The 57,671-nt window shown below is 39.3% G+C and carries 52 protein-coding genes and 1 pseudogene (1 of these 53 running past the window's edge); 26 read left to right on the plus strand and 27 right to left on the minus strand.

The window, feature by feature from the left end:
* Together IQ226_RS05920 and IQ226_RS25555 are read right to left on the minus strand one after the other, a co-directional pair.
* Nucleotides 1-213, minus strand: a pseudogene (locus tag IQ226_RS05920) (hypothetical protein); the annotation flags it as partial.
* A gap of 140 nt (nucleotides 214-353) precedes the next feature.
* Nucleotides 354-482: a hypothetical protein gene (locus IQ226_RS25555; protein WP_255539952.1), complete on the minus strand. Its 129-nt coding sequence runs from the start codon at nucleotides 480-482 to the stop codon at nucleotides 354-356.
* 517 nt (nucleotides 483-999) lie between these two features.
* On the opposite strand from IQ226_RS25555, the gene IQ226_RS05925 reads away from it, so the two are divergent.
* Complete coding sequence (locus IQ226_RS05925; RefSeq protein ID WP_193893268.1) at nucleotides 1,000-9,765, plus strand: choice-of-anchor I family protein; 8,766 nt, start codon at nucleotides 1,000-1,002, stop codon at nucleotides 9,763-9,765.
* A gap of 227 nt (nucleotides 9,766-9,992) precedes the next feature.
* Here the strand turns inward: IQ226_RS05925 and IQ226_RS05930 are convergent, their stop codons facing one another.
* Both IQ226_RS05930 and IQ226_RS05935 read right to left on the minus strand, forming a co-directional pair.
* The gene (locus IQ226_RS05930; protein WP_193893271.1) at nucleotides 9,993-10,454 is read right to left on the minus strand and encodes a DUF29 domain-containing protein; all 462 of its coding nucleotides are present in this window, start codon (nucleotides 10,452-10,454) and stop codon (nucleotides 9,993-9,995) included.
* Nucleotides 10,455-10,674: 220 nt separating this feature from the next.
* The gene (locus IQ226_RS05935; RefSeq protein WP_193893273.1) at nucleotides 10,675-11,784 is read right to left on the minus strand and encodes a glutamate--cysteine ligase; all 1,110 of its coding nucleotides are present in this window, start codon (nucleotides 11,782-11,784) and stop codon (nucleotides 10,675-10,677) included.
* A gap of 249 nt (nucleotides 11,785-12,033) precedes the next feature.
* Between IQ226_RS05935 and IQ226_RS05940 the strand changes: the two genes are divergently transcribed.
* Together IQ226_RS05940 and obgE are read left to right on the plus strand one after the other, a co-directional pair.
* The gene (locus IQ226_RS05940; RefSeq protein ID WP_193893276.1) at nucleotides 12,034-12,708 is read left to right on the plus strand and encodes a Mo-dependent nitrogenase C-terminal domain-containing protein; all 675 of its coding nucleotides are present in this window, start codon (nucleotides 12,034-12,036) and stop codon (nucleotides 12,706-12,708) included.
* A gap of 76 nt (nucleotides 12,709-12,784) precedes the next feature.
* Nucleotides 12,785-13,825 carry a GTPase ObgE gene (gene obgE, locus IQ226_RS05945; protein WP_039199484.1) on the plus strand — a complete coding sequence of 347 codons (1,041 nt, stop codon included), beginning with the start codon at nucleotides 12,785-12,787 and terminating at the stop codon, nucleotides 13,823-13,825.
* 371 nt (nucleotides 13,826-14,196) lie between these two features.
* Here the strand turns inward: obgE and IQ226_RS05950 are convergent, their stop codons facing one another.
* The 6 genes from IQ226_RS05950 to IQ226_RS05975 form a co-directional block, all read right to left on the minus strand.
* Nucleotides 14,197-14,961 (minus strand): RNA methyltransferase, encoded by a 765-nt coding sequence (locus IQ226_RS05950; protein ID WP_193893279.1) that lies wholly within the window; start codon nucleotides 14,959-14,961, stop codon nucleotides 14,197-14,199.
* Nucleotides 14,962-14,972: 11 nt separating this feature from the next.
* Nucleotides 14,973-15,290, minus strand: coding sequence for a helix-turn-helix domain-containing protein (locus tag IQ226_RS05955; RefSeq protein WP_193893282.1), 318 nt, complete (start codon nucleotides 15,288-15,290; stop codon nucleotides 14,973-14,975).
* A 17-nt stretch (nucleotides 15,291-15,307) separates the two neighbouring features.
* Nucleotides 15,308-15,673, minus strand: coding sequence for a type II toxin-antitoxin system RelE/ParE family toxin (locus IQ226_RS05960; RefSeq protein WP_193893284.1), 366 nt, complete (start codon nucleotides 15,671-15,673; stop codon nucleotides 15,308-15,310).
* A 99-nt stretch (nucleotides 15,674-15,772) separates the two neighbouring features.
* Complete coding sequence (locus tag IQ226_RS05965; RefSeq protein WP_193893286.1) at nucleotides 15,773-15,982, minus strand: hypothetical protein; 210 nt, start codon at nucleotides 15,980-15,982, stop codon at nucleotides 15,773-15,775.
* A 144-nt stretch (nucleotides 15,983-16,126) separates the two neighbouring features.
* On the minus strand, nucleotides 16,127-16,843 hold the full coding sequence (locus tag IQ226_RS05970; RefSeq protein WP_193893288.1) for a TIGR02391 family protein: 717 nt from the start codon (nucleotides 16,841-16,843) through the stop codon (nucleotides 16,127-16,129).
* Nucleotides 16,844-16,876: 33 nt separating this feature from the next.
* A complete protein-coding gene (locus IQ226_RS05975) occupies nucleotides 16,877-17,131 on the minus strand; it encodes a UPF0175 family protein (protein WP_193893290.1) in 255 nt (84 codons plus the stop codon).
* A gap of 212 nt (nucleotides 17,132-17,343) precedes the next feature.
* Between IQ226_RS05975 and IQ226_RS05980 the strand changes: the two genes are divergently transcribed.
* On the plus strand, nucleotides 17,344-17,604 hold the full coding sequence (locus IQ226_RS05980) for an AbrB/MazE/SpoVT family DNA-binding domain-containing protein (RefSeq protein ID WP_193893292.1): 261 nt from the start codon (nucleotides 17,344-17,346) through the stop codon (nucleotides 17,602-17,604).
* The gene (locus IQ226_RS05985) at nucleotides 17,598-17,921 is read left to right on the plus strand and encodes a type II toxin-antitoxin system PemK/MazF family toxin (protein WP_228039275.1); all 324 of its coding nucleotides are present in this window, start codon (nucleotides 17,598-17,600) and stop codon (nucleotides 17,919-17,921) included. The genes IQ226_RS05980 and IQ226_RS05985 overlap by 7 nt, the downstream gene beginning before the upstream one ends.
* Before the next feature lie 43 nt (nucleotides 17,922-17,964).
* Here IQ226_RS05985 and IQ226_RS05990 read toward each other — a convergent pair whose 3' ends face one another.
* From IQ226_RS05990 to IQ226_RS06015, 6 genes are all read right to left on the minus strand, one after another.
* Nucleotides 17,965-18,402, minus strand: a complete 438-nt coding sequence (locus tag IQ226_RS05990; RefSeq protein WP_228039276.1) for a putative toxin-antitoxin system toxin component, PIN family — start codon at nucleotides 18,400-18,402, stop codon at nucleotides 17,965-17,967.
* Entirely contained in the window at nucleotides 18,377-18,628 is a 252-nt protein-coding gene (locus tag IQ226_RS05995; protein WP_193893297.1) for a type II toxin-antitoxin system Phd/YefM family antitoxin, read from the minus strand. The genes IQ226_RS05990 and IQ226_RS05995 overlap by 26 nt, the downstream gene beginning before the upstream one ends.
* A 159-nt stretch (nucleotides 18,629-18,787) precedes the next feature.
* Nucleotides 18,788-21,568 (minus strand): preprotein translocase subunit SecA, encoded by a 2,781-nt coding sequence (secA, locus tag IQ226_RS06000; RefSeq protein WP_193893301.1) that lies wholly within the window; start codon nucleotides 21,566-21,568, stop codon nucleotides 18,788-18,790.
* A gap of 148 nt (nucleotides 21,569-21,716) precedes the next feature.
* Entirely contained in the window at nucleotides 21,717-22,253 is a 537-nt protein-coding gene (locus IQ226_RS06005; protein ID WP_193893303.1) for a cytochrome C, read from the minus strand.
* Nucleotides 22,254-22,269: 16 nt separating this feature from the next.
* A complete protein-coding gene (locus tag IQ226_RS06010; RefSeq protein WP_193893306.1) occupies nucleotides 22,270-22,512 on the minus strand; it encodes a hypothetical protein in 243 nt (80 codons plus the stop codon).
* A 148-nt stretch (nucleotides 22,513-22,660) separates the two neighbouring features.
* Nucleotides 22,661-23,035, minus strand: coding sequence for a cytochrome c (locus IQ226_RS06015; protein WP_193893309.1), 375 nt, complete (start codon nucleotides 23,033-23,035; stop codon nucleotides 22,661-22,663).
* A 199-nt stretch (nucleotides 23,036-23,234) separates the two neighbouring features.
* Between IQ226_RS06015 and petG the strand changes: the two genes are divergently transcribed.
* Nucleotides 23,235-23,348, plus strand: coding sequence for a cytochrome b6-f complex subunit V (petG, locus tag IQ226_RS06020; RefSeq protein WP_015078754.1), 114 nt, complete (start codon nucleotides 23,235-23,237; stop codon nucleotides 23,346-23,348).
* Nucleotides 23,349-23,580: 232 nt separating this feature from the next.
* Here petG and rsmD read toward each other — a convergent pair whose 3' ends face one another.
* Together rsmD and hisH are read right to left on the minus strand one after the other, a co-directional pair.
* Complete coding sequence (rsmD, locus tag IQ226_RS06025; RefSeq protein ID WP_193893311.1) at nucleotides 23,581-24,138, minus strand: 16S rRNA (guanine(966)-N(2))-methyltransferase RsmD; 558 nt, start codon at nucleotides 24,136-24,138, stop codon at nucleotides 23,581-23,583.
* Between the two features lie 164 nt (nucleotides 24,139-24,302).
* On the minus strand, nucleotides 24,303-24,938 hold the full coding sequence (gene hisH, locus IQ226_RS06030; protein ID WP_193893313.1) for an imidazole glycerol phosphate synthase subunit HisH: 636 nt from the start codon (nucleotides 24,936-24,938) through the stop codon (nucleotides 24,303-24,305).
* Nucleotides 24,939-25,004: 66 nt separating this feature from the next.
* Here hisH and IQ226_RS06035 point away from each other — a divergent pair, with 66 nt between their 5' ends.
* Together IQ226_RS06035 and IQ226_RS06040 are read left to right on the plus strand one after the other, a co-directional pair.
* Nucleotides 25,005-25,538, plus strand: a complete 534-nt coding sequence (locus IQ226_RS06035) for a peptidase C15 (protein ID WP_193893315.1) — start codon at nucleotides 25,005-25,007, stop codon at nucleotides 25,536-25,538.
* Nucleotides 25,539-25,576: 38 nt separating this feature from the next.
* Complete coding sequence (locus tag IQ226_RS06040) at nucleotides 25,577-26,935, plus strand: DUF3370 domain-containing protein (RefSeq protein ID WP_193893317.1); 1,359 nt, start codon at nucleotides 25,577-25,579, stop codon at nucleotides 26,933-26,935.
* 290 nt (nucleotides 26,936-27,225) lie between these two features.
* Here the strand turns inward: IQ226_RS06040 and IQ226_RS06045 are convergent, their stop codons facing one another.
* Nucleotides 27,226-28,158, minus strand: a complete 933-nt coding sequence (locus IQ226_RS06045; RefSeq protein WP_193893319.1) for an NAD-dependent epimerase/dehydratase family protein — start codon at nucleotides 28,156-28,158, stop codon at nucleotides 27,226-27,228.
* Between the two features lie 293 nt (nucleotides 28,159-28,451).
* Here IQ226_RS06045 and IQ226_RS06050 point away from each other — a divergent pair, with 293 nt between their 5' ends.
* The 8 genes from IQ226_RS06050 (at nucleotide 28,452) to IQ226_RS06085 (ending at nucleotide 36,666) form a co-directional block, all read left to right on the plus strand.
* On the plus strand, nucleotides 28,452-29,594 hold the full coding sequence (locus tag IQ226_RS06050; RefSeq protein WP_193893321.1) for a glycosyltransferase: 1,143 nt from the start codon (nucleotides 28,452-28,454) through the stop codon (nucleotides 29,592-29,594).
* Nucleotides 29,595-29,706: 112 nt separating this feature from the next.
* Entirely contained in the window at nucleotides 29,707-30,465 is a 759-nt protein-coding gene (locus tag IQ226_RS06055; RefSeq protein WP_193893436.1) for a sugar transferase, read from the plus strand.
* 395 nt (nucleotides 30,466-30,860) lie between these two features.
* The gene (gmd, locus tag IQ226_RS06060) at nucleotides 30,861-31,940 is read left to right on the plus strand and encodes a GDP-mannose 4,6-dehydratase (protein ID WP_193893323.1); all 1,080 of its coding nucleotides are present in this window, start codon (nucleotides 30,861-30,863) and stop codon (nucleotides 31,938-31,940) included.
* 20 nt (nucleotides 31,941-31,960) lie between these two features.
* Complete coding sequence (locus IQ226_RS06065; RefSeq protein ID WP_193893326.1) at nucleotides 31,961-32,905, plus strand: GDP-L-fucose synthase; 945 nt, start codon at nucleotides 31,961-31,963, stop codon at nucleotides 32,903-32,905.
* A 199-nt stretch (nucleotides 32,906-33,104) separates the two neighbouring features.
* The gene (locus IQ226_RS06070; RefSeq protein ID WP_193893329.1) at nucleotides 33,105-33,668 is read left to right on the plus strand and encodes a 5-formyltetrahydrofolate cyclo-ligase; all 564 of its coding nucleotides are present in this window, start codon (nucleotides 33,105-33,107) and stop codon (nucleotides 33,666-33,668) included.
* Nucleotides 33,669-33,826: 158 nt separating this feature from the next.
* Nucleotides 33,827-35,200, plus strand: a complete 1,374-nt coding sequence (locus IQ226_RS06075; protein ID WP_193893332.1) for an AAA family ATPase — start codon at nucleotides 33,827-33,829, stop codon at nucleotides 35,198-35,200.
* Nucleotides 35,197-35,835, plus strand: a complete 639-nt coding sequence (locus IQ226_RS06080; RefSeq protein ID WP_193893334.1) for a retron system putative HNH endonuclease — start codon at nucleotides 35,197-35,199, stop codon at nucleotides 35,833-35,835. The genes IQ226_RS06075 and IQ226_RS06080 overlap by 4 nt, the downstream gene beginning before the upstream one ends.
* An 81-nt stretch (nucleotides 35,836-35,916) precedes the next feature.
* A complete protein-coding gene (locus IQ226_RS06085; protein ID WP_193893336.1) occupies nucleotides 35,917-36,666 on the plus strand; it encodes a carbonic anhydrase in 750 nt (249 codons plus the stop codon).
* A gap of 104 nt (nucleotides 36,667-36,770) precedes the next feature.
* Here the strand turns inward: IQ226_RS06085 and IQ226_RS06090 are convergent, their stop codons facing one another.
* From IQ226_RS06090 to IQ226_RS06105, 4 genes are all read right to left on the minus strand, one after another.
* Complete coding sequence (locus IQ226_RS06090; protein WP_193893338.1) at nucleotides 36,771-40,808, minus strand: TaqI-like C-terminal specificity domain-containing protein; 4,038 nt, start codon at nucleotides 40,806-40,808, stop codon at nucleotides 36,771-36,773.
* A gap of 111 nt (nucleotides 40,809-40,919) precedes the next feature.
* Nucleotides 40,920-41,456, minus strand: coding sequence for a bifunctional pyr operon transcriptional regulator/uracil phosphoribosyltransferase PyrR (gene pyrR, locus IQ226_RS06095; protein WP_193893340.1), 537 nt, complete (start codon nucleotides 41,454-41,456; stop codon nucleotides 40,920-40,922).
* Between the two features lie 291 nt (nucleotides 41,457-41,747).
* Nucleotides 41,748-42,698, minus strand: a complete 951-nt coding sequence (gene cbiB, locus IQ226_RS06100) for an adenosylcobinamide-phosphate synthase CbiB (RefSeq protein WP_193893342.1) — start codon at nucleotides 42,696-42,698, stop codon at nucleotides 41,748-41,750.
* Between the two features lie 74 nt (nucleotides 42,699-42,772).
* On the minus strand, nucleotides 42,773-43,213 hold the full coding sequence (locus IQ226_RS06105; protein ID WP_193893345.1) for an RrF2 family transcriptional regulator: 441 nt from the start codon (nucleotides 43,211-43,213) through the stop codon (nucleotides 42,773-42,775).
* A gap of 409 nt (nucleotides 43,214-43,622) precedes the next feature.
* Here IQ226_RS06105 and IQ226_RS06110 point away from each other — a divergent pair, with 409 nt between their 5' ends.
* On the plus strand, nucleotides 43,623-44,033 hold the full coding sequence (locus tag IQ226_RS06110) for an AbrB family transcriptional regulator (RefSeq protein ID WP_096666021.1): 411 nt from the start codon (nucleotides 43,623-43,625) through the stop codon (nucleotides 44,031-44,033).
* A gap of 342 nt (nucleotides 44,034-44,375) precedes the next feature.
* Here IQ226_RS06110 and IQ226_RS06115 read toward each other — a convergent pair whose 3' ends face one another.
* Nucleotides 44,376-44,771 carry a DUF1830 domain-containing protein gene (locus tag IQ226_RS06115; RefSeq protein WP_193893348.1) on the minus strand — a complete coding sequence of 132 codons (396 nt, stop codon included), beginning with the start codon at nucleotides 44,769-44,771 and terminating at the stop codon, nucleotides 44,376-44,378.
* A gap of 579 nt (nucleotides 44,772-45,350) precedes the next feature.
* On the opposite strand from IQ226_RS06115, the gene IQ226_RS06120 reads away from it, so the two are divergent.
* From IQ226_RS06120 to IQ226_RS06130, 3 genes are all read left to right on the plus strand, one after another.
* Nucleotides 45,351-46,925, plus strand: coding sequence for a photosystem II high light acclimation radical SAM protein (locus IQ226_RS06120; protein ID WP_193893352.1), 1,575 nt, complete (start codon nucleotides 45,351-45,353; stop codon nucleotides 46,923-46,925).
* Nucleotides 46,926-47,089: 164 nt separating this feature from the next.
* A complete protein-coding gene (locus IQ226_RS06125; protein WP_193893355.1) occupies nucleotides 47,090-48,490 on the plus strand; it encodes a DICT sensory domain-containing protein in 1,401 nt (466 codons plus the stop codon).
* A complete protein-coding gene (locus IQ226_RS06130) occupies nucleotides 48,487-49,140 on the plus strand; it encodes a pentapeptide repeat-containing protein (protein WP_193893357.1) in 654 nt (217 codons plus the stop codon). Before IQ226_RS06125 ends, IQ226_RS06130 begins: the two co-directional genes overlap by 4 nt.
* Before the next feature lie 52 nt (nucleotides 49,141-49,192).
* Here the strand turns inward: IQ226_RS06130 and IQ226_RS06135 are convergent, their stop codons facing one another.
* On the minus strand, nucleotides 49,193-49,360 hold the full coding sequence (locus IQ226_RS06135) for a hypothetical protein (RefSeq protein ID WP_168634134.1): 168 nt from the start codon (nucleotides 49,358-49,360) through the stop codon (nucleotides 49,193-49,195).
* Nucleotides 49,361-49,465: 105 nt separating this feature from the next.
* On the opposite strand from IQ226_RS06135, the gene IQ226_RS06140 reads away from it, so the two are divergent.
* From IQ226_RS06140 to IQ226_RS06155, 4 genes are all read left to right on the plus strand, one after another.
* Nucleotides 49,466-49,669, plus strand: coding sequence for a hypothetical protein (locus IQ226_RS06140; protein WP_228039277.1), 204 nt, complete (start codon nucleotides 49,466-49,468; stop codon nucleotides 49,667-49,669).
* A 275-nt stretch (nucleotides 49,670-49,944) separates the two neighbouring features.
* Nucleotides 49,945-50,490 (plus strand): dTDP-4-dehydrorhamnose 3,5-epimerase, encoded by a 546-nt coding sequence (gene rfbC / locus IQ226_RS06145; protein WP_193893359.1) that lies wholly within the window; start codon nucleotides 49,945-49,947, stop codon nucleotides 50,488-50,490.
* Nucleotides 50,483-51,370, plus strand: coding sequence for a dTDP-4-dehydrorhamnose reductase (rfbD, locus tag IQ226_RS06150; RefSeq protein WP_193893361.1), 888 nt, complete (start codon nucleotides 50,483-50,485; stop codon nucleotides 51,368-51,370). Before rfbC ends, rfbD begins: the two co-directional genes overlap by 8 nt.
* Entirely contained in the window at nucleotides 51,367-52,443 is a 1,077-nt protein-coding gene (locus IQ226_RS06155; protein WP_193893363.1) for a glucose-1-phosphate thymidylyltransferase, read from the plus strand. The genes rfbD and IQ226_RS06155 overlap by 4 nt, the downstream gene beginning before the upstream one ends.
* Before the next feature lie 261 nt (nucleotides 52,444-52,704).
* On the opposite strand, the gene pyk is transcribed toward IQ226_RS06155, so the two are convergent.
* Complete coding sequence (pyk, locus tag IQ226_RS06160) at nucleotides 52,705-54,474, minus strand: pyruvate kinase (protein ID WP_193893366.1); 1,770 nt, start codon at nucleotides 54,472-54,474, stop codon at nucleotides 52,705-52,707.
* A 528-nt stretch (nucleotides 54,475-55,002) separates the two neighbouring features.
* On the opposite strand from pyk, the gene crtR reads away from it, so the two are divergent.
* Entirely contained in the window at nucleotides 55,003-55,884 is an 882-nt protein-coding gene (gene crtR / locus IQ226_RS06165; RefSeq protein ID WP_193893368.1) for a beta-carotene hydroxylase, read from the plus strand.
* Between the two features lie 180 nt (nucleotides 55,885-56,064).
* Nucleotides 56,065-56,949, plus strand: coding sequence for a fructosamine kinase family protein (locus IQ226_RS06170; RefSeq protein ID WP_193893371.1), 885 nt, complete (start codon nucleotides 56,065-56,067; stop codon nucleotides 56,947-56,949).
* Between the two features lie 102 nt (nucleotides 56,950-57,051).
* On the opposite strand, the gene IQ226_RS06175 is transcribed toward IQ226_RS06170, so the two are convergent.
* Nucleotides 57,052-57,671, minus strand: the 3' end of a protein-coding gene (locus IQ226_RS06175) for a hypothetical protein (RefSeq protein ID WP_193893373.1). It continues 685 nt past the right edge of the window; only the last 620 of its 1,305 coding nucleotides appear in the window; its start codon lies off the right edge, out of view; the stop codon is at nucleotides 57,052-57,054.

Here is a 57,671-nt window from a genome sequence, read left to right on the forward strand (position 1 = left end):
AATCCATACTTGAGTTTGATCTAATAACCAAACTTTATACAGTTTATCGGTAATTCGGTTTTTGGTTTCTCCTGAAGCTGTAATTTCTTGCAGTTCTTTATCTAAAGATTCAGGGGTTTTTGTCCAAGGAAAGAAAAATGCTAGGAAGCTTTCAAAATATTCATTTAATGCTTCTTTCCATGATTGATCATAATTTGCTGTTACTTCACTCATTTTATTTCTATATTACAAAGAAGGGAACAGGTAACGGATAGTATGTTAATTTTGTGTGTTTTGGAGCGATGCCTGCGGCGAGCAAAGCTATCGCCATTTCTAATGTGATCATTTATTTCTCCTGTAACTTCAAATTATTTCTATTTTAGCAAGCGATCGCCCTCCATCATCCCCAAAAAGCGAACTGCTTGCAGCAGCGCTAGTTCCCTCCGGGACGCTTTGCGAACGCGATCGCTCCCCATCATCCCCACACAATTTCGTTCATTCATATCATGGCAGTTTTGTACAGTGCGTAAGTCCTAAAATCTTATTCATCAGCAAAATTTAACTGATAAAACTTTGAAAATTATTGTTTTAAACAGATAGTCCTAAAATCTTATTCATCAGCAAAATTTAACTGATAAAACTTTGAAAATTATTGTTTTAAACAGATTTTGTACCTCCTAACTACATAAACCGCTGTATATAACCAACACGGCTTAATTATTTGATTTAAACGGGTAGGGATCAAGCATGAGCTAAACCCCTACCAAAAATAATCCTGTAAATAAGTAGGTGAACACAATAAAACCAAACTGTGTAAAGAAAAGTAAAATCGCCCAAACCCTCTTCACTCTTGCCTCTTGCATGAGTGCCTTGCCATAACGACAATTTTCAACGCCAAACTACTTAATGTTTTGATAATGTTTAACTATCACTGTCTTAACCTATTTAATTGATCCTCCTGGATAGAATCTAACTATTGTTTTTATGTGATTTATTAAAATCACAGGGAAAATCTAAATTATGGCACTAACAACAGGAAATATCGCATTTGTTGGATATAATGCAGATGGTAATGACAACATTGCTTTTGTAGCATTAGTTGACATTAATCCCAACGAAGTAATTATTTTTGAAGATAACGAGTGGAATGGTACGGCTTGGGTTGATACAAATGAAGGTGCTTTCAGTTGGACAGCCACATCTTTAGTTACCGCAGGAACAATTGTCCGCATTGACAACATTGGTAGTGGAACAATCTCAGCCAGCACGGGAACAGTCGTGGATGCTTCTGTGTTATCACCATCACGGGGGACAAATCGTGGGATTGGTGCAGGTGATGAAATAATCTATGCTTATCAGGGAAGTGCAGCTTCACCCACCTTTATTACAGCGATCGCTAGTGGTGGGTTTAGTGCTACTAATGGATTACTAACCAATACAGGCCTAACTGCTGGACTGAATGCGCTGGATTTATCTACCCTAGATGATGACGCAGATATAGCAGCTTTTAATGGACTTCGTAATGGACAGGCTAACTTTGCGGCATATTTGCCAATTATTAATAATCCTACCAATTGGATTGCCCAAGATGGTGCAAATGATCAGAGTACTGATACCACAGCCCCAGATGTGCCATTTAGTAGTACAGCATTTACATTAGGTGCGGTATCCAATGCTGGTATTACCCTAACTCAAACTGGTGGTACAACCAATGTCACCGAAGGTGGGGCAACGGATAGCTATACACTGGTTTTAAACAGTCAACCAACCGCAGATGTAGCGATCGCCTTAAACGCTGGTACACAGGTGACAACCAGTACCAATTCCCTCACCTTCACCCCTGCTAATTGGAATGTGGCGCAAACCGTGACAGTGACAGCGGTTGATGATGCAATTGTAGAAGGTTCTCACAATGGTGCAATTACCCATAGTGTCACCAGTACCGATGCTCAATACAACAATATTACTATTGCCCAGATTGCAGTGGGCATTACCGATAATGACTTTCCAGTATTACCAACAGTCAATCTGGCAGTCAGTAGTAACACAACTGCGGAATCTAGCCGCAATCAAATCACCGTCACAGCAACATTGTCAGCGGCGGTATCAGGGAATCAAACCGTTACCTTAAATGTAGGGGGGACTGGGATTACTCCTAGTGATTACTCTCTCAGCACCAGAACTTTAACCATTCCTAATGGTCAAACCACTGCCACAGCTACCTTTGTCGCCACTGATGATGGTATAGCAGAAGGGACAGAAACTGCTGTATTAAGCCTCAGTTCACCATCTTCAGGAATTGCCCTGGGTACAACCACAACCCAAAATATCGCTATTACCAACAATGGTTCTAGTCTTTTAACCAAAATTGGTGGTTTCACTAGCAGCAATGGTGGCGAAATTCCGGCTTTTGATCCCATTAGCGATCGCCTGTTTGTAGTTGCTGGTTCCGTCGTCGAAATCCTCGATCTCTCTAACCCAGCTAGTCCCGCCAAAATCGGTGATTTGGCATTTAATACCAGTGGTGATCCTGATGGGGCAACTGCGGGTGGTTTTACCCTCTTGCCCAACAGTGTAGCCGTCGGTAAACCTGGAACTGTGAGCGCTGGAATCGTCGCTGTAGCGATCGCTATTACCAATCAAACTACTGCTGATGACAATGCTGGGGAAGTTCAGTTTTTCAATGCAGCCACAGGTGCTTTTATTAGCAAGGTGAATGTGGGCTTCTTGCCAGATATGCTCACCTTTACCCCCGATGGCACAAAGGTTTTAACCGCCAATGAAGGCCAGCCTAACAATGCCTATACTACCGATCCTGTCGGTTCAGTCAGTATCATTAACCTAGCTGGTGGTGTGGCGACTCCTACCGTCCAAGAAGCATCCTTTACTCCCTTCAATAGCCAAATTAATGCCCTCAAAGCATCAGGAGTGAGAATCTTTGGACCCGGTTCATCCGTTGCCCAAGATGTTGAACCAGAGTATATTAGCTTTTCTGGGGATGCTACAAAGGCTTGGGTAACGCTGCAAGAAAACAATGCGATCGCTGTTGTAGATATCGCCACAGCCACAGTAGAGTCAATTTTGCCTTTAGGTGTCAAAGATTATAACAATAGCGTCAACACCACCAATCCTAATGCCTTGGATACAAGCGATCGGGATGTGAATGGTACTTCTGCTGGCGGTGGGAAAATCGCCATTCAGAACTGGCCAGTTTTTGGTTTATATCAACCCGATGCGATCGCCTCTTACACAGTTAATGGTCAAACCTACTACGTCACTGCCAATGAAGGTGATGCCCGCGACTATGCTGGATTTAGTGAAGAAGTCTCCGTTTCTATTCTCAATCTCGACCCCACAGCTTTCCCTGATGGGGCTACCCTCAAACTTCCTCAAAATTTGGGTCGTTTGCTAGTTACAAATACCTTGGGTGATACCGATGGTGATGGGGACTACGATCAAATCTACACCTTTGGCGGTCGTTCCTTCACAATTTGGGATAGTGCCGGTAAACGGGTTTATGATAGCGGCGCAGAGTTCGAGCGCATTACGGCTGCGGCTTTACCTGGAAACTACAATTCCAACAACGATAGTAATAACTTCGACAACCGCAGTGATAACAAAGGACCAGAACCAGAAGGTGTAGTTATTGGAGCAATTTCAGATCGCATATATGCTTTCATTGGTTTAGAGCGTGTTGGCGGTGTCATGGTCTATGAAGTCACCAATCCCAACAGCCCCCAATTTGTCCAATATGTCAATACCCGCGATTTCAGCGTTAATGCTGCCTCCGGTTTAACTGATTCCGGTCCCGAAGGACTGACCTTTATTTCCGCCAACGACAGCCCTAACAGCAAACCTTTGTTGGTGGTTGCTAACGAAATCAGCAAAACTACTGCCATTTTTGAAGTCAATACACCCAGTCGCATTAGCGACATTCAAGGTACAGGTCACACTTCACCTTTTGTCGGTCAAGTTGTGACGGCAGTTCCCGGTATTGTTACTGCTGTGGATTCCAATGGGTTTTATCTTCAAGATCCCAACCCCGATACCAATATTGCCACATCCGAAGCTATCTTTGTTTTCACCAGTAGCGCACCTACGGTTAAAGTTGCCGACTCCATTACTGTTACAGGTACAGTCAGCGAATTTACCCCTGGTGGTGTCAGCACAGGGAATTTATCAACTACCCAAATAGGTGGCAATCCTACTATTACCATCCTTTCCAGTAATAACCCTCTACCTGCTGCCACGATTATCGGTGCAGGGGGACGGATTCCACCTACACAAATCATTGATGACGACGGACTGACATCTTTTGACCCTACCACAGACGGTATTGATTTCTTTGAATCTCTAGAAGGAATGCGCGTCACTGCCAAAAACTTAGTTGCAGTTAGTCCTACCAATAGTTTTGGGGAAATTTACACCGTTGTAGATAATGGTGTGGGAGCAACAGGTTTAAGTCAGCGTGGCACAATCAATATTTCTCCCAACGACTTCAACCCCGAACGCATTCAAATTGATGCTGACAATGGAGTATTTGATTTTGTCTTCCCTAATGTCAATGTTGGGGCTAAGTTGGGGGATGTGACGGGGGTAGTGGGTTACAACTTTGGTAACTTTGAAATCATTCCCACTGAAGCTTTTGTTAGCAATATTCAGCCTTCTACCTTGCAACCGGAAGTTACGACTCTGAATCAGGGTGGTGATACTTTGGTGATTGCTACTTATAACATCCTCAACCTTGATCCTAATGATGCTGATGGTAATACAGATATTGCCAATGGTCGGTTTACAGCGATCGCTCAACAAATTGTCAATCATCTCAAAAATCCTGATATCATCGGTTTACAGGAGATTCAAGACAATAGCGGTAGTAGCAATAATGGCATTGTCAGCGCCAGCGTCACCTTGCAAACTCTCATTGATGCCATAGTTACCGCAGGTGGACCAACTTACAAATTCATTGACAATACTTTCATCACCAACAACACCAATGGCGGAGAACCGGGCGCAAACATCCGTAATGCCTACCTCTACAATGATAGCCGGGTTAGTTTAGTAGCCGGCTCTGTCAAAACCGTGCCGGCATCTTCCTTTACAGCCTTCACTGACAGCCGACTACCCCTAATTGCCGACTTTACCTTCAACGGTGAAGAAGTAACAGTGATCAATAGTCACTTCTCTTCTAAAGGCGGTAGCAGACCACTTTTTGGAGTTAATCAACCTTCAGTTGGTGGTGAATCTGGTGGCAATGGACAAGAAAACAACACCATTAACGGCTCTTTAGAGCAGCGTCGCGCCCAAGCTGAAGCGGTGAAAGGTTTTGTGGATTCTGTTTTTGCCACAAAACTCAATCCTAATGTGGTTGTTGTGGGTGATTTCAATGAATTTGAGTTCATTTCTCCCTTGAACATTCTTGCAGGTAGCAACCTCACCAATCTTTCTAATACTCTGCCAGAAAACGAACGTTATACCTACATTTTCGATGGTAATTCCCAATCCCTCGATCATATTTTGGTGAGCAATAATTTGAGCAGTTCCGCCCAGGTAGATATTGTTCACGTTAATAGTGAGTTTGTAGATAATGCCCAAAGAGCCAGCGATCATGATCCCATCCTCGCTGCTTTGAAAATCGCTCCTAGCACTGCTCAATTGCCAAATGTTGATTTATCCACCTATGTCCGAGTTGGACGTTACGACCTACCCGAACCTAAGCGGACAACACCGCCTACCAACAGCTTACTGGCTCAAGAAGTTTCCGCAGTAACTTACAACTGGGATACCGATACATTGTTTGTTGTTGGCGATGGTAGCACATCCATAGTGCAAGTATCAAAAACCGGGCAATTGATCAACTCAATGACCTTAGCACCTGGTACTAGTCCCCAAGGTACAGACTTTTATGATACAGAAGGACTGACTTATGTTGGCGGCGGTCAGTTCGTCTTAATCGAAGAACGGGACAGACAGGCAAGCTTATTTACATATACAGCAGGAACAACGCTAACCAAAAGCAATGTAAAAACTGTCAAACTGGGGACAACAGTTGGCAATATTGGCATTGAAGGTATTTCCTGGGACCCGCAAACTAACGGATTCATTGCGGTTAAGGAGATTACACCAGAAGGTATTTTTCAAACAACCATTGACTTTGTGGCGGGAACTGCCAGTAATGGTTCGCCTACCACAGTTAACTCAACTGACCTTTTCGACCCAGCAAAAGCTGGTATTGCCGACTTCGCCGATGTTTTCGCATTGTCAAATCTGTCAGCTTTGAACGGGAAAGCCGATTCTAGCAACATCCTGATATTAAGCCAAGAATCAGGCAAGATTGTCAAGAGCGATCGCGCTGGCAATATCTCCAGTTCACTCACCATCGTCTCTGACCCTGGAAATCCCTTATCCATAGCCGACCAACAGCACGAAGGTCTGACAATGGACAAAGATGGTTATCTCTATATCGTCAGCGAAAATGGTGGTGGTGACATTGATCATCCCCAGCTTTGGGTCTATGCCCCCTCCACAGCCATCAACCAAGCACCCACCGCTGTGGTATTGAACAACAAAGTCAATGAAATCGCCGAAAACACCAGTACCAGTCCCGCCATTAAAGTTGCAGACATCACCATCACCGACGATGGACTAGGGACAAATACCCTCAGCTTGACGGGGACAGATGCCAGTTCCTTTGAGATTACGAATAATGGTTTATTTATCAAAACTGGAACTACCCTAGATTTTGAAACCAAGACCAGCTATAGCGTCAACGTCAATGTAGACGACACAACCCTTGGCAACACCCCAGATGCAACCACAGCATTTACCCTAGCTGTCACCGACGTGGTAAATGAGACACCCACCAATAGCAGCATTTTCATCACCGAAGTAGCACCTTGGAGCAGTGGTAACTCACCCGTGGCCGCAGATTGGTTTGAACTAACCAACAAAGGTACAAGTGCCGTAAATATCACAGGCTGGAAATTCGACGATAACTCCAACAGTTTCGCCTCTGCTGTCGCCCTGAGTGGTATTACAAGCATCGGCGCAGGTGAATCTGTGATCTTCATCGAAGGTGCTACCATCAACACCATTTTCCGCCCCAACTGGTTTGGTGCAAATCCCCCAGCTAACTTACAGATCGGTAACTACACTGGTTCAGGCGTGGGGTTGAGTACAAGTGGTGATGCCGTAAATATCTATAATGCTATCGGTGTTCTCCAAGCTAACGTCGTTTTTGGTGTATCACCAGCAGGCCCCTTTGCCACCTTCGACAATGCCGCCTTATTAAACAACGCCACGATCTCCACACTGAGCGCGGCTGGAGTCAACGGCGCGTTCGTAGCTGTCAATTCCAACGCGGAAATCGGCTCTCCCGGCAGGATTAACGCCCCTGCCACCAGTGGAATTACTCTGACTCAAACTGGTGGGACAACCAATGTCACAGAAGGTGGGGCAACGGATAGCTATACAATCGTTTTAAACAGTCAACCAACAGCGGATGTAGCGATCGCCATTAATCCCAACAGTCAATTAACGACTTCCGCAGTCACACTCACCTTTACGCCTGCTAATTGGAATGTGTCGCAAAATGTGACAGTGACTGCGCTTGATGATGTCCTTGTGGAAGGTTCTCATAGTGGTGAAATTACCCATAGTGTCACCAGCACTGATGCTCAATATAACAATATTACCATTAACCCCATTGTAGTCAGTATTACCGATAATGTCAACGATGCACCGACATTAGCAAATACAATTGCAGATCAAAACGCCAAACAAGATAACCTCTTTAACTTCCAAATTCCCACCAACACTTTCAGCGATATTGATGCTGGTGATGTTCTGACTTATTCCGCAACATTAGAAAATGGTAATGCTTTACCAAGTTGGTTGACTTTCAATTCCACAACGCGCACCTTTAGCGGTACTCCCACTAATGATAATGTAGGGAATCTGAATATTAAAGCGATCGCAACAGATAAAGCCGGGGCAACTGTTAGTGATATCTTTGTAATTACAGTTGAAAATGTCAACGATGCACCGATTTTGAGTAATGCGATCGCAGATCAAACAGTTAAGGTCAATTCTACCTTTACACTTACACTACCCAAAAATACCTTCTCCGATCCAGACGCAGTTAATCCCTATAAAAACCTCGTCATCTTTGGTGATAGCCTCTCAGACACAGGTAACTTCTACAAAGCATCCGGTAACACATTTCCAGCACCACCTAATTATCAAGGACGTGCTTCTAATGACTTAATTTGGGTTGATTACCTTGCACCAGATTTACAGTTTACAGACCCATCAATTCAAAACTACGCCTTTTTTGGCGCAAATACAGGTGTAAGCAACACTTTTGGGCAAATAACCGTACCTGGATTACTCACACAAATCCAGCAATTTAAAACTATAAATGCCAATTCCATTGGTAAAGATGGACTTTATGTAATCTGGGCTGGTGCTAATGATTTTCTCAATCTTGCCACAGATCCTACTCAAGCTGTGACTAATGCAGTTACTAATATTAGTAGTGCGATCGCAACTTTAGCCGGATTAGGTGCTCAAGAAATTGTCGTTGGCAATTTAGCCGATTTGGGTGCTACTCCTGCGAGTATTGCTAATAACAATGTAGCTAATGCTAGAGCAATTTCTCTTGGCTTTAATACAGCTTTAAACCAAGCCTTAACTAACTTAGAACCAGCCCTCAATGTTGATTTATCTTTAGTAGATATTTTTGGTTTGAGTACAGCAGTTCAGACTAATCCTGCTAATTACAAATTCACGAATATTACCCAACCTCTAATTACAGCCACTAATCTAGTTAATCCTGATCAATATGCTTTCTGGGACGATGTTCATCCCACAACAAGACTGCATCAGTTAGTAACAGATACATTTGAAACTACACTGCTCAATGATGGTGTAATTCCTGATTTAATTAAATATTCTGCTACTTTAGCTGATGGTAGTAAGTTACCTGATTGGCTGAATTTTAACTCCACAACTCGAACCTTTAGTGGTACTCCCAACACAGGAAATGTAGGTAAATTAGATGTCAAGGTAGTTGCAACAGATAAAGTCGGCGCAACTGTCAATGATATCTTTACTCTCGCAGTCGAAAAAATCATTGACAACCAATCTACAACTGTAGGAACTCCAGGAGATGATAAATTAATTGCCACTCCTGGTAGTCAGTTCGATGGTCAAAACAATATTGTATTTACAGGTGCAGGTAAAGATGAGGTAGAACTGTCCACTGTATCTGTTTTTGCCAACTCAGGTAACAATATCGTTGATCTGGGTAGCGGTGATGATACTATCTTTGTGAATAAAGGCGATCGCGCTTTCGGTAGTGATGGTAATGACACCTTTGATGCCAGAGATGGTCAAGGTGGCAACCGCATATCCGGTGGTGTGGGTGATGATACCTTCTACTTGGGTAGCAATGACCGCGCTTTGGGTGGTGATGGTAAAGATATCTTCAGAGTTAGTCTTGGTGGTGGTAACTTAATTTCCGGTGGTGCTGGCGCTGACCAATTCTGGATTGTTAATACTGAACTACCCAAAGCTACTAATACCGTGCTTGACTTCCAACTGGGTACTGATGTTATCGGTATTCAAGGTGCTGTCAGTTTAGGTATTACCACATCAACATTGAAGTTAAATCAAGTTGGTGCAGATACCGCGATCGTCTTCAACAATCAAACTTTAGCGACTCTGACTGGGATTCAAGCCATTGGTCTGAGTTTGACGAATACTAATCAGTTTGTCTTTGCTTAGAATCTAATTCTTCCGTAGGGGTTTAGCGCAATGCGTTAAACCCTGACTGGGCTTTGGTTTGCATCTTTTTGATCGAAAACCACTGTGAAAAATGTAATCAATCTCAGGAATCTGGGTTATTTTCTAACAATTCTTCTAAATTAATAATTGCTCAAGAACGTTACGCTTAATGATTGTATTAGTAGACGAAAATCTTTTAAGGAAAGAACTCAAACATTTTTTTAAAATTAGGGGAAATATTCATTATTAAGAATATCTTCAAGACTAAAAGGACATTGCTTTGGAAAAATCTCACCAGGTAAACCTGTCTTTTGCATTGCTTGTCTTCTAGCTTTAGTATAAACCTGTTCTAAACAACTCAGGCAATATTTGTAAAGTGTTTTGGAGCGAAAAGAAAATTCCAACTCATCACGGAAGTTAGAGATTTCAATTTGCCAACCTCGTTGACAGGTTTCTTTTTCGGTTTCCCAATAACAACAAAGCAAAAGATGGATTAATAACTGCTTCAAATAACTTTCTACTTTGCGTCTTTGTTCTATTCCCAATGCTTCAATCTCTTCTGCTAAATGCTGCCAATCTAAATTATTAATATCTCTGTTTTCTAGCTGTTTGAGTGTGTTCTCTATCCACAGATAATGATCTGTTTCATATAGTGTTGATTGTAGATGTGTGGAAATTGTTGTGGTCATACTTTATCCTTTGGATAACAGACATAGTTATTTTAACATAATAAGTTAAATTTAGTTCCTAACAAAGCATTATTCTCAATAATTATAACAATAGAAAGGTGATTTCTACAGAGTGCTATTTCTATTCCTTCGGTCTGATCAGGGATATGAGACCCGATACCTGCGGCGATCGCTCTTGTTCAAAAATCAAACAGGAGTCCTATCGAAAAAAATTGGTAATCTAAAATCCAAAATTGCCATAGGTTTGTTTGAGAGTGGATTCAATTGAACCTGAATTTTGCAATAACTTAATTAATTCATGAGATTTTGTTTTTTTCTCAGATAAAATTAGTTTTAGTGGGGTTAAAAGTTCCATATCAGGATCATCTTGAAGGGCAATTTCAGCAACTTGTAAAAGTTTCTGAGAATTAGCAAAAACCTCTTCATTCTCGAATCCCAATTTTGCCGAAATTTGGTGTAAATTAGCATCAGGTATAATTGCTCTACCTGGCAAAGTTTCATCTAATATTAAGCCTTTTAATAAAGCTAATAAACCTGCGTAAATAGCGAAATTATCACAACTGTCACAAGCTTTAAATTCTATTCGTCCTACTTCTGAAGGAATGCGGGCAACTTTTGTTAATGATGGGACACTTTTAATTAATTCTTCTGTCTTTTCCACAAACACTAATGTTGCGGATCTTTTTCCCGTTCTGATAAATGTCCTTACTGATAAACCTGTCCATAAATCACCATTATAAAAAGGAGAACTATAACTAAAAGGAATGATGTAAGGGCTGTAATAAGTTAACTTTTTACCAGTATCAATTAACTTTTCCGTAGACAAATTTGCTAGGGAAATATTTAAATCTGGTCCGTAGGAAACCATATAAATATGAGCAGTTTGTTCATCTGGATAAGCTTGTAATTGCCTAATCTCAAAATCATTTAATGGAGGTTGTGGCTCAAATACGCAAGTATAGGGATTAAAACTGGCTAAAACAGGTGAAAAACCAAAGTTAGCAGCAACATCACTCAGTAAAACAAAACTTGCGGTTAATTCATCAATTGCCCCTTGAATGGTAGAGTGGATAGTTGTTCTAATTTCGATGCCTTTAGCTACACAGTCAATTACCTCTTCAGAGTCGCTAAATCTTTCAAATCCCTCGATATACCAACGCTTTTTCTTAATCCCAGCATCACCAACCCTTAATTGTGGGTAGTCAGTGGAATAGATAGGTAATTTGTCAACAATTTGCTGAAAATCTGCAAATTTTGTATTATGGAAATCTGCGAACTTTCCTTGATCATTGAGAAAAGCAACTTCATGTTCAATCCCAAAGCAAAACATATTTTATACCTAATTAATGACAAGTATAATCAATTATAACTATATTTGATGCCCTTGGGAATCAATGCTGCTGAGTTTATGCTAAAAACTAGTTATATTGTAGGTTGGGTTGACCCAGGGAAACCCAACAAAATTCCTGATCATATTGGACTACATCTACTTTATTTTTACTAATTAAATGTACAGAAATTTAGTCATCCCCAAGGTAGCTTAATATTAACTAATAAAAATTACAAGGCGTGAGTTTTTATGACAACTACTGCTCAAACTCCTTACAGCAGCGAACAAATTATTGCGTGGTTACGTGGATTACTGACCATTGCTTGGGCTGATGGTAACTTTGATACCCAAGAACAGGAATTAATTACTAATCTTACCAAAGATGAATTAGCCCCTTCTATTAACTGGCATTCTTTAGAGATAATTGAACCCGATGAATTAGCGGCTATATTAGGTAAAGGTACACCTGTAGCGGAAAATTTCTTGCGGACAGCGGTAATGGTAGCGATCGCCGATGGTATATACTCACCTAGTGAAGATGACCTACTTCAGCAATTGTGTCAAAAATTAGAACTGCAAGAGAGTTTACTCACAGCCCTACGTCATACCCTAGAAGATACCGCACAAACAACTGATTTCCCCTCTCCTGGACTGCAAACCCCACACCTAGACGCTTTAACTCCCTTGCGTCAATGGTTAGACGGATTAGATATTCAAGACCCCAGAGTGGCGAAATTTTTGTGTAAGATGATTCCTTCCCAATGTCCCTTTGAAAGAGATGTCACCTTATTTGGCCGGAAAATAGTTCATATTCCGCCCCTGTGTAAAATTAACCCCCTTTATGAACAAATGGTAGGTTTACGCTTCCGCGCCCTTTCCTATCTAGCAGATGACTGTGGGGAAGATGTTACACCTTATATTTAAATTAGTTGTTAGTAGTCAATTGTTAGCGTGATTGACAACTGACAACTAACAACTGACAACTGACAACTGACTAATTATGCAATTTATAGACCAATCAGTAATTGAAGTAGAAGCAGGTAACGGAGGCGATGGTATTGTCGCTTTTCGGAGAGAAAAATATGTCCCAGCAGGTGGTCCATCTGGTGGGAATGGTGGAAAAGGTGGTTCAGTAATTTTTGTAGGTAATACTAACCTACAAACCTTATTAGATTTTCGATACAAGCATTTATTTAAAGCCCAAAATGGAGAACGTGGCGGTCCAAATAATTGCACTGGCGCAGGTGGAAAAGATCTAATTGTTGAAGTCCCTTGTGGTACTTCTGTATATGATGCAGTAACGAGTGTTTTACTATGCGATATAGTTGAACCCGGACAAAGTTTTCGAGTCGCAGAAGGTGGCAAAGGTGGACTGGGAAATCAACATTTTTTGAGTAACCGTAACCGTGTTCCTGAATATGCCCTTCCTGGTTTAGAAGGAGAAAAAAAGGTATTACGTTTAGAGTTGAAACTGTTAGCAGAAGTGGGAATTATTGGTTTACCAAATGCGGGAAAATCAACTTTAATTTCTTCTTTATCCGCCGCACGTCCAAAAATCGCCGATTATCCTTTTACTACCTTAATTCCTAATTTGGGTGTAGTCAAAAAACCTACAGGTGATGGTACTGTTTTCGCCGATATTCCCGGATTAATTGAAGGTGCTTCTCATGGTGCCGGTTTAGGTCATGATTTCTTGCGTCACATTGAACGAACAAGGGTTTTATTACACTTAATTGATGCCACAAGTGAAGATGTTATCGCTGATTTCCACACTATTCAAGAAGAACTTAAAGCCTATGGACGAGGTTTAGCTAAACGTCCGCAAATTTTGGCATTAAATAAAATAGATGCTGTTGATAGAGAAACTGTTGATTTGGAGGCTTTAGCCACTCAATTAAATCATCTGGCTTTAGCACCAGTGTTCATAATTTCGGCGGTAACTCGCACTGGTTTAGATCCCATGATGCAGGAAATTTGGCGGATTTTAGATGAAATTAATGTGTTGGAAGCGCAGGAAGTTGCAGTTGAATTGATAAGTTGATTTTTGTTACATGATTTAAGGCATAGGGATTAGTTTGAGAGTTCCAGTATTTCTGGAACTTTTCGGAGTTTATACTCAAAATGCTTGGGATATGGACTTTTGCAAAATCATGAAAAACCTAGCGAATGGAATTCACTGCTACACAAACAAAGTCTGCCTACGCGGACTAAAGAAAAATCAAGGATTTGAAACCCACGCAGGTGGGTTTTGCCTGTGTAGACGCGGTTTCTAACCGCCCGTTTAACATTAAGTTGACGTTACCCTTACCTACCCGCTTAAACCAAATAGTTAAGCCGTGTTGAATATAGTTGATAGAATTATCGTTAAAAATTGCATGAATTTCCAGAACATACTTGAGCAAATTCTCACAATTAATCCAGCTTTTCAGAGTTTTTTCTATTAACTGCCCATTCTACCTGTCGTAAAATTCCTCGTAACATTCCCACTTCTGTAGTTTGTAGATAAGCACGATTATATAAATGGCGAAATTTTTCCATCCGACTAGCTGCGGTGTGGGGATAAAGATAACCAATGGACAGCAATAAAGATTCTAATTGCTGATAGAATCCTTCCATAGCATCTAATGGGGCAATTTCTGAATTGAGTATATTCTGATCTGTAAATAAGTCAATAGATTGTGATAATTCATAACAACAAATAGCAACCGCTGTAGCTAAATTCAAAGATGGATATTCGGGATTGGTAGGAATAAAAACTAATTTGTGGGCATAATTTAATTCTTCATTAGTTAATCCTCTATCTTCTCTCCCAAAAATTAAAGCTACAGGCTTTTCTACTTCTGCTAATAACCAGGGTAAAGCCGTGCGAGGGGTTTCTAGGGGGAGTTCTCCACTGTATTCACGTCCCATAGTTGCAACGGCACGGACACAGCCCTGTAATGCCTGTGGTAATGTGTCTACTATGACCGCAGATTCTAAAATATCTTTACCATGAACTGCCATTTTTAAGGCATCATCTGATGTGCGATCGCATTGAGGATTGACTAATATTAGTTTAGATAAGCCAAAATTTTTCATAACTCTGGCCACTGAACCGACATTCAATGGTCCCGCTGGTTCTACTAATACGATAATTACGTTGTTGTAACTGGTTTTTATATGAATATTTTCTGTCATTGAAGGAGTGCTTAAACTACAGTTATCCGTGCATTATGGCTAGATTTAGGTTTTACTCTAATTTCTACATCAATTTCAAAAGCATTGAGAAATTTAAACATTCTTTCCAAAGAAAAACCTGTAAGTCTTCCTCTCATTAAAGCAGAAACTTTTGGTTGATCAATTCCTAATAATTCAGCAGCTTCGGCTTGGGTAATATGACGTGCGGAAATAGCATTACTGATTTTCCGTGCTAGTTCTGCTTTTACTAACATTTCATCTGGGTTGGGTAAACCCAAATCAGCAAATACATTACCGCTGCTGGTTGTTATTTCAATATTTTCTGTCATAATTATTTCCTTTTCTCTTACCGATAAACTTGGTTATAATGCTGTTTTGCCCTTTCAAGTCTTGCTTCAATTAAGTCAATGTCCTGCTTAGGTGTAGCAATACCATGTTTTGATTTTTTCTGGAAGACATGAAGAACATAAACTGCTTTTGGTAGTTTCACAGTATAAATAGCTCGATATGTGTCTCCATCAAAATCCTCAACAACCTCTAATACACTCGCTCCTTTAAATCCCTTCAAAGGTTTGGTGTCAGGATGTTTGTCACCAATTTGAGCTAAATACAGAGCATATCCTATTTCCCCTTTTACCTCTTCAGGAAACTCTTTGAGGTCTTCTAGGGAACTTCCTACCCATTCCAGAGGTTTTATCTGTTCTGTTTCCAATTTCCTTACTTGCACCCTTTATATACTAAATCTAGCATATTTTATCAAAACTGTAGTAAAAAGTCTTTTATATATACAGTTATATTTAAAGTCATATTTTCACCAATTAGCAGAAATAATATAAATGTGATCTAGCAAATTTTTGCGATTCGTTTCTGTATCAAAGATTGGATGATCTAAAGCCATGCGTACTTGAGCTAAGATTCCGCTGATATTAGTATTCAAATCTCTGCCGGCTGCATCGATTTTATCTTTTTTAACTTGAACACCGAAGTAGATGAAGTATCCTGTTGGAAGTTGATACTTCATCCATTACTTCCACATATCAGTTCTGCTAAATCGCTAATGCTTCGGGGAGATAGTGTCATTATATTTCGTTATTGAGTAAGACTTGAAGAAGTAGAAATGTAAAAAGTGTATAGTATCTTAATTAAACTCTAAATTATTTACTATTTAACTCTTTTGATTGTTCTTCTTCTTAATTTCATCTATAAACTTCTTACCGAGGTCAGTAAGTTCAAGCCAACCTCCTTCTTCTTCAAAGCCATCTAAATCATGGAAATGGGTATCAATATACCGAACTAAATCAAGCTCCAAAACAGCATCTAGATGATTTTCGCCTGCTCCATAATTATAGAATATGCTCTGACGCAAACCTTCCGCATCATCACCTAGCAGTGCATAATCTTCACAAGTGTCAAGAACACCAAGAAGTTGGTCTTCACTGTCAAATACTTCAGCTTTCAACAAACCATCAATTCCACCCAAATCTGTATAACTTAAAGATGAGGCATCAATCAAATCAAGCAATTCACTAGCAACAACAAGGACTCGTACTGCGCTGTTTTTATCAACTTTGCTTCCATCATGTGCGAGATAATTTCTGTAATAAGCGAATACCGCTCCGAAATATTGCTTTGCCTGCTCTTGTAACTCATTACCTAAAGGCACACGTAGTTTAATAGTTTTGTGCTTTCCTCCAGATGTGAAAAGACTATTAATTAATGTTTTAACAAATCTGCTATCATTAACCAGACCTTTCTCTTTAAGAGCTATTTCAACCTGAACGATAGCTTCACGGGCTGCGTGTTTATAATGGCCATCCTGCCAAAGATTAAGACAGTGCTTTTCTATTCGGGGTGCTAACTGGATTTCAATACCTTCACTCATAATTTATTTAGTTCCATATTACTATCACAATTATTAAAAACCTTCTTGAATAGTCTTTACATCTTCCAATAAATCAACTTCACTATAATGTCGTTCAATTTTCTTTTCTCCTAAAAGCTGCTGAAATTCCCAAACAGATAAATTAGCCAAACAGCCAAAAGCCAAACGTCGCCCTTGACCAAAAGTAAAAATATTCTGTGCATATAACTGTAAAGCTAAATCCTGCCGAATAGCAGACTCACCCTGACTTAAAGAATCAGGTGTTAATTGTAAATTAATCGAACTCACAAATTTACTCATTATAGAATGACGTTAGTTATTCATTACTTCATTATACTCAAATACCTGTTTATCTATCTTGTCTTAATAAGTTGTAATTTTGCCTGTGCAGCTTCTAAACTGCGATTAACATACGTTAATAAATAAATATATCTTCCTCTACTTGACTAATTTTATCTTTGTAATTACAATGTAGATACTATCCTATCCCAAAAAATAAAATGGGTACAGCAATTAAAACCCGAATAGTCAAAATCGGCAACTCCCAAGGGTTACGCATTCCCAAAACCCTATTAGAACAAAGCGGAATTAACTCAGAAGTAGAAATAGAAGTTCACGGTAATCATCTCATCATTCGCCCAGTTGAACAAGTCAGAAAAGGTTGGGAAAAAGCATTTATAGAAATGGCAGAGAAACAAGATGATGTCCTATTAGATGATATCAACACAACAGAATGGGATAAAGCTGAATGGCAATGGTAGTCAACAGATTTGATGTTTTCCTAGTTAATCTTGATCCTACCATTGGGAGTGAAATTAAAAAAACACGCCCCTGCTTAATAATTTCACCCAACGAAATAAACCATCATATTGCCACCGTCATAGTTGCACCAATGACAACAAAAGGGCAAACATACCCGACAAGAGTAACTTGTCAATTTCAAGGACAAGATGGACAAATTGTCCTAGACCAAATTCGTACAGTAGATAAAACTCGATTAGTCAAACTTCTAGGTCAAATTACGACAGAAGAACAAAAAACAGTTCTGGATATCCTAGCTGAAATGTTTGCTGAATAATTGTCGCATAAAACAAAGACGTAGCAAACACTATCAGACTAATTTAATCAGATTCATAATTTATTAAAAAATCACTTGGTGAGAGAATAGAGATATTTGGATAGGGGTTAAGTAGCAACAAATCCTTATCACCTGTAATAATCAAATCAGCATTTCCAGACATAGCAAGAGAGAGAAACTTATCATCTTTTGGATCTCGACAAACTTTTACAGGTGTCACAATATCAACTATTTCAGCAATATTTTTTAAGTATAAAATAAACTTTTGCCGATTTTCAGAACTAACATAAGAATCAAATTTCTTCCTTGACAAAATATTTTCTAGTTCTGCTAATGTTTCTGAAGACACAAGAATATAATGATTATCAACCGCCTTACGGACAACTTGAGCCGTAATAGAGTTTGGAGTTAATAGCCGACTAACAAAACAATTAGTATCAATGACAATTCTTAACTTATTCATCACTATTAAGAATCTCATTAAGCATTTCTTCAGTCATACCTTTAGCTTCAGCAGCTTTCCCAACTTGATCACAAAAATGCTGAAACTCTGCCTTTAATAACCCCTTAATTTTTTGATATTCCACAACAGAAAGCACAACCACTAAATCTTGCTCTTGACCTTGAATAGTAACAGGTTCTTTCTGAGCTTGATCTAAAAATTCGGCAAAATTTTGTTTAACTTCAGTAGCAGAAAGATAAATCATAAAATATCCCCTTTCCTCTTATTTTAGCTCAAATATCTTTCTTCCTTTTCTTCCTTCGCGCTCTTCGTCCCTTCGTGGTTCATTTCTCCCCTTCTCCCCATAAAACAAAGACGCAGAAAACCCTCTCTGCGCCTCTGCGTCTCTGCGAGAAAAAACCTCTTAAACCATCTCAGCAGTTTGCTGCGCTTGAGGCTGGAACATAAACAGAGAATAAACCACATCACGGCGGATATTCACCATCATATCCAAAAACAACTCATAACCCTCACTCTTATACTCAATCAGCGGGTCCTTTTGCCCATAACCACGCAAGCCAACCGACTCACGCAAAGCATCCATTTGTTGCAAATGCTCCCGCCACAAAGTATCTATGCGTTGAAGAATAAAGAACCGTTCTGCTTGACGCATTAAACCCGGTTGAATTTGGTCAATTTGCGATTCCTTCATATCATAGGCAATCCGCGCTTGTTCGTGGAGGAAAGCCTTAATTTCCACCACCCCCATATCCTCCAACTGGACAGACTGCATATCAGCCAACAGGTAAACAAACTCCTTCACCTTATCCACCAACTTATCCAATTCCCATTCTTCCGAAGGTAAATCAGGGTTGATGTAATAATCAACGATGTCGTCCATCGTTTTTTCTGCGTACTTAATCACCTGTTCCTTCAAATCTTGACCTTCCAAGACTCGGCGACGTTCCGCATAGATAGCCCGACGTTGGTTATTCATTACCTCGTCATACTCAAACACCTGTTTACGGATGTCGTAGTAATAGGTTTCGACCTTTTTCTGTGCGCCCTCTAAGCTGCGGGTTAACATTCCCGACTCAATCGGCATATCTTCTTCGACTTGAAACGCATTCATCAATCCAGCAACGCGATCGCCCCCAAAGATTCGTAATAGGTTATCCTCTAAACTGAGGAAAAATCTGGTAGTTCCCGGGTCGCCTTGTCTTCCCGCCCGTCCGCGTAACTGATTGTCAATCCGTCGTGATTCGTGACGTTCCGTTCCAATAACGTGCAAACCGCCCCGTTCCACCACTTGATCATGTTCGCGGCTGGTAAACTCTTCATACTCATGCTTAACCTGTTGGTAAGCTTCCCGCAACTTCTGAATTACCACATCATCTGTCGGGGCTTTTTCCGCCGCCACAGCCACCTTATCTTCTGCTTCCAACTCCGGTAAACTCCGTTCACCATAAGCCTTAACAGCCACCTCTACAGCCGCTTTTAAAAGCTGTTCTGTTTCCTTGGTTAATGGAGTGGGGAAAATTTCTGGAGAAGCCCGCCAAGTTTTCACCTTTTTACCAGGAACAAAGCCTTGTCCACCACCGCTACCACCCATAGGTAGTCCCGAAGCCCTTTGGACACCAAATTCATCATCTTCAGGGCTGACAATGCGGGGCATAAAGTATTCCCGCAGTTTCAACCGCGCCATATACTCGGAGTTACCACCCAGGATAATGTCCGTACCCCGTCCTGCCATGTTAGTGGCGATAGTTACAGCCCCACTGCGTCCAGCTTGGGCAATAATTTCCGCTTCCCGTTCCACATTTTCCGGTCTAGCGTTAAGCAACTCATGGGGAATATCCATTTCCTTGAGGAGTCGGCTGAGAAGTTCGGATTTTTCGACACTGGTTGTCCCCACTAACACAGGTCTACCATTTTCGTGCATTTCGGCACATTCTTTAGCGATCGCTCTCCACTTCCCTGGTTCAGTCTTAAACACCATATCAGACAAGTCTTCCCGTCTTCTAATCCGATTAGTGGGAATAATCGTCACTTCTCGTTTATAAATCTTTTCAAATTCCACCTCTTCCGTTTTCGCCGTTCCTGTCATTCCCCCCAACTTGGGATACAGCAAAAACAAATTTTGATAGGTAATGGTCGCCAAAGTTTGGGTTTCTGGCTGAATTTCTACGTGTTCCTTCGCTTCAATTGCCTGATGCAAACCATCACTCCAACGCCGTCCAGGTAATACCCGCCCTGTAAACTCATCCACAATCACCACTTCATCATTGCGGACAATATAATTGACATCCTTGAGAAACAATTCCTTGGCTTTAATCGCATTAAACATAAAATGCGCCCAAGGATCTTCCGGGTCAAATAAATCTGTCACACCCAACTGATTTTCCGATTCAGCAAAACCCTCATCTGTCAAGAGAACGTTACGATCCTTTTCATTAACTTCGTAATGTTCATCTTTTTTGAGACTAAAAGCAATTTCCGCCGCTTGCAGGTATTTTTCCGTCGGTCTTTCCACCTGACCAGAAATAATTAATGGAGTTCGCGCCTCATCAACTAAAATCGAGTCTACCTCGTCAATCACACAGAAATTAAACGGACGTTGCACCACCTCAGCCATAGATGTAGCCATATTATCCCGGAGATAATCAAAGCCAATCTCGCTATTGGTGACATAGGTAATATCACAGGCATAGTTTTTTTGGCGCTCGCTGGGGGTCATAGTGGACTGAATTAGCCCCACACTTAACCCCAAGAACCGGTGTACCTGACCCATCCATTCCGCGTCCCGACGCGCCAGGTAATCATTCACAGTAATAACGTGGACACCTTTACCAGTCAGGGCATTTAAATAACTTGGTAAAGTCGCTACCAAAGTTTTCCCCTCACCAGTTTTCATTTCGGCAATTTGTCCAGTATGCAGAATTATCCCACCCTGCAACTGTACATCAAAGTGACGTAATCCTAAGACCCGCCGCCCCGATTCCCGAACCACAGCAAAGGCTTCTGGTAAAATATCATCTAGAGTTTCGCCTTTAGCCAACCGTTGTTTAAACTCGACGGTTTTAGCTTTTAACTGTTCATCAGACAGCGGCTTAATATCTTCCTCTAAGAGGTTAATTTCTGTAATGTAAGGTTGGTATTTTTTAAGTTTACGAGCGTTGGGATCGCCCAACAAAAGTTTTAGCATGGCAGTTTATAGAATCAAATCAAGGGAAATAGAGATTTAAGCTTTAGCTATATAATTATAGACTTTGAATGTCACTGGTCATTGGTCATTGGTCATTGGTCAGTAGTCAGTAGGAAAAATCTTCTCCCCTGCCCCCTGCCCCCTAACTCTACTCCCATTCTGCACTGAGGCTGCGGAAATTATACTTATCAGCCCCAATATGACAACTTACACAACTACTCATAGTTACAGGTTTGGGTAATTTGACACCAGGATGCAAAGCTTTAAAATAACGAGAATCCTTGAGACGATAGGGTGTTGCTTCCTCTGGTAGTTTTACACGGGAAAAGGTGTAAAGATATTTTGATACTAAAAGATGTGAAAACTTATCTAAGGGATTAATTTGTACGCCATAGTGCTGGGAGTCTTGTAAAAGATTTTTCCAAGTTTGACTAGGAAATACAGCAGGTGGTAATGCGATGTGACAAGATGCACAGTTTTCTAAATACAGTTCTTGTCCTGGTTGATATTGTGCTGATATGACATCAACAGTCCCAATTGAGTCTACCGGATTTGCACCGTGAGTGCTGGTGGTGAATCCCAATATCCAGCCCATAGCCACACTCCAAGCAAAAATCACCAGCATGACGATAAGTAGTTGGCGTTTTAGTCGGCGGTGGGATTTGCTTTTTGCTAAATTTGGCATAGAGTTCTCAATTTGACTATTTATTTGCAGTAGGTAGGAGAAAAGTTCCTAAAATCTCATCAACTCCAGCACCTCTGGTTTCACCATCACTGACCCAATCATTATTATCATCTATAAAATTTACTCCAGATCCTTTAATAATTCGCTTTTGGGGTGTCTTTCCTAATGCAATTTCTGAATTAAATAATTCTAAATTCACTAAAGGCATAACTAATGATGTCATAATGGTTAATAAAAGAATTAATTTGTTTAATTTCATATAAATGTAGCTGTAAACACTTTTGTTGTCTGTTTCTTGTTGCGTTTCCTTATTACCAGTTGCCAGCTTCTATGTCTATTAGAAATATTTAAATGAGCATGATAATTTATCAGCAAGTCCATAGGATTCTTTAATCATGCACAAATATTTATAAGCTTTCTAAATAGCTTAAAAGGTCTGCCATTTCTTGGACACTAGGCTGGAATTTGGGCATGGGGGGAGTTTCACCGCTAGTTACTTGATGAATTAGTCCATAGCGAGATTTATATTTGGAGATTTCACGCAAACTTGGTCCAACTAGTCCGGTTGCGTCTAAACCATGACAACCAGCACAGTTGATTTGAAAAATAGCTTTTCCCTGGACTAGGTTACCTTGATGGGATAGAACACTTTTAACATAAGGATCGGAGGCTTTGACGATTTCCATCCCAAATAGGATTAATGGGAGGGCTATCAGTATCGCTACGATGAAGATAACGATCTGTTGAATGAGGGCTTCGGGTTTGATTAGCTGGTTATCCAAAAGGTTTGCTTTGACAATGTGCAAGTTTTCATTTCCTACACATAGCTTAAAATTTCTTGATGGTGTTCGCAAGTACAAATGATAATTTTTATCTAGTATTTATATTTAAAGCTACTATAGAGCGCGGGATTAATGCCAAATTTGGTAGAATGAAAAACAAGAATCGAATTTTTCAATAATTGCAACAAGGAGCTTTACAGTGGTTGAACCATTACTATCAGGTATCGTGCTTGGTTTAGTTTTTGTAACTTTAAGCGGTTTATTTTACGCTGCTTATAGACAATATAAGCGTCCTACTGAATTGGGCGGCTGATATTGATTAGGGAGTCAGGAGTCAGGAGTTCAGGAGTTCAGGAGTTCAGGAGTATGGCTAACGCCACGCTGCGCTATCAGGAGTTCAGGAGTTCAGGAGTATGGCTAACGCCACGCTGCGCTATCAGGAGTTCAGGAGTTCAGGAGTATGGCTAACGCCACGCTGCGCTATCAGGAGTTCAGGAGAAAGAAAGAAGAACATCTATTCCCTATAACCTGTCACCTGTCACCTGTCACCTGTCACCTATTCCCTGTTCCTGATAAAATGTCAAAGTGGTTTTGCCATAACTTTTTTGACGGCAGATTTCCCAGTTGGGGATGGTTAGTGGGGTCCAATCTTGGTGACGATGTTCGACTGCTATTTCTCCCTGGGAATCTAAAAGCTGATATTGAGCGATCGCTTGTAATACTGGTTCATATAATCCACTAGTATAAGGGGGGTCAAAATATATTCTGTCAAATTTTTGACCTGATAATTTTTTTAACTGTTGAGTAATATTTCCCCGCAATAGCTGAAATTTCTGTTCTGGTTTGGCTACCTGTTGCCAGTTTTCTTGGATAATGGCACAGGCTTGACTTGATTGTTCAATGCCAATGACGACGCTGGCTTCTCTACACAAAGCCTCCGCGCCCATAGAACCACTACCGGCGCACAAATCTAACCAGCGACAACCACTGATTCTCCCCTGCCAAATATTAAACAATGCTTCCCGGACTCGCGCACTGGTAGGTCTGGTATGTTCACCTGGTAAGGTTTTCAGCAGACGATTCCCGTAAATTCTTAGACTCATTACTTATTGATCATCCAATTTTGGATTTTGGATTTCGGATTGATTCCAGAGATAAATCTGGAGACTTGTAGCATCCAGGAATTATTTATCATTAATCTTGAACTGATAGCTAGTAGCAGATGATTGTATCAAAGTTTCACACCTGAAAATATTGCAAACTTTTGTTAAGCAAAAACTTTTTCACGGACTTGAGCCACAAAATTAGAGAGGATTTGCAATCCCACATTTGATGATTTTTCAGGATGGAATTGGACAGCCATGAGATTATCATGAGCGATCGCTGCTGTAAAACTTTGATCACCATGAGTCACAGTCGCCGCCCGCACTTGGGGATTTGTGGGTTCAACATAGTAAGAATGGACAAAATAAACCCAAGGATCTATAGGCAAATGTTCCCACAAAAGGTTTTTTGGTTGGTTAAGTTGGAGTTGATTCCAACCCATGTGGGGAATCGTCATCCCCGGTTGAGAACAAAAACGGCGGACTTTTCCTGGCACAATTCCTAGTCCTGGTAACGTTCCTTCGGTGCTGGATTCAAACAAAATTTGTAATCCTAAACAAATACCCAAGAACGGTTTACCAGAGGCGATCGCATCCTTAATCGGTTGTTCCAAACCACGCGATCGCAAATGTTGTACCGCTGGATCAAATGCTCCCACCCCTGGCAAAACTATAGCATCTGCCTTTGCCAACTCTTGAGAACAATAAGTAACTAGAGGAGTTGCCCCAGCTTTTTCTAATCCTTTGCAAACAGAGTGCAAATTTCCCATATCGTAATCAACAACTGCAATCACTGCCATTTAGCTGCTCCTTGTAAATTTATGAGGGAGGGCTTTTAATTATTCTAATTCTAATTATTATTTATAATGCAAAAAAAAATACTATTAACTTCTTTTGACATTTGGTTAAGCCAACAAGAGTCGAATTCATCCGATGACTTGTTACTCGGACTAGCCAAAATGGCTTCACTCCCCCATGATTTAATTTTTTTGCCCCATTTACCGGTAGATGTGCAACTGGCAAGTTCTCGCGTCATTACCAAAATTAATGAACTCCAACCGGATTACATTATCTGTTGTGGTATGGCTGCAAGTCGTTCCCAATTAAGCGTAGAAGTCCTTGCTCGTGGTACAAGCATCTCTATAAATTCCCCCGAAAATATTTTCCAAACCAGCGTTGATCTCGAAAAATTATTAGTCGGAACAGCCGCAGTTGAGATTAGCTACGACTGTGGTAAGTTTGTCTGTGAGGGACTTTATTATTCAGTCTTGGGCTATTTACACCACTCCCAACCGTCAATTAAGTGTATTTTTGTTCATGTCCCAATTTTAAACCCGGAAAATTCCCCAGAGATGATCGCTGATTTCGTTTTGATCATGAATAACTTGGCACTTCTGTAGAGAGATTAACGTCTGTTTAAACAAATTTACTCAGTATTATGTTGCCACTATTACTTGCTTTCACCCTTGCTCAAGCTACTCCTGCCACACCACCACCCGAAGAAATATTACAAATACAATCAGTCCGGCCTTTGCCGGGAAAATTGGATTCATTACCAGTATTTAATAGCAATAGTCCAGAATTGGTATTAAAAGAAGGAATTTTACTTTCTACCTTTCCCGCAACGGGAAAAAAAGTCCCATCAGCCCATTTAGATTTTCCTTTGCGGGGACAATTTGATATTTTTGCCCATCATATTGCTAAAGCTGACCCACCAGAAGATTTACGTTCTTTGTACTTGGGCATCATCTTACATAACCCTGGTTCTCAACCAGTGACAGTCAATATATTGCAAGGTGCGAGTTATTTAAGTCAACCAGATGCCCCATTTAAAGAATTAGCATCCTTAATTCCCAATGACTTAGGCACAGTTTTTGCCGGTCCGGGGAGTCGGGTTATGTCTGATATTTTGAGAGGAAAAAGACAAGATATTTTCCCTCCCCAAATTGTTATTCCCCCAGGGGAAAGCCAAATGTTATTAAACTTACCCATTCCCGTGCAAGGATTAACACCCCCTTTAAATGGTCGGTCTACATATCTGCGACTGCGAAGCAATGGTAATATTTATGCCGCTAGTTTAGCGATGTTTGCCCGCACAAATACTGATGGTAGTGAGCGATCGCCGAATTTAGCAGAATGGCAAAATTTATTAGATAATGGTGAATTATCTACCCCTAGAGATAAGGTCCCCACAACCATCACTGGCAACAACAAACCGACAATTTACGGGCGTGTAGCCGGAGTATCTAAGGGTTCTCGATGGTTAGCAAATATAGTAGATGCACCGAAAAGCAAGTATTTAACTATTCCTCAACCTGGTGCAGCCTTTTCCTACGGTTTGAGTACCTTACATGGAGGAACATTAGGCACAAATCAAATTCAAACCGCACGGATGTTAGTGCGTTATTCTGACACCGCTTATTACGCTCATGGCAATTATGGTATTCAATATAGTCTCAAGTTACCTTTATACAACAATACTCAAAATCCACAAACTGTGAGTGTTGCGATTCAAACTCCCCTCAAAGAAAATCAATTAAGTCAACCTGGACTGCGCTTTTTTAAGTTACCCACTCGTCAAATCTTTTTCCGAGGAACTGTACGCTTACGTTATCAAGATCAGGGAAAATGGCAAAATAAATTTGTACATTTAGTTCAAAAGCGCGGTGAATTAGGAGAACCATTAGTCTCATTAGATATAAAACCAGGAAATACATCTTTAGTCCAAGTTGACTTTCTGTATCCACCAGATGCTTCACCACCACAGGTTTTAACAGTATCAACCCAAGCCAAGTAGTTTAACATCACCAAGTCAGATCCCCGACTTCTTAAAGAAGTTGGGGATATTTTGATATCTTTATTATTCAGGACTTACGCATTGACAGGATAAACCAAATATACCTGAGTTCGGTGTTAGGAGTTATGATTTTTTCAACGAGATCATCAGGATTTGAGACTCATATTTGGGGCAGTTTTCCAAAAATTATCTTATGTCGAACTCAGGTGCTAATAATACAAGGACGGGCAAGATGCCCATCCCACATCCCACAAGATTGGATCATCTTTTTTGTGGAGTTCTCTTACTCATTACCTGGCATTCAAGATTTCATCATCTACAGAAAAATCAACTTCTAATTGATCTTTTCCACTGATTAAATAATCATTTTCTAAAGAATCTTTTAAACCAGAAATTAAATCATACTTAGGTTGCCAATTTAATTCTATTTGCGCTTTATTCACTGATGCAAAGAAATGTTGCACCCGCATAGGAAAAGCCTTGCGTTTACCGAAATCAAACTTTTTCGGATCATAATGAACGACTTTCACATCATTGGCAGATTTACCAGCAGCCACAGCACAAGCGCGGGCTAAACCGTCGAAAGTGACAAAGCGATCGCCCGAAATATTATAAATCTCTCCAATCGCCTTTTCATTACCAATTATCTGGGTCATCGCTTGAGCTAAATCCCAGACATGGCCAAGCTGAGTGATGTGCATACCATTTCCGGGAATACAAATCGGGCGATCGCGCACAATTCTCTCAAAAAACCAACTTTCCAAAGGATTATAATTTTGCGGTCCGTAGATATAAGTAGGACGAATAGAAGTAAAAGGAATTCCTAACTGCTTGAGGTAAGCTTCCGTTTCCTGTTTGCCCTGGTGACGACTCTTAGGATCAACAGCATCCCCTTCTAAATGGGGCATTTGGTCAGATTTGAGGTAAACACCCGCAGAACTCATGTACACAAAATGTTTGACCCGTCCTTGAAAAATTTCCGCCAGAGGTTGTGTATCCGTGAGTTCCCGACCATTATTGTCAAAAACGACATCAAAACTTGCTGATGCTAACTTTTCTTGAAGTTGAGTTGAGTTAGTGCGATCGCCGATAATTTGTCCTACCCCTGAAGGCGCAGCATGATTACCACGATTGAACAAAACCACCTCATGCCCAGCCTTCACCAGTAATTCAGTCAAATACACCCCAATAAACCGAGTTCCACCGATAACCAGAATCCGCATAACTTTCTAATTCCTCAATAAAAATCACCCTTATCTGTAGAGGTTATCAGGTTGTAGTATCACTAGAGGAACATCTTTTGCTAGGATTATATCTTCTATTCAATCTAGAGATTTTCCTACGTCTGGATCACAGTGAGGAATATTTAATATAGCGGTATGCAGTTGGATGAGAACATAAACTTGTCATAGAACTTAGGCAGCACAAGACTTTAAACTCTGTCACCTGTCACCTGTCACCTGCTATATCACCTCATGAAAATAGCCTAATTACCTTCCACCCATTCAACTTAACCGTGTCCCTAGAATATGCCTTAGTTCATGAGTGGTTAACCCCTCAAGCCACAGGAGGTTCAGAACTCGTAGTCCAGGAAATATTAAATCACATTGACGCTGATTTATACGCCCTGATAGATTTTGAATCCAGCAATCCAGAAAGTTACCTGTACAAACGTCAAATTGGCACAACGTTTTTACAGAAATTTCCCCAAGCCCGTCAAGGAGTCCAAAAATATTTACCCCTATTACCCTTGGCTATTGAGCAATTGGATTTGCGAGAATATGAAGTCATCTTATCTTCATCTCATGCTGTAGCTAAAGGAGTCTTAACCACCCCGAATCAATTGCATATCTGTTATAGCCATAGCCCCATGCGCTACGCTTGGGATTTAACCTTTGATTATCTCAAGCAAAGCAAACTAGGGCAAGGAGCAGTCGGCTGGATCACCCGCCAAATCCTCCATAATTTGCGGCAATGGGACGTAATTAGTGCCAATCGAGTAGATTACTTCATTGCCAACTCCCAACACACAGCCAGACGGATTTGGCGTTGCTATCGTCGAGAAGCAACCGTCATCTATCCACCGGTTAACCTAGATGAGTGTCTCTTTTCCTCGGAAAAAGAGGATTTTTACCTGATAGTTTCTCGATTAGTCAGTTATAAACAAGTTTCCTTAATTGTTGAGGCCTTTAATCACCTAAAAAAACCCTTGATCATTATTGGCACAGGTCCGCAAATGAACAAACTACAGGAAATAGCCCAACCACATATTCAAATCTTAGGATGGCAACCCGATCATATCGTCAAAAATTATATGTCCCGTGCCAAAGCCTTTGTTTATGCAGCTTGCGAAGACTTTGGCATTGCCCTAGTTGAAGCCCAAGCCTGTGGAACTCCCGTAATTGCATACCGTGCAGGTGGTGCATTAGAAACAGTTAGAGATATTCAGACACATCCTGATACAGGAACTGGTATATTATTTAAAATCCAAACAGTAGGAGCTTTAGTAGATGCCGTAGAAAAATTTGTAGATCAGCAACATTTATACAGTCATGAGTATATACAAACACACGCTAATCAATTTTCTCGCCAGGTTTTTGCAGAACGTTATCTCAGTTTTGTGAATGAATGCCGTGAAAAAGGAGTTTACAGACGGTAAACATCAGCCTTTTGTATTTATTTTCTCAGAAGACAGGAAATTTTTCCTCAAAATTACTGCCTTTTAGCTTTAAGATCGGGACTATGTGTGGTGTGGATTATAAAGGAGTATGATGACTGCCCAGAGTTCACTCCTCTCCGGCAAGCGGTACCCGCGGAAGGATAACAGTACATCTATGACTGTTTTATCAAAACGTGGTCAAAAAGTTAAACAGCCAAAGGTGAAATCCAGAAGTTTATCTTTTCAGGGTTTATACGGAGAGTTCTTTAAACGACTGTTTGATATAGTTTTTTCATTGTCGGTCTTGATTTTGTTTTCTCCCATTTACATGATATTGGCTTTATTGATAGCCATAAGCTCCAAAGGTCCGATTTTTTATGTTCAAGAACGGGTAGGCAAAAACTACCGCAGCTTTAATTGTATTAAGTTTCGCACTATGGTCAACAATGCCGACGAAATTCTCGTCGAAATGATGGCCACATCACCTAGCTTGCGAGCAGAATTTGAAGACAACTTTAAGCTGAAAACAGACCCAAGAATCACTAAAATTGGCCATTTTTTGCGAATTACTAGCTTAGATGAATTTCCCCAATTTTGGAATGTTCTCAAAGGAGATATGAGTGTAGTTGGGCCAAGACCTTTAGTGGCAGAAGAATTAACCAAATATGGTGATTATATCAATCATGTTTTAACGATTCGTCCTGGAATTACTGGTTTGTGGCAAGTATCTGGACGGAATGATATTCCCTATCCTCGCCGGGTGCAAATAGACCTACATTATGTCAATTTTAGGAATTTTTGGCTCGATTTGTGGATTATCCTCAAAACAATTAATGTTGTTATCATGCCCAAAAATAAAGGAGCTTACTAAGTAAGTACACCAATTCCCTCTCATGGGGCAACATTATGCCCCAAAAACCATTTTTGACAGCAGGCAATAGGGAAGAGGCAATAGGCAATAGGCAATAGGCAATAGGGAAGAGGGTTTGGGCGATTTTACTTTTCTTTACACAGATTGGTTTTATTGTGTTCACCTACTTACACACTTTAGTTTTATTCTGTTCACCTACTTAAAATCAGGAATACTAATTGACATAACCCTATAATTATTTGTTAAATTGTTTTTTAACCAAAATATTTGTTGAACCTGATTTAATAGCGACTAAATATTTGCAGCCTGACTATTGGGCAGTTATGTCACTTAGATGCTAATTTATATCAGACCGTTTGTAATCTTCAACTAAAAACAACAAGACATCACCAAGCATGACACAAAGAAAACGGGCTTTAATTACTGGTATTACTGGCCAAGATGGTTCTTATTTAACCGAACTTCTACTAGAACAAGGTTATGAAGTCCACGGAATTATTCGCCGTACTTCCACCTTTAACACAGACAGAATTGATCACATGTATGAAGATCCTCATAACGAGGGCGCAAGGCTATTTCTTCACTATGGTGATTTGACAGACGGAACAACTCTGCGACGAATTTTAGAAGAAGTCCAACCTACAGAAATTTATAATTTAGGCGCTCAATCCCACGTTAGGGTAAGTTTTGATTCACCTGAATATACAGTAGATGCTGTAGGTATGGGGACATTACGTTTATTAGAAGCTATCCGCGATTATCAACAGCGGACTGGGATTGAAGTCCGGTTCTATCAAGCTGGTTCTTCGGAAATGTATGGTTTGGTGCAAGCAGTTCCCCAAAGTGAAACCACACCTTTTTATCCCCGCAGTCCCTACGCTTGTGCTAAGGTATACGCCCACTGGCAAACTATAAATTACCGCGAATCTTACAATTTATTTGCTTGTAACGGCATTCTTTTTAACCATGAATCTCCAAGACGGGGAGAAACATTTGTTACTCGCAAAATTACTAGAGCAGTAGCCCGCATTGTTGCTGGTAAACAAAAAAATATCTACATGGGTAATTTGGACTCCAAGAGAGATTGGGGCTATGCGAAAGACTACGTAAAAGCTATGTGGTTGATGTTGCAACAAGAGCAACCGGATGATTATGTGGTCGCTACAGGTGAAACCCATTCAGTGAAGGAGTTTCTGGAGTTAGCATTTAGTTATGTTAATCTCGATTGGCAGAAATACGTTGAATTTGATCAACGCTATTTGCGTCCTGCTGAAGTGGATTTATTAATTGGTGATCCCACTAAGGCCCAGCAGAAATTAGGCTGGCAACCATCGGTAACATTTAAAGAACTGGTGGCGCTAATGGTAGAAGCTGATTTACAAGCTGTGGGTTGTACTTCCTCCAATGGGAATGGTGGAAAACAAATTCAAGATATTGCTACTACCCGTCAAGAATTGGGATCTCTACACTTTTAATTCCGATCAAGGATAATAATATGACAGCCTTAGAATTAGAAAATAAACGGATTCTTGTCACCGGTGGGGCGGGTTTTCTCGGCCGTCAAGTTATAGATCAATTGTGTCAGCATGGCGCTAATCGTGAGAAGATTACAGTGACGCGATCGCACGACTGTGATCTGCGAGTATGGGAAAATTGCCAACGGGCAGTAGACCAACAGGATATTATCATTCACTTAGCCGCCCATGTTGGTGGAATTGGTTTAAATCGGGAAAAACCCGGCGAGTTATTTTACGATAACTTGATCATGGGGACTCAGTTAATTCATGCAGCTTATCAACAGGGGATAGAAAAGTTTGTCTGTGTAGGAACTATTTGCGCTTATCCTAAATTTACCCCTGTACCATTTAAAGAAGATGACATCTGGAATGGTTATCCAGAAGAAACTAACGCCCCCTATGGAATTGCGAAAAAAGCCCTGTTGGTACAATTGCAATCTTATCGTCAGCAGTATGGGTTTAATGGTATTTACCTGTTACCTGTAAACTTGTATGGACCCGAAGACAACTTCAATCCCAGCAGTTCTCATGTAATTCCCGCTTTAATTCGTAAAGTGCAAGAAGCCCAAGCAAGGGGAGAAAAGCAACTTCCTGTTTGGGGTGATGGTTCTCCTACCCGTGAATTTTTGTATTCTACAGATGCAGCACTGGGAATAGTCATGGGAACTCAGTTTTATAATGATGCTGAACCCGTCAATTTAGGAACTGGTTACGAGATATCCATTAAAGACTTAATCACCCTAATTTGCGAATTGATGGAGTATGAGGGGGAAATTGTCTGGGAAACCGACAAACCCAATGGTCAACCCCGTCGTTGTTTAGATACGGAAAGGGCAAAACAGGCTTTTGGTTTTACTGCTGAGGTAGAATTTAGAACAGGTTTAAAGAATACTATTGATTGGTGGCGCGAAAACGCCGCATAGAAATAGTCCTGGCGAATAATAGTCCCGGCGAATAAAATTCGCGGCTACACAAACAAAGTCCGCCTTCGCGGACTCAATAAAAACAGAAAATTTGAACCCACGTATCCCTTACGGGATAGAAGGAATAGGTGGGTTTTGTCTATGTAGACGCGGTTTCTGACCGCCAAGTTAATTAAAATTCAAAATAATTGCATCAGCTTTGCAGAAAATAAATTCACAGCTAAATAAAAGAGAACTGCGGCGGACTCTACTCCAAAAACGCCAGGCTATGACATTATTAGAATGGAGAGATAAGAGCGATCGCCTCACTATCAACATCCAAAACTCAGTTATATTTAATCAAGCAAATACAATTCTGGCTTTTTTTAGCTTTCGCCAAGAACCTGATATTAGCTCGCTGTATAGCAACACTAACAAACGTTGGGGTTTTCCCCGTTGTGTTGATAAGTCTCTAGTTTGGCATTCTTGGCAACCTGATGACACAATTAATATCGGTACTTATGGGATTACAGAACCTCACCACGAAGCACCGATAATAGAGATTGACGAAGTAGATTTAATTATTGTCCCCTGTGTGGGTTGTGATGTCCAAGGATACCGCTTAGGTTATGGTGGGGGATATTATGACCGTTTGTTAAATTCTCCCGGTTGGGAGACGAAAGCGACTATAGGAGTAGTTTTTGATTTTGCTTATTTATCTCAATTACCGGTTGATAGTTGGGATAAGCCTTTAGAAAGGGTAATTACAGAAAATGGAGATTGAAGATGAATGAACCACTCCAGGCACAGAGGTAACAGAGAAATGAGGGTTTGAGAGATATTTTGCATAAGTCCTGATTTTATTAAATCGGAAATTTTTGATAAGATCAAAATATCATCTTGTTGGCGATTTGAATTTACAATTATATTCAATTTATAAATATGCGTATTGAAGAATTACATTTACAAAACTTTCGAGGTTTTCGAGAACTTAAATTAACGCTTCCCTCTGATTTGGCTGTGTTTATTGGAGTCAATGGTTCAGGTAAATCATCTATTTTAGATAGTATTGCTATATTTTTATCTCAATATGTATATCAATTAAGATCAGGGGATAAATTTGATCTAAAAGATGATGATATTAACATCAATTCAAATACAGTTTCAATATCTACTCTTGTTAAAGTTGACTCACAGAATAAGTTGGACTGGAAAATTTGTAAAAAGAGAGATAAAACTCAATTGGAAATATACACGAAAGAAATTGATAATTATGCTAAAGAAACCATTTCAAAACTAACAGATAGTAGTGATGATTTAAGCAATTTTTTGATTGAAAAGTCGATCATAGAAACTGATGATAATTATAATCATTGTCTTTTGCCAATTATAGTTTATTATCAAACAAACCGAATATTTATAAAATCTTCAGCCATCAATGAGATAAGTGAAGAAGAGAGAGAAAATACTTACGGAAGTCGGCTTATTGGTTATCAAAAAGCCTTTTCAGGAAATATAAATGATTTTAGAGATTTCCTATATTGGTTTAAAGAAGAAGAAGAATATGAAAATGAAGTTAGATTAACACAAGATACCAACTTTAGAAATCCACGTCTTCAAATCATAAGGAAAGTATTAGAAACATTTTTAGAAAACTTTCCTAATGCGGAATTTTCCGATTTACACATAGTGCGTGCAAATTCTAAAAGAGAAGGTGGTATTCGTCGTTTAAGTAAACCTTCTTTAGTTATTAAAAAAAATGGTGAAAACTTCAAACTAGATCAACTTTCCGACGGGGAAAAAACCTTACTAATGATAGTGGTTGATATCGCAAGACGGTTAGCAATTTTAAATCCTAGTATTAATAATCCTGCCGAACTGCTAGAAAAAGGAACAGGAATAATATTAATTGATGAAATAGATTTACATTTACATCCTCAATGGCAAAGAATTGTCATTCCGAGTTTTAGAAAAACATTTCCCAACTGTCAATTTATTGTTACTACTCATTCTCCTCAAGTTTTGAGTGAAGTCAACCGAGAAAACGTATTTATTTTAGAAGATTCAGAAATTGTAGAATTAACACCCCATACTTTTGGTAGAGACAGTAACTCAATTCTTTCTGAGGTTATGGGTGTGGAAAAAAGACCTGTGAAAATGCAAGAAAGAATAGATAAATGTTTTGAAATGATAGATAATGATAACTTAGAAGAAGCTAAATTAGAACTGCAAAAATTATCTGAATCCTTGGGAAATAATGATCCAGATATGATTCAAGCTTATACACTTATTGACTTTTTAAACAGGGTAGAATGAAACGCATTATCAAAGGTTATGAACCTCCATGTCTTTTACAATATCGTCAAATAAATGGGGCAAATTATGACGGATATAGTCCAAAAAAGTCTTTAAAAGAGGCATTATTGACTGAACAAGGTTATATCTGTTGCTATTGTATGCGACGAATATCTGAAGATAATATGGAAATTGAACATTGGCAACCACAAAGTAAATATCCAGAATTACAAATAAATTATAAAAATCTCCTTGCTTCTTGTTCAGGTAATCGTGGTAGTAAAAAGGATAATCAGCATTGTAATCCAAGAAAAGGCGATGCAGAAATAACTATTAATCCATGCGATTCTACTAAAAATTGTGAAAATTATATCAAATATAGTTCTACTGGAAAAATTTTTTCTGATGATGAAACTATCAATCATGAACTAAATGAAATTTTAAATCTTAACCTTCAAACTCTCAAGGATAATCGTCAAACCAAATTATTTACTGTAATTAATGCGTTAAATAAAAAATTCCCTAATAAAACTTGGTCAAAAGAAGCTATCAAAAAGAAACTAGAGGAACTTAGTAGCAAAGATGCAGAAGGCAAATATACTGAATATGTCCAATATATTGTTTGGTATTTAAGCAAAAGATTAAATAACCCTTAAACCGTGTAATAAGGTACTCTCACATCATGATCAAATCTGATATCTTCTGTAAAAATTATGTAGAAGTTATCAGGTAGAGTTATGAGTAGAATTAACGGATTTGTCGGTCGTCGTAACTTCTTAAAATTCGTAGGTTTAAGTACCTTGAGTATGGGTACTTTGACTGCTTGTAATGAAATCATTACCAACCGTTCAGAAATCAGAATTCCTGAAAATAATCCTAATCCTAATCCAGTTAGTGCAGAGGAAGCAAAAAGAAGATTAATAGCAGGAAACAGAAGATTTGTTAATCAAAATCGTCAATATCCCAATCAATCAAAAAGACGTTTGCAATCAGTATCTAAAAAACAATATCCTTATGCAGCAATATTAGGATGTGCAGATTCTCGCGTACCCCCAGAAATAATTTTTGATCAAGGATTAGGAGATTTATTTGTTGTGCGCGTCGCTGGTAATATTGCTACTGATGAAACCATTGGAAGTTTAGAATATGCTACCGCTAATTTAGGAACACAACTCATAGTTGTTTTAGGTCATAAAGGATGTGGTGCAGTATCAGCAGCGTTTGACAATCAACCAGATGATGGTAAAATTAAATCTGTAGTTGATGATATTAGTCCAAGTTTATCTCCAAACTCCAGAACAAGACGTAATGGTAATAGTAATGATATTAATGATGATAACAATGCCGTGATTAATAATATTGAATACCAAGCTAGAAAATTGCAAGATAATTCACAAATTATAGATAAATTAATCCGTGATGATAGATTAAAAATTGTCGGTGCTTACTATGATATTAATACTGGTAAAGTTAGATTCTTAACTTGATATTTATCCCTCTTTTGTTATCTGCGTCTATCTGCGTTTGCAAGCCACCATGAATCTTCAACTAAGTTTCAAACCGAAAATGAAAACAGAAGTCGGGGATATTTTTATCCTTGAATTATGGCTTTTTCTTCTTCAGTTAAACCATATAACCGATAAACGATTTCATCAATTAACCAATCACATTGTTTAAGTTGTTTTTTGATTGGTAAAAGTGTATTTAAACTCGATTGATATTCTTTTGCTAATGTCTCCTGTTCTTTTCTCGCGGTGGGATCTATTTTCAGTTTTTTCTGATTTTTCTTGAGGATACTAATTAATTCATCAAGGGTTAAATGGTTATCTCCTTGTTTTTGTTTATAATAATCACCTAAATAATTTTGAATTTTTGATTTATTGGTAAGATTATCAATTTCAGTACCGATTAATCTTTCTAACCATGTCAAAAATCCTGTAGTTTCTGTTTGTTTTTGTTGATTCAATTCTATCATTTGTTCAGCTAAATATGCGAGTAAATCATGAATTACATCCGCTTCTGATGGTTGTTGGTGGATATGATAAAAATTCTGTAGAAGTAATGATCCTAATTGATGTAAACCAATTCTTACAAGTAAAGGATATAAAAAAACAATCACTAATTCTTTATTACTATGGAGGTGAAGAATAATATGAGTAAGTAAGATATCAGCATTTTGATTATTTTGGAATTGTTCGTAAAGGTTAATTATATTTTCTAGATATTCTTGATGTTTTTCTGGGGGAGTAGTAAAGGAGATTTGACGAATAGGAATTGGTTTTAAATTGATTATTTTCACTTGTGCAAATGCTTTACCTTCTTCTGGACATAAAAATTTATAAATTGAATTAATTAGCAGAGAATTAAGTAGGGATATTAAGAAATAGATATCTTTTTCATTGTCAGGTTTAAATAAATAAAGAGAATCAATCAAAAAAAGATTTTCAAAATCAAGACTGGCAACTATTTCGCTTGCAGTTTGTCTGATCAAAATTTTTGGAGAATATTCTAATAGTTTATCATCGGTATTACTCCACATATTTGATTTTTCAAAAATTAGGTATAAATTATTCCAAGACGTAATATATTTATTAATATCTTTCCCCCGGACAACTTTTTTTGATAAAGCATGAGTAGAATTATTAACAATCCATTTTTCATTATTACCTGTACATACTCCTTGATAAAAACATCCTAACTCTTCTAATGAATGAGACTTTAATTTCATCTTATTAAAAGTTTGCAATAATTCAATTTTAGTATTCCATTGATAAAAGGAAAGAGTTTTAAATAATGACTGATTGATTAATTTAAAGTAGAAATTATCAATCGTTACATCTTTGTTATCTAAAGATTCGATATTTACAACCTTAGTTTTATTATCTTGTGAAAGCAGATGACGAAGTATAATTATAGCATTACCTCCCGTCTCAGCGAATTTAAAAACATTATCAATTTTAACAATTGAGACAAGTGATAGATTTTCTGTAATAAACTCTCTAATTTTTTTAAAATAAAAATTATATAAAATTGTTGCTGGATAAATAAACCCGTGTAACCCTTTTTTATTTAAGATAGCAATAGATTTTTCTGTCATTAAAGCAAATGTGTTAGGTGCATATTCAGAAGAATTAATGAAAATTTTTGTATAAAAATTAAATTCATTATCGGAAATTTCTTTATAAATACTAAAATCTGATTTTCTCCCTTTATTTTTCTTAACAAATACTATATAAGGAGGATTTCCAATCACAACATCAAAACCAGGATTTTCTTTCCAACTTGCATTTTCTAAATCAATAAAAACCTCTGGAAATTCCAAATCCCAATGAAAAAACCGCTTCTCTTCAAACAACTTACTCGCATTTTCATAAACTGCAATATCAGCAGCATTCATACTTTCAGGGTTAGCATTAATCGCATTAGTACCATAAACCCGTAAAAAATGATCAGCACGTTTCAAACCAAAATATTTAGAAACATAAATATCTAATAACCGTTTATAAGGTTTTGCAGCTTCATCAAATTCCTTAAATAATCTTTCGCTAGTTTCCACTTCCGCAAAGGTTGCATCACTTAACGTACTCACACCGCGCATAATTTCCGCAGCACGTAATAACCCCACAAACGGACCAGTTAATAAATTTAATTGTCCACTTTCTTCCTTCACCATATTTGCTTCTGCTTCTCGCGCAGTCGTACCAATAAGGGAATTTCCGCAACGCAAATGATGATCTAAAAAACTCAAAGGTGCGCCAATTGTGAAAGAATGTAACCATAAACTCACCTTTGCTAATTCTACAGCCATTGGGTTCAAATCCACACCATAAATACAGCGTTTCATTACCACCCGTTGCAAAAGTTGAGTATCTTCTAACTTATTAACATCAATAGTAATTCCCTGCTGTTGTAAATTTGCTAAAATCCCCTCGCGGGTTTGTTCCAACATCTCTAAAACCGGATTATGTTGAGGATATTCATTTAAAATACTGATTAATTCATCTGTCAAATAATCAACAGCTTCCACTAAAAAATGTCCGCTTCCCATTGCAGGATCACATATCTTAATATCAAGGAGAGTATTTGTACTTTTTCTTTCTAAACGTTGTAAATCTTTTTGTAAACCATTACGACTTTGTACTCCTAATCTACCATCTGCCATTTTTTCATGTAATTGGCTAATTTGCGTCATCAAATCCGCAAATCTTTGTTTTCTCTCCTCTAAAATTGGTTTGAGAGTATGACTAACAATGTATTTAACAATGTAATCAGGTGTGTAATAAGAACCTGTAGCTTTGCGTTCACCCTTATCATTTTCTAAATGGACTTTACCCGTATTTCCATCTGCAATCACCACGCGATATTCTAATAAACCTTCATAAATTGAACCCAATTGTCGCACACCTAAAAAGCTGTAGTCAATGGGTAATTTTTCAAACCGTGCTAATTTATCCAAAGCGGGAAATAAGACAGCATCAGATAATTGATGTTCATACAGAAAATAATTATCTGGATAATCTTTGATATCTTCAGTTTTATGAAAATCAAAATGAAATAAACCACCATTATAACGAGGTACTTCTAAAGCTGGATCACCTCTATCTACTATTTCCAATAAACCTAATAGACTCTTATAAATCTTTGTCGAAGTTTGACTTAATGTTCTTTGTTTATCAACACTTTCCGCTATTTCTTGAGTGATTTTAATCAAACTATAATCACGGTAAGCTGTGGTAATTGGTAAGAGGTTTCTCGCTTCGGCATATAATAGAAATAACAACTTATATAAAAATGATAAAGTGGCTGCATAAATCTGTTTCGGTTCTATAGTTTTTCCCCGTCTGATAGCGTCTGCAACAAAACCCCCTGCTAAGTCAGGAAATATTTGCTCAAATACTAATGTTTTTAATTCATTTCCTACTTGAGTTGCATAGGTTGTACTTCCTTCTCTGACTCTTTCTAAAAAGTTTTTATTGTAGCTGTCTTTCTCAAAAGCTGCACTTCTAAAAAACAACCAGAAATATTTAAACTTTTCCAAATCTTCAGTTTCTAATAATTCTACCAAATCAAGAGGATAAAATTCCGTTGCCGTAGAAGATGCTTGACGATAATATAAACGCCATTCTCTCCCATTGGTTAAAATTCCCCAATCAACATTTGTACCAGTCAAATAACTAGAAATTTGAAAAGATGGGTTTTCATTCTTGAAAATATCTCTTTTATCATTAGCAGAAACTTTACTTAATGGTCTTTCCCAATATTTAGCTTCTGCGATAACTAATACCCTACCATAAAAAGCAGTTTCATTATTTTGAAAAGAGTAAGCTGTATCTCTATCTGCTTCATTTGCAAACAACGCATAATCAGGACGTTCGGCTCTACCTTTACCACGAGTCACGACTTGAGGAATATTAAAAAATCCTAAAATATCTAATACGGGTTTAATAAACACATCTTCTGTTTGCGCTTCATTGAGAGTCGGTAAAATCGCTTTTTTTGATAAATACAGGTTTTTTAATCTTTCAAAATCCAGTTTAATATCTAATTGCCATTCTGGACATTCTTGAAGCCGATATTCTAAATAATGTTGAGAAAATAAGGGTTTATTGATATTTTTCACATTTGTCATAATTTCCACTCCAAAATCATGTATCCCACATTCCGCAGATACTTACGCTCATAGTCAAGTTTACAGGTGTAATTTATATATTTTTTAAATCCTAGCTTGTGTAGGTTAATTTCAATTACTAATTAACTCCACACCATCTCGTCCATCACTATCCTGTAAATAAACTTTAACAATTTCTTCCTTCGCTGTGGGTAACTTTTTACCGACAAAATCTGGATGAATTGGTAACTCTCGATGACCTCTATCTACTAATATAGCTAAACGAATTACCTCTGGTCTGCCATATTCATTGACGGCATTTAAAGCAGCACGAATAGTTCTGCCTTTAAAAATGACATCATCTACAAGTACCACTGTTTTTCCGGTCAAATCAAAGGGAATATCAGTTTTTTCTGGAGTTCTCAACCCAATTTTATCAAGATCATCACGATAAAATGTAATATCCAAAGAGCCTACGGAAACGCCGACATCTTCGAGAATTTCTATTTGACGAGCTAATGAATAAGCTAATGGTACTCCTCTAGTGTGAATACCCAGAAGTAACAACTGAGATAAATCTCGTGTTCTTTCTATAATCTGAGAAGCCATACGAGTTAATGTCCGACGCAGTTCTTCTGATGAGAGAATTTCAACTACTTTAGTAGACATAGGTAATTGGTGATTGGTGATTGGTGATTGGTGATTGGTGATTTTTCATTATCTCTCTCCCATACTCTGCATTTCTCCTTTTCTCGTTCCCATACACTGTGTGGGAATGAATACTAGTACAACACGGCATAAATAAACCAACCATTCTAAATCGTTAAAAAGCCTATACTGTCTTGCTTTTGACTTTTGACTTCCGCCTTGGGGTGCTAGAAGGCTCTGCCTTCAATAATAGTAGAAGAGCCTCTGTGATAGCATTCCCGGTCAGAGACTGGGAACGAGACAAGGAGATAACTAAGGTATTAACAATATTGCTAATCCTAACCATAGTAAAAACGCATATCGGGTTAGTTGCAAAGCTTGATCAATAGAATCTGGTGTAATGGGATAAATAGGATCTCCTAAAAGTGGTTTCTCTTTAGCTATTCCACGATACCAATTTATGCCTCCCATTTGCACACCTAAAACCGCAGCATAAGCGCATTCACTCCAACCAGAATTGGGACTGGGATCTTTGATGGCATCCCGGCGACAAATTCGCCAAACTTTTACAGGTTGCAAGGATAATAATGATAAGGTTATCACTGTTAACCGACAAGGCAACCAGGTTAAACCGTCTTCCCACCGCGCACTAAACCAACCAAAATAAGTATAAGGTGCTTCCTTGTAACCGACCATTGAATCTAAAGTGCTACTGGCTTTATATGCTAAAGCCAAAGGGACAGCACCAATAACGGGGATGAATGCACCAATAATAATATAAAAAAGAGGAGCCATTACGCCATCGGTGGCGTTTTCTGTGACAGTTTCCAAGATTGCTCTGAGAATTTCTGCTGCGGAAAGATTGGCTGTATCTCTCCCGACATAATTACTTAAAATCTGTCGCGCTGATTCTAATTCTCCATTTTTTAAAGGTTGCAGAACTTCCATTGCTGCATTTCGTAAACTTTTGAAAGCAAAACAACTAGCTATAAGAATACTTTCTACGGCAATTCCTAAAAATGGATGTACCCATTTGGCGGCTTGAACTATTATCCAACCCACCAAACCACTACCAATTATCACAATTATCCCTAGGAAAATGCCGGCAAGGCGTTGAGAAAGAGGATTTTGGCAATATTGGAGGGCGAGTTTACTCAAGCGAGAAATTACCCATCCCATGACTCGCACAGGATGAGGCCAACCCCAAGGATCTCCTATTAAGTAATCTAACAAGGCAGCGAAAACCAAAACAGCAGATGTCATTTATTCTTCCTTCTTTCTTTTTCCCTTCCTTCTTCCTTCTTTCTTCCCCTTTATCCTGACTCCTAACTCCTTCACTAAACTACAAAATTGGTTTCTTCTCCTTGAGATGCTTGCCAACTACGGGCATCATAATAAAGGTCTGCGAGGGTAATATTGTACAAGGCTTCTTTTAGCTTTTGGTTGAGTCTGTTCCAGAGGCTGGATGTTACCCAATCTGCTGTTTGAGTAGGTGTGGGATTTAAGGGTAAGTTAGTAATATTTTCACCAACTGCTTCTAAAATTTGACCGATAGATATAAGTGCCGGTTTTTTGGCTAGTTTATATCCACCATCGCTACCACGAATTGATGTAACTAATCCTGCTCGACGCATTTCGATGAGTAGTTTTTCTAGGTAGGGAGCGGGAATATCTTGACGTTGAGCGATCGCTCTGACAGATTCAGGTCCATATTTTGGACGTAAACTCAAATCTAGCAATGCTTTCACACTATAGTGTCCTCTTGTCGTTAGTTTCATATAGCAGTTATCATTGATTTTATTTTCCCAATCTCTCTTTCCTCATCCCTACCCGGTTTGATAATTTGCCAAATCAAATAAGAATACTACATCAGACTCCCATTTGATGCTTGCAAAAATTTATCACATATCTCAGGGCTATTTTCTCCTGTTCTCCCTGCTCTGCCTACATCAATAAATTCATATCTTCTTGAGGATTGCTATATCTATAGTAGCTATTAGCATCATCGTAATTATATTTCATATAATTATTTAACAAAATTGATAATAGTGCAACAATTTTGTCTACGAGTGTAATATACTTGGCTAGGCTGATCCAAAAATTAAAGGATTATGTTCCTATTAGTTCGATGTCAGCTAAAATAGAGTCCACTTGACAACTTCAAAAATTCATTTTCGACCTAAGTTGATGCCTAAACAGAAAAAAATTGAACCCCTCGTTGGCGAAGAACTGCTCAAAAAAGTTAAAGAGCTAGAAGCCATCAGCAAAGACGACAAAGCTAAACAGTGTGGCTACTATACCGTTACCAAAAATGGTATAGAGCGCGTCAATATGATGAAATTCTTGAATGCCCTAATTGATGCGGAGGGTATTCAGTTGGATAGTTCACCTAGTGCTAATGGACGTGGTGGACGCAGTGCCAGCTATAGAATTAGTGTCCAACAAAATGGCAATTTATTAATCGGTGCAGCTTACACAAAACAGATGAATCTTCAGCCCGGTGATGAGTTTGTCATTACTTTAGGGAAAAAACATATTCGACTGCGGCAAGTAGATTTGGAATCCACAGAAGATGCCGAAGTAGAAGCTACAGCTTAATGAATATTCATTAGTTAGTTGTAGGTTGTCAGTTGTCAGTGGTTGCGTTTTAACCCTGACTGCTGAATAACTGACTGATTACCAAAATTAACACACTAAGTAGGTTGACGTTGAAAATTATCGTTATAGCAAGGCAAGAGTAAAGAAGTTTTCAGCGATTTTACCTTTCTTTACACAGTTTGGTTTTATTGTGTTCACCTACTTAGGCAACAGGTAATAGTGATAAATCCTGATTCCTATGCCTTGCAAAAAACTGGTATGGCTAATGTCACGCTATCAGCCAACCCCACATAAAAAAGGCTGCTGAATTCAGCAACCCCAATATTGAGCAACATTGTGTTTTTAATCAATAGATGCCAATTTAACCGGTTGTAAAGATTTTGTCGTATCTACAATTTTTTTATTAATTTCCGACTTAATCGGATGACTACTACTAGAATTTATCTCTGGAGATAAGTTGTCTTGTCTCTCATCATAGCTAGGTTCATGGATGATCAGGCGATCGCACGGAATTGTATCTGATATAATCGCACTTGCCATCATCCCAGTATGAACTTCCATTTGTGCTTCTGGAGGAACTTCAAACACCAGCCTTTGTCCAGGAAAGACAACCCTTTCAAAGTACCAGTTAGGAATATTGGAGATACGCGCCACCTGGATTTTACTCGTGGCATTGACGTAGCAGCAGAGAATTTTCCCCGAATGCTCCGGTGGTAGAGGATCTAATATCTGAGCCATAACTGCTGAAGAGCTTATTTGCTCCACAATTTTACATTACATCAGTAAAGCTAACACCCGATGATCCCCGGTTACTGTAACTGCGACTACCAACTGCAAGTTTCTGCATTATTTCTATCTAAAGATATATAGAGATTATAAAATTTTTGTAAATAAATCTGTATTTACTTAATAAAATAGACGATAAAGGAGAATCTCCATTGTTATATCCGCTAGAATCTCCGTAAATCCTTTACAGCCAAGAATTTCCCCCCTTTACGCCAAGATTTATCATCCCTGGTAAGTTGAATTATTTCTTGCATCTATCTTCGGAGTTACCACGAAAAATCATCGCTAAATTCATAAACTCGATGTTATGGTAAATGTATATGAAAATTTCGTTCATAAATCCCATCTATATATAACAAGCAAATTTTATGCAGTGCAGTTTTCACATTCACTTTGATCACTAACGGCAAAAGTTTTTGCATAGCACAAAACAACTGAAATGTCAAAAATAATGCTAGTCCAGTCAGAAGCAAATTCACAATTCCTCTAGTCTTTTTCTCAACTACGGCAAGCATTACAGTTAAACCACGTATGAACGCAACTAAAATCCTCTACGTTCGCCTTCCTTGTAACCCCATCTTTCCCATTGGGGTTGTCTATCTCTCAGATCACGTCCACAAATTATTTCCCCATGCCGAACAGCGGATTTTTGACTTAGGCACAGTCCCCCCCCTAGATTATGCTTCCGCCCTAGACCGATGTATTGATGAGTTTCAACCCACACTCCTAGTCTTCTCCTGGCGAGATATTCAAATTTACGCTCCAGTGGGTGGACGGGGCGGCAATCCTCTCCAAAACGCCTTTGAATTTTACTACGCAAAAAACCCGGTTATAAAATTGCGTGGTGCTTTGGGCGGGTTGAGAATTTTTATTGCTTATTATGTAGAATTATGGCGGAATTTGGGACTAGTTAAACGGGGTTTAAAACGCGCCCAAAAATATCAATCTCAAGCCCGTGTAGTCTTAGGTGGTGGTGCAGTTAGCGTATTTTATGAACAGTTGGGTAAAAGCTTACCGCCCGGAACAATTATTTCCGTCGGCGAAGGAGAAACCCTACTCACAAAACTACTCAAGGGTGAAGATTTTCAGGATGAACGCTGTTATGTAGTGGGAGAAAATCAACCACGTCAACGGTTAATTCATGAACAACCCACACCCTTAGAGAAAACAGTTTGTAATTACGATTACATCGAAACCATTTGGCCGGAATTTAATTATTACCTGCAAGAACAGGACTTTTATATTGGTGTCCAAACCAAACGCGGTTGTCCCCATAATTGCTGTTACTGTGTTTATACAGTAGTGGAAGGTAAACAAGTCCGCATTAACCCTAGTGACGAAGTTGTAGCGGAAATCCGAGCATTGTATAACCGGGGTATTCGCAACTTTTGGTTTACAGATGCTCAATTTATCCCCGCCCGGAAATTTATTGATGATGCTGTAGAACTTCTCCAGAAAATCGTTGATTCGGGAATGTCGGATATCCATTGGGCAGCATACATCAGAGCCGACAACTTAACACCCCAATTGTGTGAGTTGATGGTAAAAACAGGCATGAATTATTTTGAAATTGGGATTACCAGCGGTTCTCAAGAACTGGTTCGCAAAATGCGAATGGGTTATAACTTGCGGACTGTTTTACAAAATTGTCGTGATTTAAAATCCGCCGGTTTCAATGATGTAGTTTCTGTTAACTACTCCTTTAATGTGATTGATGAACGTCCTGAAACTATTCGTCAAACTATTGCGTATCACCGCGAACTAGAACGGATTTTTGGGGTGGATAAAGTTGAACCTGCTATTTTCTTCATTGGACTCCAACCCCATACCCATTTAGAAGAATATGCCTTTAAAGAGGGTATTCTTAAACCTGGTTATGATCCGATGAGTTTAATGCCTTGGACAGCCAAAAAACTCCTCTGGAATCCTGAACCATTAGGTTCTTTCTTTGGTGAGGTTTGTTTACAAGCTTGGCGACAAAATCCCAATGACTTCGGACGGGAAGTGATGAATATTTTAGAAGCCAAATTGGGTTGTGCTGATTTAGAAGATGCCCTTTCTGCACCGATAGAAAAACCAGAGAAACAGTTAGCAAGCGTATCTTAAAACTCCTGGCGATTAGCCCAGGTGATTAGAAATCACGGCTACACAAACAAAGTCCGCCTGCGCGGACTAATTAAAAATTAAGATATTGAACCCACGCAGGTGGGTTTCGCCTGTGTAGACGCGGTTTCTAACCGCCGTATTATCTGAAATCCCCAATTAATTCCATGTTACAAGGTTCAATTCTCCAACAGTTAGAAGCATCTCACCGCCATAGTGCTAGACCTATTCATTTTGGCGTGTACTATAAAAATACCTTAGTGTCCCTCTGCCATGCGTTGGAAGATCATATTTTAACTAAAGATAATGATCCTTTGGTGATTACTGCTTTCCAACAGGGTAAATGGTATCTGGAAGAAGCTCAAAGATACGCAGATATCGCCCAACACAGCCGGGAAATTGTCATTATGGCAACGGCTGATGCTGGTTTTGCTGAACATCCGACCGGTCAATTACCTAACATTGATTTAGTGGGACTGGCCGCTGATGATCCTGTGGCGCAGGAGTGGCACTTGATTATTTTAGCTCCTGACTACACAGCTATGGTAATTTGTCAAGAGTTATCTGAAGCTGACTATGGGAAAGATGGATTACCAACTTGCGATTTAGAGCGTAAATTCTATGGTTTATGGACATTTGAACCGGAATTGGTGGAGGAAACGGCAGAGTTAGCGATCGCTCACATTCACGACTATCATCCTGAACTAGCGCTCAAACTGAGTCAATATAAACAAGCAATTCACCCAGCTATCTGTCCGGGGGAAGAAGTAGCTACCGTTGTCTCTCGTGTTGTTGATTACCTCAAAACCGGACAAGGTAACTTACCTGTGATCACCGCATCCCACCAAAAATTTCTAGATCGTAACTTGGTATCTAACGAAATTCAGGCATTTTTGCGGATGGCACAATTGATTGATCTAGCAGATAGCCGTAACCCTGTCGCCGCCTCAGAAGTAGCATCTCTCGCCGAAACAATGGGGCAATTATTGGATTTACCTGCATGGCAAATTAAAAGATTACGCCTAGCTGCTTTATTGCATCGCTTAGACCCACTGCAAAAAGCCGAAAGCCTGATTAGTCCTACTCATATAACAACAGCCTATCAAGAACAATCTCCCAGTTGTCCTCTGGCTTGTCCCCTCGTCCCAGGAGCGCAAGCATTACGAATCATGCCACGACTACGAGCCATCGCCCAAATTATTACTCACCAAAGCGAATGGTGGAATGGTACAGGCGAACCCGCCGGTTTAGCTGGTGATGATATTCCCTTAGAATCACGAATTTTGTCATTGGTAGCACAATTTCAGTTACAGGTCAATCAGTATAAATACTCCGGCAAAGCAGGCCCAGGGATATTTGCTCAAGCTTTAGATCAGTGCCGAAAACAACAATCTACCCGCTTTGATCCGAAACTTGTAGATACATTAACTTTATTAGTGATGGGTTTACAACAGGGGCTTGATTTACCGATAATGACACCCAAGGTCAGCAGCGGTTTATGGTTACTTGACTCCCGTTGGGATACCGATAGCAAAAGTAGTGAGCATATTTCAGTGTACAGCAAATGAATAGAGAAACCATTAGATTAGGGCAAAACAAACAACTTCCCGGTGCAAATTTAGAAGATGAGGATCTATCTCACCTAGATTTAAGGAAGATAAATTTAACAGGGGCTAAACTGGTGGGGACTGACTTCACTGGTTCTCAATTAGAGGGTGGTCATTTTGAAGGTGCAAATTTAATTGGGGCTAATCTGCAAGCAACTGACTTGCGGGCTAACTTGATGGGTGCAAACTTGATGCAGGCTAACTTGACAAGTGCGGACTTACGTGGTAGCAACTTACGGGGTAGTAACTTGATGGGAGCAATCCTCGACGATGCGTGTTTAGCCAGTGCTTTTTTAAGTGGCGCTAATTTGCAGGGGGTGAATTTGCAGAGTGTTGACTTGCGAGGTGCAGATTTACGAGGTGCAAATTTAACGGGAGCTAATCTCAAAGGTGCAGATTTAAGCGGTGCAGATTTGCAAGGTGCTGTACTAATTGAAGCGAATCTTGAAGAAGCAGATTTAAGAGCAGCAAATTTAGCAGGGGCTAATTTAACCGGAGCTAATTTACTCTGTGCTGAATTAGATGCAGTGAAGTTAAATGGAGCAAATTTAGATCGGGTGTGTTTGCGGGGAACAGTTTTAGAAGCTAGTACCGCCGCAGGACGAAATTAATAATTAGGGGGTAGAAACAGCTTGATAATTTCTACCCATAACTATCCATATATTACTGTTTGTCCAAGTCTTCAATAAGTTGATCAACAAAATCCCTCAACCGTTGCTGCCAATCAGGGACGGTTTTAATTTTTTCCCTGACTCCAGGTAAAACCTTAAATTGCAAGGGTGATTTATCGTAGGCTACTTGATTTTGTGGTTTAAATTTAATCCGAGGCATTGCCAAATCCTGATATGTCTATAATTCCTGTTAGAATAGCGATAGCGTAGGCGCTGCTGCAAGCAGTTCGCCTTTAACCAAGTTCCTGTCCCCCAAGCAATTTTTGTGTTGGGTGGTGATGGTAGTCGGATGGAATTTGCCGCCCAGTTTTGGCAATCTCACAGAAATTTAGATATTTGGATTTCTGATTTTGATTCGGAATTAAATTATAATCGGCTGATTTTTCAAAGGTTTGGTGTTCCGAATAGTAAATTACGGTTTGATGGCAGAGCGACAGATACAGTAACTTTACACCGAAAAAAGAATTAACCGCAGATAAAAGAGGATGGACGCAGATAAACGCAGATAAATTTGTACCTCAGCCGACTAGGAAATGCGGCGTTGCTGGATTAAGGCATGAAAATCAAAAATTCCATGTCTCAAACTCTTACTCTTTGCGCCTGTGCGCCTCTGCGTGTTAGCGAAGCCTGATAAATTCATACTTTCATTCACCAATGCCGGAAGTGCTATATAGTTTCTTTTGGTTCTCGGATTAGGAAATAATGATATTGTTATGAGTGTTATTTCCGAGATTTAATAGTTCAATGAATATTATCTCCACCTCTATTCCTGATATCCTTCTCCTCGAGCCCCAAGTTTTCCAAGACTCACGGGGCTTTTTCTTAGAGTCCTACAATCAAAAAACATTCACAGAGAAACTGGGAATTACAGCCAACTTTGTCCAGGATAATCACTCAAAATCTGAATACAATGTGCTACGAGGCTTACATTACCAAATCATCCAACCTCAAGGTAAATTAGTTCGCGCCATTGTTGGTAAAATCTTTGATGTCGCAGTAGACATGAGAAAAAACTCTCCCACCTTTGGACAATGGGTAGGTTACGAACTCAGCGCCGAAAACAAACGCCAATTGTGGATACCAGCAGGATTTGCTCACGGGTTTCTCGTGCTTTCAGAAACTGCCGAAGTTTTGTATAAAGCTACAGATTATTATACACCAGCAGGCGATCGCGCTATCCTTTGGAAGGACCCAGATTTAGCTATAGATTGGCCTCTGAAAACACCGCCAATTTTATCAGCTAAAGATAGCAACGCTCCAACTTTCAAAAACGCCGAAGTTTATGAATAAATCAATATTATTAATAGGTAGTAACGGACAAGTTGGAACAGAACTACAACATACCCTTTCATCCAACTACAAAGTTATAACAGTTGCGCGTCCGCAAATAGACTTAACTCAACCGGAAAACTTACGCCAAATCATCAGAGAAACCCAACCCGAAATAATTATCAATGCCGCTGCTTACACCGCAGTAGACAAAGCCGAAAGTGAACCAGACATTGCTCACATAATTAATACTATAGCCCCCCAAGTTATTGCTGAAGAAACTCAAAAATTAGGAAATTTCTTAATTCACATTTCCACAGATTACGTATTTGATGGTAACAGTAATTATCCCTATCAAGAAAACAAGATTACCAATCCATTGAGCGTATATGGACAAACAAAATTAGCCGGAGAAATAGCAATTCAAAATATTTGCCCTCAACATATAATTCTCCGTACAGCCTGGGTTTATGGAACTTATGGAAAAAGCAACTTCGTTAAAACCATGTTACGACTAGGTATTGAAAGACCAGAAGTTAGAGTAGTTGCCGATCAAATTGGTAGTCCTACATGGGCGCGAAATATAGCCTTAGCAATTACCCAAATCATCCCCCAATTAACATTAGAAACTGCGGGAATTTATCACTATACAAATAGTGGTGTAGCCAGTTGGTATGACTTCGCCATAGCTATCTTTGAAGAAGCAGAAAAACTCGGTTTCCCCCTCACCATCAAAAATATTATCCCCATTACCACTCCCGAATATCCTACACCAGCACAACGTCCTGCTTATTCTGTCTTAGCTTGTGAGAAAATATCCAAAGTCTTGGGAACTTATTCTCCTCATTGGCGACAAGGACTCAGATTAATGTTAAAAGAATTACAAGAAAAATCTCTATGAAAGCCCTAATTTTATCCGGTGGAAAAGGTACTCGTTTACGCCCATTAACTTATACAGGAGCAAAACAACTTGTATCGGTTGCCAACAAACCAATTTTATGGTACGGCATTGAAGAAATGGCTACAGCCGGGATTACTGATATTGGTATCATTATCAGCCCAGAAACCGGGGAAGAAGTCAAGAGTAAAACCGGAAATGGCGAAAAGTTCGGCGTTAATATTACCTATATTCTCCAAGAAAAACCGGCAGGATTAGCCCAAGCTGTCCAGGTTGCCCGTCCTTTTTTAAAAGATTCACCCTTTGCCATGTATTTGGGTGATAACCTGATTCAACAAGGGGATTTGAGTTCATTTTTAGATAAATTTACTCAACAACAACCAGATGCTTTAATTCTATTGCGGGAAGTCACAAATCCTAGTGCTTTTGGAGTAGCAAAGGTAGATGAAAAAGGCAGAGTATTACAGTTAATTGAAAAGCCAAAAATTCCTCCTTCAAATTTAGCATTAGTGGGGGTTTATTTCTTTTCACCAGTTATCCATGAGGCGATTTCTCTGATTAAACCTTCAGCTAGAGGAGAATTAGAAATTACTGATGCAATTCAATGTTTAATAGATCAAGAAAAAGAAGTTTTAGCCTGTAATCTTGACGGTTGGTGGTTAGATACAGGTAAAAAAGATGATTTATTAGAAGCTAACCGTCTCATTCTTGATACCTATTTAACAAAATCAATTCTGAGTGATATTGACTCTACAACTCAGATTACTGGAAGAGTAGAAATTGGTGTTGAATCTAAAATTATCAACTGTACAATTCGCGGACCTGTGATCATTGGCAACAACTGTTATTTAGAAAACTGTTTTATCGGTCCTTATAGTAGTATTGCCGATAATTCAACACTGATAGAAACAGATTTAGAACACAGCGTTGTCTTAGAAGGGGCTAAAATCACTGGCATTCAACAACGAATTATTGATAGCCTCATTGGACAACGCGCCCAATTAAGTATTGCCCCCCGTCGTCCTAAAGCATTACGCTTTTTAATTGGTGATGATTCGCAAATTGAATTGACTTGAATAGGTGACAGGTGACAGGTGACAGTTAAGAGGGAATTGGGAATTGGGAATTGGGAATTGGGAATTGGGAATTGGGAATTGGGAATTGGGAATTGGGAATTGGGAATTGGGAATTGGGAAGAAGAGAGAAAATTCCTTCTTTATTCTTTATTCTTTATTCTTTATTCTTTATTCTTTATTCTTTATTCTTTCTTCTCCTGATTCCTGATTCCTGACTCCTGAACTCCTGAACTCCTGACTCCTGAACTCCTGTATTCTTAGTTAAGTTCCTACCGCACCTGAATAAATTAAACCCCGCTGGATATCCAAAGTTAAAATTGCCCCATCCTTGATTACCTGTGTCGCTTCCTTCACGCCCACAATCACTGGTACACCGAGACGTAAACCAATAACTGCGGCGTGACTGGTGAGACTTTCTTCTTCAGTAATAATCCCCCCGGCTTTGCGAATTGCTTCCACAAAATCTACACCAGTGCGGGATGCTACTAAAATATCTCCAGGATTAAAGTTGCTGGCATCCATAGCATTATGAACTACCCTAGCGCGACTACTGACAGAACCTTGTCCCAGTCCAATTCCTTGACCGAGTACAGCAGTGACTATTTCTACCTTGATCAAGTCCGTTGACCCGGAAACGCCTTGAAGTGTACCAGCGGTCATGACCACCAAATCACCTTCAGTGAGGAGGTTTTTTTCCTGGGCGACATTGATAGCGGCTTGGAATGTCTGACCTGTAGAAGGTAGTTCTAGCACCAACAGCGGTCTCACTCCCCAGACCATCTGTAACTGTCGGGCTACGTTAACATGAGGTGTAATGGCTAAAATTGGCGTTTTCGGGCGGAATTTGGAAACGTTGCGGGCTGTAGCCCCGGTTTGGGTCAAGGTCATAATTGCCGCCGCGCCTAAATTCTCCGCAATTTGACCAACAGCTTGGCTAATTGCATTGGGAACAGAACGCCTTTTATCTCTTGACAGACGGGAGTTGGTGTTGAGGGTTTCCTCTTGTTCAATCCGTTCGGCTATTCTGGCCATAGTGGCTACAGCTTCCACGGGGAAACTACCAACGGCAGTTTCATTGGATAGCATTACTGCATCTGTGCCGTCTAAAATGGCGTTGGCGACATCGGATACTTCTGCGCGGGTAGGACGGGGATTGCTGACCATGCTATCTAGCATTTGGGTGGCGGTAATAATGGGAATCCCCAAACGGTTGGCTGTCGCAATTAGCCGTTTTTGTAATACAGGTACGTCTTCCGCTGGTAGTTCTACACCTAAATCACCTCTGGCAACCATTACCCCATCACACAAAGACAACACTGCTTCCATTTGTTCAATGGCTTCGTGTTTTTCGATTTTGGCAACTACAGGGACATTTTTGCCGGTGCTGGAAATTAGTTCTTTAATTTCGATAATATCCTGGGGATTGCGGACGAAAGAAAGGGCTACCCAATCAACTCCTTGGTCTAGACCAAACATCAGATCCTCGCGGTCTTTGTCGGTCATGGCTTTGATGGATAAGTATACTCCCGGAAAGTTAACACCTTTGTTGTTGGAAAGTTTACCGGGAACTGTGACCCGACAATGTAAATCGCCTTTTTCGTGGTTAATTTCCTCTACTACCATTTCGACTTTGCCATCATCGAGGAGGATTTTTGAACCGACGGGGACTTCTTGGGCTAAGTAATCGTAGGTAACGCAGCTTATTTCCTGTGTCCCTTCTATGGGGCGATTTGTCAATATGAAGCGATCGCCTTTTGCTAAAATTATCGAACCAGTTTCAAACCGTCCCAAGCGAATTTTTGGACCTTGTAAATCTTGCAGAATTGCTACCGGTCTGTTCAGTTCAAAGGCGGTTTGCCGAATTAATCTAATACTCCGCTGATGATCAGCATGAGTTCCGTGGGAAAAGTTGAGCCGTAGCGTTGTTGCACCCGCTTCAATAATCGCCTTCAGCATTTCTGGACTGCTGGTAGCAGGTCCGATAGTAGCAACAATTTTAGTTCGGCGCTGAGAATCTCTTAATTGCGTCATGGGCTGGGTTCAAGATTTTGGGGATCTACCTGGGAATTTATGGTCATCTTTTCTCATACCATTTAAGGTCTGAGATTTGGATCATGAAAAACTGAGTGTATCAGCAAATCATTTTTCCATTGATCGCCATCTTTTTGCAAATGGTTGTGAATTAAACAGACTCTCTCTTTTCGGTCACTACTATATCAATGTTATAAGCAGTTAGGGAGCTAATCATGGTATAGTTTTGATATCGTACACTAATCTGATCATTCACATCTTGCGCCGGGCGACTGGAAGTCACGACTACACACACAAAACCCACCTGGGTGGGTTGAAAAATTTTGATTTTCTCTGAGTCCGCGTAGGCGGACTTTGCTTGTGTAGCCGCGATTTATAATCGCCAGGGATATTTCATTTAGCCAAGAATCATAGCCTTATTTACATATTCTTAATCACGACTCTGGATAAATCTTGCTTTACATAACTTTACTATTCACTAAGAATAATAGTATGATCCGTAAAGATTGATGATTAAAGGAGTTAAGAATGATCACGTCGGAGGCACAAAAGCCACTGACAATTCCCCCCAAAGAACTTTTATCACCTCCTGGTGATTTTAATCCCACACTATTAATGTTTTTAGTGGTGGTGATGATGTTGGTTTTGTCTAACTTTGGGTATTGGTTTTGGGAATGGCCGCATTGGTTGTGTTTTGGTGTCAATACTCTAGCACTTCATTGTTCAGGAACGGTGATTCATGATGCTTGTCACCAATCTGCCCATCGCCATCGAATTGTTAATGCTATGTTAGGCCATTGTAGTGCCTTGATTCTAGCTTTTGCTTTTCCAGTATTTACACGAGTACATTTACAGCATCATGGTAATGTCAATCACCCCAAGGATGACCCAGACCATTATGTTTCGACAGGTGGTCCGCTGTGGTTAATTGCGGTGAGATTTTTGTACCATGAAGTATTTTTCTTTCAAAGACGGTTATGGCGTAATTATGAACTACTAGAATGGTTTATTAGTCGCCTAATTATCATTACTATTGTTTATATTTCTGTCCAATATCATTTTTTGGGCTATATTCTTAACTTTTGGTTTATTCCCGCTTTTTTGGTAGGAATAACTTTGGGGTTATTTTTTGATTATTTACCTCACCGTCCTTTTGTCGAGAGAAATCGCTGGAAAAACGCCCGCGTCTATCCTGGTAAGGTTCTCAATATCCTAATTTTGGGGCAGAATTATCATCTGATTCATCATCTCTGGCCTTCGATTCCTTGGTACAATTATCAGCCAGCTTATTATTTGATGAAGCCATTATTGGATGAAAAAGGTAGTCCACAAACTTCTGGGTTGTTGCAGAAGCAGGACTTTTGGGAATTTGTCTATGATATCTTCATAGGTATTCACTTTCATCACTGAATTTAGATAATTGAGGGTGGGGAATATTGAGGGCGGGGAGACCCCGCCCCTACAGCTTTTAAGTACCTAAGCAAAATTAATTTAACATTTTTGGAGCAAAGAAAAATCTCTGTATTCCTTATCTGTTCCCTGTTCCCTGTTCCCCCTCCAAAATATAAAATTTATTTTGCACAACTACTTATGATTTGGACGGAAATTGATACCCATATTAGCCAAGTTACTGGCGAAAAATTTGTCAGTCAGCAGCATTTATCCATTAGTGGTGGGTGTATTAATCAGGGTTTTGCTATTAGCGATCGCCAATTAACTTATTTTGTTAAACTGAATCAAGCTTCTCAAGTCTCAATGTTTGCAGCGGAAATGCTTGGGTTAAAGCAAATGTCTACCACAGGAACTATCCGCGTTCCTGGGCCAATCTGTTGGGGAACTACAGGCAATTCTAGCTATCTTGTCTTGGAATGGCTAGAAATGACCACTGGTAATCATCAATCTTGGCCAGAAATGGGACGCAAATTAGCAGCAATGCACAAAACTACCAGTGATAAAGGTTTTGGCTGGGATATTAATAATACTATCGGTTCTACACCGCAAATTAACAATTTTTCTCACTGTTGGATTGAATTTTATATTCAACACCGTTTAGGTTATCAATTTAAGTTAGCAAAAAAACGCGGTGGCAGTTTTCCATTAGCAGACAAACTATTAGCAGCTATTCCTGAATTATTAGCAAATTATCAAGTTCAACCGGCTTTAGTACATGGGGATTTATGGGGAGGAAATGCAGGTTTTACGGTTGCAGGTGAACCAGTAATATTTGATCCTGCAACTTATTTTGGTGATAGAGAAGTTGATATCGCTATGACAGAATTATTTGGAGGTTTTCCGCCAAGTTTTTATCAGGGTTATGAAGAGATATATCCTTTATATCCAGGATATGAAACCAGAAAAACATTATATAATCTGTATCATGTTTTAAATCATTTTAATTTGTTTGGTGGTGGTTATAGTTCCCAAGCTAATCGGATGATGGAGAAAATTTTAAAATCATCAAGGTCTAAACCATGATTTAAGTAGGTTAGCCTTGGAAATCGTCGTTATGGCAAGGTAAGAGGCAATAGTGAAGAGGGTTTGGGGGATTTTACTTTCCCCCTAGAGTAAATCCATATTTTACCCAAAATTTTCTACCATATAGATATTATTGCCTGAATCACCCATTAAAATTAAACTACTATCATCAGTTTCTAAATTTGAACTTCCAGAAATACCACTTCGCAGAACTTGAATTAATCTTTGTGGTGTCAAAGATTCCAATTCAACAAGTTTACCAGCGTCTAACCAAGCTAATTCTTCAGAAGTTAAACCTTGACGAATTTCCTCTGATAATTGTTTAGCTGCGGTTGCTAAATCTGGAGAGGATTGGATAAACATTCCTCCCTTCGTAGCGATAATTTGTCTGGGGAAAAGTCCAATATCAATAATTGTCACACTGCTATTCAGAAACCAACGTTCACTGTTGCGGAGATGATTAATTAAACTCACACCTTTAGGACTACAATCATGGATAGCATAAACTTTTAAATCAGGATTACGCCGCAGCATTTCCATTGTGGTACTGAAAATGCTTTGGGGATAACCAGTAATACTGAGAATTGCACAGTTATTTTCAAAGTGAAAATTATTAGCAATTAATAATTGTGCAATAATCGCACTATCACAAACTACTAATCTATCAAAACTGTAAGCAGTAACATCAGGATTTATTGTAGCTGGTGTAACTTCTTGTTGTG

It is taken from the genome of Dolichospermum sp. LEGE 00240 (genome assembly GCF_015207875.1).
Taxonomy (GTDB): Bacteria; Cyanobacteriota; Cyanobacteriia; order Cyanobacteriales; family Nostocaceae; genus Dolichospermum; species Dolichospermum gracile.

What these genes read in the sequence shown, in the direction of transcription:
- IQ226_RS25555 (WP_255539952.1), bottom strand. Translation starts at nt 482, where the DNA reads ATGAATGAACGAAATTGTGTGGGGATGATGGGGAGCGATCGCGTTCGC.
- IQ226_RS05925 (WP_193893268.1), top strand. Translation starts at nt 1,000, where the DNA reads ATGGCACTAACAACAGGAAATATCGCATTTGTTGGATATAATGCAGAT.
- IQ226_RS05930 (WP_193893271.1), bottom strand. Translation starts at nt 10,454, where the DNA reads ATGACCACAACAATTTCCACACATCTACAATCAACACTATATGAAACA.
- IQ226_RS05935 (WP_193893273.1), bottom strand. Translation starts at nt 11,784, where the DNA reads ATGTTTTGCTTTGGGATTGAACATGAAGTTGCTTTTCTCAATGATCAA.
- IQ226_RS05940 (WP_193893276.1), top strand. Translation starts at nt 12,034, where the DNA reads ATGACAACTACTGCTCAAACTCCTTACAGCAGCGAACAAATTATTGCG.
- obgE (WP_039199484.1), top strand. Translation starts at nt 12,785, where the DNA reads ATGCAATTTATAGACCAATCAGTAATTGAAGTAGAAGCAGGTAACGGA.
- IQ226_RS05950 (WP_193893279.1), bottom strand. Translation starts at nt 14,961, where the DNA reads ATGACAGAAAATATTCATATAAAAACCAGTTACAACAACGTAATTATC.
- IQ226_RS05955 (WP_193893282.1), bottom strand. Translation starts at nt 15,290, where the DNA reads ATGACAGAAAATATTGAAATAACAACCAGCAGCGGTAATGTATTTGCT.
- IQ226_RS05965 (WP_193893286.1), bottom strand. Translation starts at nt 15,982, where the DNA reads ATGAAGTATCAACTTCCAACAGGATACTTCATCTACTTCGGTGTTCAA.
- IQ226_RS05970 (WP_193893288.1), bottom strand. Translation starts at nt 16,843, where the DNA reads ATGAGTGAAGGTATTGAAATCCAGTTAGCACCCCGAATAGAAAAGCAC.
- IQ226_RS05980 (WP_193893292.1), top strand. Translation starts at nt 17,344, where the DNA reads ATGGGTACAGCAATTAAAACCCGAATAGTCAAAATCGGCAACTCCCAA.
- IQ226_RS05985 (WP_228039275.1), top strand. Translation starts at nt 17,598, where the DNA reads ATGGTAGTCAACAGATTTGATGTTTTCCTAGTTAATCTTGATCCTACC.
- IQ226_RS05990 (WP_228039276.1), bottom strand. Translation starts at nt 18,402, where the DNA reads ATGAGATTCTTAATAGTGATGAATAAGTTAAGAATTGTCATTGATACT.
- IQ226_RS05995 (WP_193893297.1), bottom strand. Translation starts at nt 18,628, where the DNA reads ATGATTTATCTTTCTGCTACTGAAGTTAAACAAAATTTTGCCGAATTT.
- secA (WP_193893301.1), bottom strand. Translation starts at nt 21,568, where the DNA reads ATGCTAAAACTTTTGTTGGGCGATCCCAACGCTCGTAAACTTAAAAAA.
- IQ226_RS06005 (WP_193893303.1), bottom strand. Translation starts at nt 22,253, where the DNA reads ATGCCAAATTTAGCAAAAAGCAAATCCCACCGCCGACTAAAACGCCAA.
- IQ226_RS06010 (WP_193893306.1), bottom strand. Translation starts at nt 22,512, where the DNA reads ATGAAATTAAACAAATTAATTCTTTTATTAACCATTATGACATCATTA.
- rsmD (WP_193893311.1), bottom strand. Translation starts at nt 24,138, where the DNA reads ATGAGTCTAAGAATTTACGGGAATCGTCTGCTGAAAACCTTACCAGGT.
- hisH (WP_193893313.1), bottom strand. Translation starts at nt 24,938, where the DNA reads ATGGCAGTGATTGCAGTTGTTGATTACGATATGGGAAATTTGCACTCT.
- IQ226_RS06035 (WP_193893315.1), top strand. Translation starts at nt 25,005, where the DNA reads ATGCAAAAAAAAATACTATTAACTTCTTTTGACATTTGGTTAAGCCAA.
- IQ226_RS06040 (WP_193893317.1), top strand. Translation starts at nt 25,577, where the DNA reads ATGTTGCCACTATTACTTGCTTTCACCCTTGCTCAAGCTACTCCTGCC.
- IQ226_RS06045 (WP_193893319.1), bottom strand. Translation starts at nt 28,158, where the DNA reads ATGCGGATTCTGGTTATCGGTGGAACTCGGTTTATTGGGGTGTATTTG.
- IQ226_RS06055 (WP_193893436.1), top strand. Translation starts at nt 29,707, where the DNA reads ATGACTGCCCAGAGTTCACTCCTCTCCGGCAAGCGGTACCCGCGGAAG.
- gmd (WP_193893323.1), top strand. Translation starts at nt 30,861, where the DNA reads ATGACACAAAGAAAACGGGCTTTAATTACTGGTATTACTGGCCAAGAT.
- IQ226_RS06065 (WP_193893326.1), top strand. Translation starts at nt 31,961, where the DNA reads ATGACAGCCTTAGAATTAGAAAATAAACGGATTCTTGTCACCGGTGGG.
- IQ226_RS06075 (WP_193893332.1), top strand. Translation starts at nt 33,827, where the DNA reads ATGCGTATTGAAGAATTACATTTACAAAACTTTCGAGGTTTTCGAGAA.
- IQ226_RS06080 (WP_193893334.1), top strand. Translation starts at nt 35,197, where the DNA reads ATGAAACGCATTATCAAAGGTTATGAACCTCCATGTCTTTTACAATAT.
- IQ226_RS06085 (WP_193893336.1), top strand. Translation starts at nt 35,917, where the DNA reads ATGAGTAGAATTAACGGATTTGTCGGTCGTCGTAACTTCTTAAAATTC.
- IQ226_RS06090 (WP_193893338.1), bottom strand. Translation starts at nt 40,808, where the DNA reads ATGACAAATGTGAAAAATATCAATAAACCCTTATTTTCTCAACATTAT.
- pyrR (WP_193893340.1), bottom strand. Translation starts at nt 41,456, where the DNA reads ATGTCTACTAAAGTAGTTGAAATTCTCTCATCAGAAGAACTGCGTCGG.
- cbiB (WP_193893342.1), bottom strand. Translation starts at nt 42,698, where the DNA reads ATGACATCTGCTGTTTTGGTTTTCGCTGCCTTGTTAGATTACTTAATA.
- IQ226_RS06105 (WP_193893345.1), bottom strand. Translation starts at nt 43,213, where the DNA reads ATGAAACTAACGACAAGAGGACACTATAGTGTGAAAGCATTGCTAGAT.
- IQ226_RS06110 (WP_096666021.1), top strand. Translation starts at nt 43,623, where the DNA reads ATGCCTAAACAGAAAAAAATTGAACCCCTCGTTGGCGAAGAACTGCTC.
- IQ226_RS06115 (WP_193893348.1), bottom strand. Translation starts at nt 44,771, where the DNA reads ATGGCTCAGATATTAGATCCTCTACCACCGGAGCATTCGGGGAAAATT.
- IQ226_RS06120 (WP_193893352.1), top strand. Translation starts at nt 45,351, where the DNA reads ATGAACGCAACTAAAATCCTCTACGTTCGCCTTCCTTGTAACCCCATC.
- IQ226_RS06125 (WP_193893355.1), top strand. Translation starts at nt 47,090, where the DNA reads ATGTTACAAGGTTCAATTCTCCAACAGTTAGAAGCATCTCACCGCCAT.
- IQ226_RS06130 (WP_193893357.1), top strand. Translation starts at nt 48,487, where the DNA reads ATGAATAGAGAAACCATTAGATTAGGGCAAAACAAACAACTTCCCGGT.
- IQ226_RS06135 (WP_168634134.1), bottom strand. Translation starts at nt 49,360, where the DNA reads ATGCCTCGGATTAAATTTAAACCACAAAATCAAGTAGCCTACGATAAA.
- rfbC (WP_193893359.1), top strand. Translation starts at nt 49,945, where the DNA reads ATGAATATTATCTCCACCTCTATTCCTGATATCCTTCTCCTCGAGCCC.
- rfbD (WP_193893361.1), top strand. Translation starts at nt 50,483, where the DNA reads ATGAATAAATCAATATTATTAATAGGTAGTAACGGACAAGTTGGAACA.
- IQ226_RS06155 (WP_193893363.1), top strand. Translation starts at nt 51,367, where the DNA reads ATGAAAGCCCTAATTTTATCCGGTGGAAAAGGTACTCGTTTACGCCCA.
- pyk (WP_193893366.1), bottom strand. Translation starts at nt 54,474, where the DNA reads ATGACGCAATTAAGAGATTCTCAGCGCCGAACTAAAATTGTTGCTACT.
- crtR (WP_193893368.1), top strand. Translation starts at nt 55,003, where the DNA reads ATGATCACGTCGGAGGCACAAAAGCCACTGACAATTCCCCCCAAAGAA.
- IQ226_RS06170 (WP_193893371.1), top strand. Translation starts at nt 56,065, where the DNA reads ATGATTTGGACGGAAATTGATACCCATATTAGCCAAGTTACTGGCGAA.